The 57,671-nt window shown below is 67.9% G+C and carries 47 protein-coding genes, 1 tRNA gene and 3 pseudogenes (1 of these 51 cut by a window edge); 40 read left to right on the top strand and 11 right to left on the bottom strand.

Going from position 1 to position 57,671, the window contains the following annotated elements:
* The 3 genes from ABH935_RS33165 to ABH935_RS33155 form a co-directional block, all read left to right on the top strand.
* Nucleotides 1-4,017 carry the 3' portion of a DUF6531 domain-containing protein gene (locus ABH935_RS33165; RefSeq protein WP_370381890.1) on the top strand. It extends 522 nt beyond the left edge of the window, so the window shows 4,017 of its 4,539 coding nt (coding positions 523-4,539); the start codon falls outside the window, past its left edge; it ends in the stop codon at nt 4,015-4,017.
* Between the two features lie 49 nt (nt 4,018-4,066).
* The gene (locus tag ABH935_RS33160) at nt 4,067-4,852 is read left to right on the top strand and encodes a hypothetical protein (RefSeq protein WP_370381889.1); all 786 of its coding nucleotides are present in this window, start codon (nt 4,067-4,069) and stop codon (nt 4,850-4,852) included.
* 1,381 nt (nt 4,853-6,233) lie between these two features.
* Entirely contained in the window at nt 6,234-8,585 is a 2,352-nt protein-coding gene (locus tag ABH935_RS33155; RefSeq protein ID WP_370381888.1) for a cell wall-binding repeat-containing protein, read from the top strand.
* Between the two features lie 341 nt (nt 8,586-8,926).
* Here the strand turns inward: ABH935_RS33155 and ABH935_RS33150 are convergent.
* The 3 genes from ABH935_RS33150 to ABH935_RS33140 all read right to left on the bottom strand — a co-directional run bounded on the left by ABH935_RS33150 (nt 8,927) and on the right by ABH935_RS33140 (nt 10,914).
* A tRNA-Ser gene (locus ABH935_RS33150) sits at nt 8,927-9,057 on the bottom strand.
* Nucleotides 9,058-9,226: 169 nt separating this feature from the next.
* Entirely contained in the window at nt 9,227-10,144 is a 918-nt protein-coding gene (locus tag ABH935_RS33145; RefSeq protein ID WP_370381887.1) for an ornithine cyclodeaminase family protein, read from the bottom strand.
* On the bottom strand, nt 10,141-10,914 hold the full coding sequence (locus ABH935_RS33140) for an IclR family transcriptional regulator (RefSeq protein ID WP_370381886.1): 774 nt from the start codon (nt 10,912-10,914) through the stop codon (nt 10,141-10,143). Before ABH935_RS33140 ends, ABH935_RS33145 begins: the two co-directional genes overlap by 4 nt.
* A 119-nt stretch (nt 10,915-11,033) precedes the next feature.
* On the opposite strand from ABH935_RS33140, the gene ABH935_RS33135 reads away from it, so the two are divergent.
* The 3 genes from ABH935_RS33135 (at nt 11,034) to ABH935_RS33125 (ending at nt 13,917) form a co-directional block, all read left to right on the top strand.
* A complete protein-coding gene (locus ABH935_RS33135) occupies nt 11,034-12,359 on the top strand; it encodes an amidohydrolase family protein (protein WP_370381885.1) in 1,326 nt (441 codons plus the stop codon).
* A gap of 5 nt (nt 12,360-12,364) precedes the next feature.
* Nucleotides 12,365-13,447 (top strand): dipeptidase, encoded by a 1,083-nt coding sequence (locus tag ABH935_RS33130; RefSeq protein ID WP_370381907.1) that lies wholly within the window; start codon nt 12,365-12,367, stop codon nt 13,445-13,447.
* Nucleotides 13,448-13,512: 65 nt separating this feature from the next.
* Nucleotides 13,513-13,917: a VOC family protein gene (locus tag ABH935_RS33125; protein WP_370381884.1), complete on the top strand. Its 405-nt coding sequence runs from the start codon at nt 13,513-13,515 to the stop codon at nt 13,915-13,917.
* Between the two features lie 59 nt (nt 13,918-13,976).
* Here ABH935_RS33125 and ABH935_RS33120 read toward each other — a convergent pair whose 3' ends face one another.
* Both ABH935_RS33120 and ABH935_RS33115 read right to left on the bottom strand, forming a co-directional pair.
* Nucleotides 13,977-16,508, bottom strand: coding sequence for a BTAD domain-containing putative transcriptional regulator (locus tag ABH935_RS33120; protein WP_370381906.1), 2,532 nt, complete (start codon nt 16,506-16,508; stop codon nt 13,977-13,979).
* A gap of 27 nt (nt 16,509-16,535) precedes the next feature.
* A pseudogene (locus ABH935_RS33115) lies at nt 16,536-16,781 on the bottom strand (winged helix-turn-helix domain-containing protein); the annotation flags it as partial.
* A 195-nt stretch (nt 16,782-16,976) separates the two neighbouring features.
* On the opposite strand from ABH935_RS33115, the gene ABH935_RS33110 reads away from it, so the two are divergent.
* From ABH935_RS33110 to otsB, 5 genes are all read left to right on the top strand, one after another.
* Nucleotides 16,977-21,026: an SGNH/GDSL hydrolase family protein gene (locus tag ABH935_RS33110; RefSeq protein WP_370381883.1), complete on the top strand. Its 4,050-nt coding sequence runs from the start codon at nt 16,977-16,979 to the stop codon at nt 21,024-21,026.
* 21 nt (nt 21,027-21,047) lie between these two features.
* Complete coding sequence (locus tag ABH935_RS33105; protein WP_370381882.1) at nt 21,048-21,470, top strand: peptidoglycan-binding protein; 423 nt, start codon at nt 21,048-21,050, stop codon at nt 21,468-21,470.
* A 39-nt stretch (nt 21,471-21,509) separates the two neighbouring features.
* Nucleotides 21,510-22,019, top strand: a complete 510-nt coding sequence (locus tag ABH935_RS33100) for a hypothetical protein (RefSeq protein WP_370381881.1) — start codon at nt 21,510-21,512, stop codon at nt 22,017-22,019.
* 45 nt (nt 22,020-22,064) lie between these two features.
* Nucleotides 22,065-23,030, top strand: coding sequence for a hypothetical protein (locus tag ABH935_RS33095; RefSeq protein ID WP_370381880.1), 966 nt, complete (start codon nt 22,065-22,067; stop codon nt 23,028-23,030).
* Between the two features lie 271 nt (nt 23,031-23,301).
* Entirely contained in the window at nt 23,302-25,833 is a 2,532-nt protein-coding gene (gene otsB / locus ABH935_RS33090; protein WP_370381879.1) for a trehalose-phosphatase, read from the top strand.
* 264 nt (nt 25,834-26,097) lie between these two features.
* Here otsB and ABH935_RS33085 read toward each other — a convergent pair whose 3' ends face one another.
* The gene (locus ABH935_RS33085; RefSeq protein ID WP_370381878.1) at nt 26,098-26,922 is read right to left on the bottom strand and encodes a MerR family transcriptional regulator; all 825 of its coding nucleotides are present in this window, start codon (nt 26,920-26,922) and stop codon (nt 26,098-26,100) included.
* A 122-nt stretch (nt 26,923-27,044) separates the two neighbouring features.
* Here ABH935_RS33085 and ABH935_RS33080 point away from each other — a divergent pair, with 122 nt between their 5' ends.
* The 22 genes and pseudogenes from ABH935_RS33080 (at nt 27,045) to ABH935_RS32975 (ending at nt 42,909) form a co-directional block, all read left to right on the top strand.
* Entirely contained in the window at nt 27,045-27,413 is a 369-nt protein-coding gene (locus ABH935_RS33080; protein ID WP_370381877.1) for a nuclear transport factor 2 family protein, read from the top strand.
* Nucleotides 27,414-27,484: 71 nt separating this feature from the next.
* Nucleotides 27,485-28,675, top strand: coding sequence for an epoxide hydrolase family protein (locus ABH935_RS33075; RefSeq protein WP_370381876.1), 1,191 nt, complete (start codon nt 27,485-27,487; stop codon nt 28,673-28,675).
* A gap of 234 nt (nt 28,676-28,909) precedes the next feature.
* Complete coding sequence (locus ABH935_RS33070; protein WP_370381875.1) at nt 28,910-29,635, top strand: SDR family NAD(P)-dependent oxidoreductase; 726 nt, start codon at nt 28,910-28,912, stop codon at nt 29,633-29,635.
* Nucleotides 29,629-30,894, top strand: coding sequence for an amidohydrolase family protein (locus tag ABH935_RS33065; RefSeq protein WP_370381874.1), 1,266 nt, complete (start codon nt 29,629-29,631; stop codon nt 30,892-30,894). The genes ABH935_RS33070 and ABH935_RS33065 overlap by 7 nt, the downstream gene beginning before the upstream one ends.
* Nucleotides 30,895-31,069: 175 nt before the next feature.
* A pseudogene (locus tag ABH935_RS33060) lies at nt 31,070-31,762 on the top strand (serine/threonine-protein kinase); the annotation flags it as partial.
* 106 nt (nt 31,763-31,868) lie between these two features.
* Entirely contained in the window at nt 31,869-32,111 is a 243-nt protein-coding gene (locus ABH935_RS33055; protein WP_370381873.1) for a fibronectin type III domain-containing protein, read from the top strand.
* Nucleotides 32,112-32,191: 80 nt separating this feature from the next.
* Complete coding sequence (locus ABH935_RS33050; protein ID WP_370381872.1) at nt 32,192-32,545, top strand: hypothetical protein; 354 nt, start codon at nt 32,192-32,194, stop codon at nt 32,543-32,545.
* Nucleotides 32,546-32,634: 89 nt separating this feature from the next.
* Nucleotides 32,635-32,988, top strand: coding sequence for a WhiB family transcriptional regulator (locus ABH935_RS33045; RefSeq protein WP_370381871.1), 354 nt, complete (start codon nt 32,635-32,637; stop codon nt 32,986-32,988).
* A 5-nt stretch (nt 32,989-32,993) separates the two neighbouring features.
* A complete protein-coding gene (locus tag ABH935_RS33040) occupies nt 32,994-33,191 on the top strand; it encodes a hypothetical protein (RefSeq protein WP_370381870.1) in 198 nt (65 codons plus the stop codon).
* A complete protein-coding gene (locus ABH935_RS33035) occupies nt 33,188-33,514 on the top strand; it encodes a hypothetical protein (protein WP_370381869.1) in 327 nt (108 codons plus the stop codon). Before ABH935_RS33040 ends, ABH935_RS33035 begins: the two co-directional genes overlap by 4 nt.
* Complete coding sequence (locus tag ABH935_RS33030) at nt 33,511-33,960, top strand: hypothetical protein (protein WP_370381868.1); 450 nt, start codon at nt 33,511-33,513, stop codon at nt 33,958-33,960. Before ABH935_RS33035 ends, ABH935_RS33030 begins: the two co-directional genes overlap by 4 nt.
* Nucleotides 33,957-34,295, top strand: coding sequence for a hypothetical protein (locus ABH935_RS33025; protein ID WP_370381867.1), 339 nt, complete (start codon nt 33,957-33,959; stop codon nt 34,293-34,295). Before ABH935_RS33030 ends, ABH935_RS33025 begins: the two co-directional genes overlap by 4 nt.
* Nucleotides 34,286-34,978, top strand: coding sequence for an NUDIX domain-containing protein (locus tag ABH935_RS33020; RefSeq protein ID WP_370381866.1), 693 nt, complete (start codon nt 34,286-34,288; stop codon nt 34,976-34,978). The genes ABH935_RS33025 and ABH935_RS33020 overlap by 10 nt, the downstream gene beginning before the upstream one ends.
* A gap of 14 nt (nt 34,979-34,992) precedes the next feature.
* A complete protein-coding gene (locus ABH935_RS33015; protein ID WP_370381865.1) occupies nt 34,993-36,096 on the top strand; it encodes a tyrosine-type recombinase/integrase in 1,104 nt (367 codons plus the stop codon).
* A 41-nt stretch (nt 36,097-36,137) separates the two neighbouring features.
* Nucleotides 36,138-37,088, top strand: coding sequence for a tyrosine-type recombinase/integrase (locus ABH935_RS33010; protein ID WP_370381864.1), 951 nt, complete (start codon nt 36,138-36,140; stop codon nt 37,086-37,088).
* A 178-nt stretch (nt 37,089-37,266) separates the two neighbouring features.
* On the top strand, nt 37,267-37,986 hold the full coding sequence (locus tag ABH935_RS33005) for a hypothetical protein (protein ID WP_370381863.1): 720 nt from the start codon (nt 37,267-37,269) through the stop codon (nt 37,984-37,986).
* Nucleotides 37,987-38,236: 250 nt separating this feature from the next.
* Nucleotides 38,237-38,533 (top strand): tyrosine-type recombinase/integrase, encoded by a 297-nt coding sequence (locus ABH935_RS33000; protein ID WP_370381862.1) that lies wholly within the window; start codon nt 38,237-38,239, stop codon nt 38,531-38,533.
* The gene (locus ABH935_RS32995) at nt 38,530-39,690 is read left to right on the top strand and encodes a transposase (protein WP_370381861.1); all 1,161 of its coding nucleotides are present in this window, start codon (nt 38,530-38,532) and stop codon (nt 39,688-39,690) included. The genes ABH935_RS33000 and ABH935_RS32995 overlap by 4 nt, the downstream gene beginning before the upstream one ends.
* Nucleotides 39,691-39,927: 237 nt before the next feature.
* Nucleotides 39,928-40,980 carry a tyrosine-type recombinase/integrase gene (locus tag ABH935_RS32990; RefSeq protein WP_370381860.1) on the top strand — a complete coding sequence of 351 codons (1,053 nt, stop codon included), beginning with the start codon at nt 39,928-39,930 and terminating at the stop codon, nt 40,978-40,980.
* A complete protein-coding gene (locus tag ABH935_RS32985) occupies nt 40,973-41,506 on the top strand; it encodes a DUF6262 family protein (RefSeq protein ID WP_370381859.1) in 534 nt (177 codons plus the stop codon). Before ABH935_RS32990 ends, ABH935_RS32985 begins: the two co-directional genes overlap by 8 nt.
* Nucleotides 41,507-41,573: 67 nt before the next feature.
* Nucleotides 41,574-42,380, top strand: a complete 807-nt coding sequence (locus ABH935_RS32980) for a DUF4262 domain-containing protein (RefSeq protein ID WP_370381858.1) — start codon at nt 41,574-41,576, stop codon at nt 42,378-42,380.
* 67 nt (nt 42,381-42,447) lie between these two features.
* Nucleotides 42,448-42,909 carry a DUF5959 family protein gene (locus ABH935_RS32975; RefSeq protein WP_370381857.1) on the top strand — a complete coding sequence of 154 codons (462 nt, stop codon included), beginning with the start codon at nt 42,448-42,450 and terminating at the stop codon, nt 42,907-42,909.
* 17 nt (nt 42,910-42,926) lie between these two features.
* Here the strand turns inward: ABH935_RS32975 and ABH935_RS32970 are convergent, their stop codons facing one another.
* Nucleotides 42,927-43,787 carry a DUF5131 family protein gene (locus tag ABH935_RS32970; protein ID WP_370381856.1) on the bottom strand — a complete coding sequence of 287 codons (861 nt, stop codon included), beginning with the start codon at nt 43,785-43,787 and terminating at the stop codon, nt 42,927-42,929.
* Nucleotides 43,788-43,837: 50 nt separating this feature from the next.
* On the opposite strand from ABH935_RS32970, the gene ABH935_RS32965 reads away from it, so the two are divergent.
* The gene (locus tag ABH935_RS32965; RefSeq protein WP_370381855.1) at nt 43,838-44,422 is read left to right on the top strand and encodes a hypothetical protein; all 585 of its coding nucleotides are present in this window, start codon (nt 43,838-43,840) and stop codon (nt 44,420-44,422) included.
* A gap of 111 nt (nt 44,423-44,533) precedes the next feature.
* Here the strand turns inward: ABH935_RS32965 and ABH935_RS32960 are convergent.
* A pseudogene (locus ABH935_RS32960) lies at nt 44,534-44,794 on the bottom strand (DUF5131 family protein); the annotation flags it as partial.
* Nucleotides 44,795-44,919: 125 nt separating this feature from the next.
* Between ABH935_RS32960 and ABH935_RS32955 the strand changes: the two are divergent.
* Entirely contained in the window at nt 44,920-45,489 is a 570-nt protein-coding gene (locus tag ABH935_RS32955) for a hypothetical protein (RefSeq protein WP_370381854.1), read from the top strand.
* An 837-nt stretch (nt 45,490-46,326) separates the two neighbouring features.
* Here ABH935_RS32955 and ABH935_RS32950 read toward each other — a convergent pair.
* The 3 genes from ABH935_RS32950 to ABH935_RS32940 all read right to left on the bottom strand — a co-directional run bounded on the left by ABH935_RS32950 (nt 46,327) and on the right by ABH935_RS32940 (nt 48,857).
* Entirely contained in the window at nt 46,327-46,683 is a 357-nt protein-coding gene (locus ABH935_RS32950; RefSeq protein ID WP_370381853.1) for a hypothetical protein, read from the bottom strand.
* Between the two features lie 326 nt (nt 46,684-47,009).
* Nucleotides 47,010-48,419 carry a hypothetical protein gene (locus ABH935_RS32945; RefSeq protein ID WP_370381852.1) on the bottom strand — a complete coding sequence of 470 codons (1,410 nt, stop codon included), beginning with the start codon at nt 48,417-48,419 and terminating at the stop codon, nt 47,010-47,012.
* Nucleotides 48,420-48,593: 174 nt separating this feature from the next.
* Entirely contained in the window at nt 48,594-48,857 is a 264-nt protein-coding gene (locus tag ABH935_RS32940) for an OB-fold nucleic acid binding domain-containing protein (protein WP_370381905.1), read from the bottom strand.
* A 915-nt stretch (nt 48,858-49,772) separates the two neighbouring features.
* On the opposite strand from ABH935_RS32940, the gene ABH935_RS32935 reads away from it, so the two are divergent.
* From ABH935_RS32935 to ABH935_RS32915, 5 genes are all read left to right on the top strand, one after another.
* Entirely contained in the window at nt 49,773-50,207 is a 435-nt protein-coding gene (locus tag ABH935_RS32935; RefSeq protein WP_370381851.1) for a CU044_2847 family protein, read from the top strand.
* A gap of 61 nt (nt 50,208-50,268) precedes the next feature.
* A complete protein-coding gene (locus ABH935_RS32930) occupies nt 50,269-52,344 on the top strand; it encodes a trypsin-like peptidase domain-containing protein (protein WP_370381850.1) in 2,076 nt (691 codons plus the stop codon).
* A 14-nt stretch (nt 52,345-52,358) separates the two neighbouring features.
* Nucleotides 52,359-53,330, top strand: coding sequence for an AAA family ATPase (locus ABH935_RS32925; protein WP_370381849.1), 972 nt, complete (start codon nt 52,359-52,361; stop codon nt 53,328-53,330).
* Nucleotides 53,327-56,161 carry an SAV_2336 N-terminal domain-related protein gene (locus ABH935_RS32920; RefSeq protein WP_370381848.1) on the top strand — a complete coding sequence of 945 codons (2,835 nt, stop codon included), beginning with the start codon at nt 53,327-53,329 and terminating at the stop codon, nt 56,159-56,161. Before ABH935_RS32925 ends, ABH935_RS32920 begins: the two co-directional genes overlap by 4 nt.
* A gap of 249 nt (nt 56,162-56,410) precedes the next feature.
* Nucleotides 56,411-57,640: an FxsB family cyclophane-forming radical SAM/SPASM peptide maturase gene (locus tag ABH935_RS32915; RefSeq protein ID WP_370381847.1), complete on the top strand. Its 1,230-nt coding sequence runs from the start codon at nt 56,411-56,413 to the stop codon at nt 57,638-57,640.
* Nucleotides 57,641-57,671: the final 31 nt, after the last annotated feature.

Here is a 57,671-nt window from a genome sequence, read left to right as displayed (position 1 = left end):
CACCACGCCCAATCCGACGGCATTCACAACAAGTCCTGGTGGGACCACGTCGGCGAGGACCTGTCCAAGTGGGGCGGGGAGATCGGCAAGATCGCCGGCGAGCTCGCGCCAATCCTGGACATCATCGCGCTGGCCACCTCGTGGATCCCCGGTGTGGACGTGGTCACCGCGGCGCTGGCCGAGGCCGACAACCTCATCGCGCTGGCAGGCACAGCCATCGGCGCCGTCGGCGACGCCATGCAAGGTCACTGGGGCGACGCGCTGCTCGGCGCCGGCATGCTCGCGCTGACCTTCGTCGGTGGCCGGGCCCTGGGTTCCGGGGCCGAAGACCTCGAAGGCGAAGCGGGAGCGTTGGAAGGTGAAGCCGGCGCGCTTGACGGGGAGGCCGACAGCCTGGGTAGTAGCGCGCGTGACGTTGATGGCAACGAGCCCGCCGTCTGTGAGAACGACCCGATTGACGTAGTCTCCGGTCAGATGCTGATCACTGAGACCGATCTGGCGTTGCCCGGTGTGCTTTCGTTGGTCCTGCGCCGTGCGTACGCTTCCGGTTATCAGAACGGCCGATTGTTCGGTCCCGGTTGGTCGTCCACGCTGGACCAGCGAATTGCAATCAACGCTGCGGGTATCCACTTCGCCGGGGACGACGCACAGACCCTGCACTATCCGCTACCAGACACCGCCGAGGCGCCAGTCCTGCCACACCGCGGCGCTCGTTGGCCGTTGGTGTGGGACCGGGACCTGGACGAGATTCGCATCACCGACTCTTCGCTGGGCCATACCTACCACTATCCACTGGCGCACCATCGCGATGGGCAAGGCGAGATCAGAGACCTGACGGCGATTTCGGATCGCAATGGCAATCGTGTAGTGATCGCCAGGGACCAGCGCGGTACCCCGCAGGCCGTGACGTACGCCGATTACCGCGTCGCGGTCGACACAGTCGTCACAGGTGTGGGGAGCCGGATCACCGGTCTGCGCCTGCTCGGCGATGACCACGGAACGGGTGTGTCCCGCGACGGTATTGTGGGCGGCTCGCCCGGATCGACTGTCGTCCGTGCTTTCGACTACGACGTTCAAGGCCGGCTGACCGGTGTTGTCGACTCATCGGGCCTTCCGTTCCGCTACGAGTACAGCGGCGAGGACCGGATCACGGCCTGGACCGATCGGGTCGGGAACCGTTACGCCTACGAATACGACGCCCTGGGCCGCGTTGTGCGGACCGTCGGCGACGGCGGGTATCTGTCCGGCAGCTTCTCTTTTGACAGCGCAGCGCGGACCACTGTCTTCACCGACTCCTTCGGTGCGACCACGACCTACCACTACGACGAGTTCGGCCATGTCACGACCGTGATCGATGCTCTGGGCCACACCTCAAGTACCGAGTACGACCGTCACGGCCAGTTGCTCTCCACCACCGACCAGCTCGGTGCCGTGACGCGGCTGGAACGGGACGAACAGGGCCGGCCGGTCCGAGTGCTGCTGCCGGAGGATGGCGTCATTGACGTCGAATACAACAGCCTGGGCCTTGCGACCTGTGTCGTCGGAGCCGATCGCGCCGTATGGCAGTACTCGTACGACGCGCGTGGCAACCTGATCGGGGTCTTGGATCCGACCGGGGCGGCGAGCCGCCACGAGTACGACGACTCAGGGCGGCTCATCGCGAGCGTGGACGCCGTGGGTGCTGTGCTGCGCATGACCGTGGATGCCGCCGGCCTGCCCACTGTCCTCACTGACGCCGACGGCCGCGACACCCGAATCACCCGGGACGCGTTCGGCCGCGCAGTCGAGATAGCCGAACCGCTCGGCGTCCGTACCACGATGGTCTGGGACGTCGAGGGCCGAATGTTGGAGCGGCGCTGGGCCGACGGCAGCACCGAGCAGTGGTCCTACGACGCCGAAGGCAACCTGCGGCAGCATCGGGACGAGGCCGGCGGCGTCACGTCCAGCGAATACGGTGTCTTCGGTCTGTTGACCGCACGAACCACCCCGGACGGCGCGCGGCATGTCTTCTCCTATGACACTGAACTGCGCCTGGTCGGCGTTACCAACCCGGCCGGCGCGGTGTGGTCCTACCGCTTCGACGCTGCCGGCAGGCTGGTCGGCGAGCGCGACTTCAACAGCCGCGCGCTCGACTACGTCCTGGACCCGGCGGGTCGGCTGGCCGAGCGCCGGGTGGCCGGCGGCCCGGCCGTCGCCTTCGAGCGCGACCCACTGGGCCGGGCTACGGTCCGGCGCTCTGGCGATGCGGTCACGACCTTCGCCTATGACGCGGTCGGACGCATTCTGAGCGCCGAGGGTCCCGGCTCTCGCCTGGACTACACGCGTGACGCTGTTGGCCGGATCCTGACCGAGACCGTCAATGGTCAGACATTGGTCAATGAGTACGATGCGCGAGGACTGCGAGTGGGCCGGGTCAGCCCGAGCGGCGTCGTTTCACGATGGGACTTCGACGCATCCGGACATGTGACCTCGCTGCGCGGCAGCGCCGCGGCGCTGTCCTTCGTCTACGACGAGGCCGGCCGGGAAATCGCCCGGGGTCTCGGCGCCGACGCGGTGCTTTGCCAGTCGTACGACGTCACCGGCCGGGTTGTCGGCCAGCAGATCTGGGCTGGTATGACGTCGACCGGTGGGATCCGACCGGAGTCCCGGCGGGTCCAGGAACGCGCATACCGGTACCGGGCTGACGGCACGGTGACTGCGATCACCGACCTCCTACGGGGAGACCGGGCCTTCGAGCTCGACCCGCTTGGCCGGGTGACCGCAGTCGACGGCGCGTCGTGGCGCGAGGCGTATCAGTACGACGCGTATGGAAACCTCCTGCAGTCCGAGGTGCCCGGCGACTCCTCCACGAACGGCGGGCGGGCCGGGACCGGCACGCTGATCAAGCGAGCCGGACGGACGACCTACGAGTACGACGACCAAGACCGGCTCGTGCGGTGCTCACGCCGCACGTTGTCCGGACAGGTGAAGCGCTGGAGCTACACGTGGGATCCGCAGGACCGTCTCCTGGAGGTCGCCACGCCGGACGGCGGCCGCTGGACCTACGACCACGATCCGCTGGGCCGCCGGATTGCCAAGCACCGCTTCGCCCCCGGCGGCGAGCGCGTCACCAGCGTTTGGTTCAGTTGGGACGGCACCCGGCTCGCTGAGCAGTCCGAGGTCGACGAGCACGGCCGCACCACCACTGTGACCTGGGACTACGAGCCGGGAACGGATCGGGTCGCCGGCCAGACCCGCCGAACCTGGGCCACCGACGCCCCGAGCGAGGAGATCGACTCCGAGTTCCACGCCATCGTCACCGACCTGGTCGGCACGCCACAGGAATTGGTGGACGCCACCGGGGCGGTGGCGTGGCGGCAGATCGCGAGTGTGTGGGGCCAGGCAGTCACGGCACCGGGCTCGCGCACCGATTGCCCGCTGCGCTTCCCCGGCCAGTACCACGACCCGGAGACGGGGTGGAACTACAACTTCTTCCGGTACTACGACGCCGAGAACGCCCGGTACACGAGCCCAGACCCATTGGGCTTGGACGCGGCGCCGAACCACCACGGTTATGTGCGCAACCCGCTGGGCTGGAGCGACCCGCTCGGTCTGATCAGCTGTGACAAGGCCCGCGAGGCGTTCCAGAAGGCGCAGGACAGGGTCAACGACAAAGGCACCGCGCAGCGCAAGGCCGGCCCGCCGCCGAAGGGCTACCACGGGCACCTCCCGAAGGACGTCGAGGACGACATCCTGCGGAACCCCGACGCCGTTTACGCCTCCACCGGCACCGGGGACCGCGTCATCGTTCGGCAGGGTGACGACATCGTGGTATTGGACGGCAAGGGCGCCACCAGAGGACACATCCAGACCAGCTATGGACCGCGAGGGCCGTTGAACGATTCCGGCGCCAGGGCGTACCCGGGCAGCCTGCCAACCGATCCGGGCAAGCCGATCACCCATGACATGATCGTCAACGGAGGGATCCCGGACGGAAACGGCGGCTTCTTGGCGCCGGCCGTCCAGGTATGGCCGTGAGAGCCGTCCATCTACCCAGAATCACCGCCGGATCAGCAAGGATGGCGTCATGAGCACCACGGATCCGATCGAGCTCGCCCCGGGGACATTCGCCCGTGTCGTCCCGGGCGAGCCCTTCGCCGCGCAGCCGGCTTTGCGCCTGGACAGCCTGGCCTTGTACCTACCGGCCAGCGAAGATCAGCCCTCTGAGACTCGACTGGCCGCGACGACCGGAAGTAGCGAGTGGCTTTGGGATGCCGCCGAATACTGGAGGTTCGACCGTACCTCCTCGGAGTTGGTGCAGATCATTGCAGCTTTGCCCGCAGACAACAGTCAAGGACCGGATCCTGAAGCCTGGGCGCAGGCGCCGACGGTCACCGGGACCATCGCGCTCGCCGTACCCGGGGACTTCGCCCGACCGGAAGGAACCACCCGCTGGATCGACCCGGCGGGGTCCACGCTGATCCTCAGATACGAGCCGCTGGAGCCGACGCCTCGTTCGCTGGACCGACGACGCGTCCGTCTGGCCGAGGGCTGCTTCCTGCTCATCGAGGACAATCGGGTGGCAGGCTGGCAGCTGGAACGTCCGGCCAGATTCATCACCGGGGATTCAGGCGGCGCACCGCTGCCAGGCGCCGACGTGGAGGCAGCACTCGGTGGGCTGTTCAGCGCCCTGATCACGTTCACCGACGACGCCCGGCTCGACGCCCTGGACAATGGCGACCTCACGGTGCGTGAAGAGTTGCGGGACCTGGACAAGCGACTAGAGCCGTACTGTGCACGCCACGACTCCCGCGCACTCGAGATGCGAAGGCTGACCCGCCAGGTCCTGGAGGATTTTGGACCGCGGTTGTAGGTGCTCGCAGCGGTAGACGTTGCGGCCCTACCCCGGCCAGCCTGTCCGCCTGCTGAGGTGTAAGCGATGTACATCTCGGAAAAGCGTGTGAGGTCGCGATAGGATCCCAGGCCAGAGGTCTGTCCCGGCTGCATCTGAGGCGGCCGGTTGCATTCCTGGTTGCATTCCGATGGGGCCTGGACCCCCATGGATGGTCGGAATAGAATAGCCTCTGCTGTTGAACCCACGGAGGCTTGCACCTCACACGCTTTCGAGGTTCGAGAAGGTGCTTCGCAGGCTTCGCATAGACGTGCTGACCTGCCGCAAAGCGAAACCCTGCGCGTTGAGTCGCGTCCAGCGATATGCGTTCCGACGCCGGAATGCAACCCGGAATGCAACCCATCGAGTCAGGCTGGCCTCGGGGCTCCGGGTCCGTACCACACCGTCAGCATCGCGCTTTCCCCGGACAGCTGCTCTATTACGAAGACCAGACTCGAGCGCAAAGCCGAGTCCTCCAGCGACCGTTGCGTCGACGCTATACCGGACGGCTTCCACCAGGCAGCTGCCCATCTCGAGCCGCGACAGCGTTCAGCGTGGGATCGCTTACAGCGTGTCGGTTCGAGGCTCCGCGGATGTAACGTCCGACGGGTTGGAGCGATGCGTCGCGACCGGATATTGAAAACGGGTGGTCGGTTGGTCAGCAGATCCCATCGGCTGTCTGGCACGCGATGGTGGCATACGGCAGTAGCGGTTCCACGCGACGACCCTATTGAGTGGAGAAAATTGAGATCAGACAGAGTGGCCAGCCCATCGACCGGGGTCTAAACTTTGCGCGCGGAGCCGCCACTGGGGGATCAGGGGACCCGATATCGGGTGGGCTTCTGAGTGCCGTTCTACGCTCAGTTGGGGAGACTGTTCGTGCGCTTATTGATTCTCGGCGGCAACGCTCTTGGGGGGCTACCAGGCCAGCACGCTGCCGAACTGGCCCGCGCGGATCTCCCGGTTGCCCTTGGTCGGGGTAACGGCCCCGGATACGGCGGTGATGGTCGCCCAGAGGTTCCCTTGAGCCAACAACGAAGGGCGATGCCGGGCTGGGCCGGCGTGCCGTTTCCCAGTGCGATGTTCGGGAACTGTGGCGGCCTGCTGCTGACTGACCCGGGTCACCTTCACGAACCTGCGGCGGCCCCCTGGCTCCCCGGAACGTGAGTCTGTGGACCGTCGCATGATGGGCGGGCCGGTCGCCATGCCGGACAAAGCTCGTCGGCGAGATCGGCGCATCGATCGGGTCCGGCGGCTACGTTTCTTTCCGTTTGCCGGCCCACGTCGTGCTCCCGACGCTTAAGGCGGCAGCGCCCCCTCCCGCCGCAATAGAACGCTCGCGACCGGCAACGGCTATTGGCCCATGGAGGCCAGCTACGAAGGCCAGGCCTCTAGCGTCGGCATCGTTTTGCCCATCCCGTATTGCTCAATCCAAGATGAAGGTTTCGTATCTATGAACCAGCGGCGTTACATAACCCTGAGCGCGCTGTCCACGCTGGGCGCAGCCTCGGGCCTTCTCGCGGCGCCCGCACACGCGGCCGCGGGCTCGACCATCTACGTCGACAAGACCGTTGCAGGATGCATTGACACCGGGCCGAGCGCCGGAACCGCTGCCACGCCGTTCTGCACTCCCTCCACCGCGATCGCCTCGGCGACACCGGGCTCGACGGTCCTTGTACAGGCGACCAATGCGGGCACCGGCTATGACTACAGCCTGCCCAGCATCCAAGTGTCGGGGATCTCCGGAAGCCCGGTAACCGTCCGCTTCGCCACTGGTGCCCGCGTGGAGGACCTGAGCACCGGACTGTCGATCACCGGCCAGCACGACGTCGTGGTCGACGGCTTGGCGATGCAAGGCGCCCTAACGGTGAGCCAGTCCCAGGGGATAACGATCACCAACGCGTATATTCACCAAGGCGCGTTCGGCATATCGCTGCAAGGAGTATCTAATTCATTCATTAACACGGTTCGTGTAAGCGACGCCGCGGACGGCATAGTGCTCGGCGGCGGAACGAACAACGTCACTGTGGCGCACGCCAGTATCGATCAAGGCCAAGGGAACGGCGTCGTCCTGGATGGAACGGGCACAACCGCGAACACGATTCGCGACAGTGAGGCGGTCTACAACATCGGAGCGGGAATCGTCTTCCGGAACGGGGCCAGGGGCGACCTCGTCTCGAACGACATCGTGGCCGAGAACAATCAAGGAGTGCTGGTCGACGGCGCGGCGGGCAACATCGTCGACGAGAGCACCATCGCGCAGAACTGTGCGGGAGTCGCCGTGCAGAACGCATCCACAGGAACATCGCTCACCAACAACATTGTCAGTGACAACGGTAGCCCTAACGCTTGGGGTGGCGGATGCAAGACCACGCCGGGCAGCGTCGCGGCCGTCGCCGTGGATGCCAGCTCCACGTCGGGGACCAGGACCGACTACAACGTCGTGCACACCGGAACGACAGGGCCCCTCTACACCTGGGGCTCGACCACGACGACGGCCCTCAAGGACTTCCAGTCGGCTTCGGCGCAGGGCTCCCACGACACCGTAGCCGACCCCAAGTTCGTTACCTCCGGTGGAAGCCCCGACTTCCAACTGGCGGCCGGCTCGCCGGCGATCGACACCGGCGACGATTCGGCGGCAGGCAACGAACCCGAAGACTACGCCGGCCACTCACGCACCGTCGACGCAGTCGTGGACCGGGGTGCCCTCGAATTCCAGCAGCCGACTCCGACCCCCACCCCGACCCCGGTGCCCACCCCGGCGCCGACACCGGGCACCCAGCCGGTCGTCTCTCGTGTGTTCGGCGGCGATCGCTACGGCACCTCAGTAGCAGTGTCACAGCGCCAATGGGCCACCGCTGGCTCCGCGAAGGGCGTCGTCCTGGCCACTGGCCGTACCTTCCCCGACGCGCTGTCCGGCGTCCCGCTCGCGGCCCATATCCACGGCCCACTCCTGCTCACCGATACCGCCGCGATCGACGCGCCGACGCTGGCCGAGATCAGCCGGGTCCTGGGCCCGGACAAGACCAAGACGGTTTACATTCTCGGCGGTACCAACGCGGTCAGCCGGGAAGTCGAGAACGCCATCGTCCACCTCGGCTACCACATCCAGCGCTTTGCCGGCACCGACCGCTACGACACCTCCCGCCAGGTGGCCGCCAGCTTCGGCCCGACAAGCCACGTAGTGGTCGCTACCGGCGCGAACTTCCCCGATGCCCTGTCCGCGGGCCCCCTGGCAGCCGCCGAGAACGCCCCGGTCATCCTGTCCGCCGACGCGACCCTGGATCGCGCCGCCGCCTCGTTCGTCGCCTCCCACTCCGCGGTGGAAGCCGTTGGCGGTCAGGCCCGCCAAGCAGTCCAGGCTCTGAACATTGTCACCAAGCCGGTCGAGTACCTCTATGGCCTGACTCGCTACGAAACATCGGCCCGAGTCGCCGCAGCAGTAGCCGCAGCGTCAGGCCACCGCCCAGCCGGAATCGGCATCGCCAGCGGCACGAACTACCCTGACGCACTGACCGGTGGCGCCTTCGCCGCCAACGCGGACGAGGCTCTGCTCTTGACCGACCCGCAAACGCTCCAGCCGCCCACCGCCGCCGACCTTCAGACCGACGCCTCCACACTGTCCGGAGTAACGGTGTTCGGGGGGCCCGCCGCGGTCTCCGACGGCGTCGTGTCTGCTATCGCGAAACTGGTGAATGGACATGTCAAGTCCTGAAGTCTGCTATTCCCGCGAGCTGCGCACTGGCAGCTCATGACACAGGGGTTCAGCGTCTGCCGGATGGTCGGGGTCAGCCCGTACACCGGCAGACGCATGCACAACGCAACTGGGTCGGGTTGTGCACCTCGTGTTGGCGGGACCTCCGCCCCGCCTTCGACGTGCACTCTTGAAAAGCGTGTGAGCCTGTGGCGGAACCGCAGCTCAGCGGGATGTTCACGGATGGTTCGAGGCGGCCGGTTGCATTCCGGGTTGCGTTCCGAAGTGCCGAGCACGTTCCAGCGACTGGAACAGAACAGCCCCCGCTCTGCGTTTCCGCAGCTCAGGGGCTGTATCAAGAGCGGTGACGGTGGGATTTGAACCCACGGAGGCTTGCACCTCACACGCTTTCGAGGCACGCCCGGCTGGTGCTGGCCCGCGGCGCCGTGGTCCTCGGCTCCGAAGATGTCTGACGGATGTACCGCTCCGGACCGGAGCCCGGATGTCGGCAACACGAGGTCCTCAGGCTTGTTGTGCCGGAACACGTTCAAGATGATCACTCCGTAGGCCGCGAGCGGTTCTTCCGACACTGAGGTGTCCAAGGCGTCGTAGACCACATCCGCCGAACACACCCGGTCGACGGCCACTGCCGAGGACGTAGCTCACTTCCGCCGCGTCGCCACGGCGGCTGCGGCGACGTCCAGCGCGGCGTGCCCGGTGGACTTGAAAACGGTGACTTCCGTCTGGTCCCGTCGTCCGGGGTGCCGGCCAGCCAGTACGGCACCCAGCAGCGTGATTCGCTCGGTGGGGACGCCTTGGAGTTCGTGGGCTCCCGCAGGTGGTGGTGAAGCGGCCGCGCCGTGCCACTCGGCGAACAGCGATGCGGCGCCGACCGTCGCGGCGTCGATCTCCGGGCCGTCGGAGCCGCCGACCGAGCTGATGTGTGTTCCTGGTGCCAGCCACGCGTGGCGGATGACGGGTCGGTCCGTGCCGGTGCAGCAGAGGACTGCGTCGGCGGCTCGTACCGCGGCTTCGATGGACGCGGCGGGGCGGATGGCGAAGTGTTCGGCCAGGGCCCCGACCTGTGCCGGATCGCGGCCCGCGACCGTGATCGTGAGGTGCGGGTCGTCGGCGAGGAGTGCGAGGTGAGCGGTCGCCAGCGTGCCGGTGCCGATCACCGTGACGTGGCGGGAGTCGGGTCGGGCGAGGGTGCGGAAGGCGAGTATCGATGTCGCCGCGGTGCGTGCGGCGGTCAGCGGCTCGGCGTCGAGGATCGCCAGGAGGCGGCCGTCCTCTGGGTCGAAGGCGGCTACCACGCCGCGGTGCGTGCTGCGGCCCGGTCGCTGTGGATCGGGGAACACGGTGATCACTTTGGCGGCCAGACCGAGGCCGGGGACGTGGCCCGGCATGGCTCCGAGCAGGCCGTGCGGCGTCCGGGCCGCGATGCGTGGAGGGACGGAGACGGTGTCGTCGGCGATGGCGATCAGCGCGGTGGTGAGGGCTTCGGCGAGCGCCGTCGGGTCGGCGACGGCGGACTCGGTTCCGACGTGGTCCAGCGCCAGGGGCGGGTCCACGGTCATCGTTCGTCCTGCCGGGCTGTGAGGGCGAGCAGTTCGCCGCCGAGGCGGTCGGTCGCGACCGTCAACTGGATACGGAGCGTGGGCAGGGCGGCGTCGTCGAACTCCGCTATCGGGCCGACGAGGGTCAGCGCGCAGACCGGGCCGCCGCCGGCCGTTGTGGTGACGACGCGGCTGAGCGAGCCGACCAGCGGCTGGTTGCTGCCGCGTTGGAGGGCGAAGCCATCGCTCGCCGCATGGTCGAGCGCGGCGAGCAGGCCGTCCGGGCCCTGCAGACGATAGTCGTCGTCTTCGGCCGCGCGGAGGTAGGGGGCGCGGGCCTCCGCGTCCATGGCGGCGACCAAGGCCAGCGGTCCGGCGAAGCGGTGCGCGGCGAGGAGTTCGTCGCGGAGGTCGCTGATCATGGCCAGCCGGGCGGGGCGGACGACGTCGACGACTCGGGACCCGCCGGTGGTCGCGACCTGGAGGTTCGCCATCATGCCGGTCACCGCGGCGAGGTCTTCCAGGACCGGTCGCGCGATCCCCGTGAGCGAGGTCGTGGCAGCGGCCGTCGCGCGCGACAAGCGCAGGAGGGCCGGGCCGGGCAGGTAGTGATCCCCGACGCGCAGGATCCAACCGCGGCCGACCAGGTCGGCGAGCACTCGGTAAGCCGTCGCGCGGTGCAGCCCGACGCGCTCGGCGACCTCGCTCAGTCGGAGCGGCCGACCGGTCGTGGCGACGGCCTCGATGAGGGCGAGCGCCTTGTCGACGGCGGTGGTGGGGGAGGCGGGCATGGGGTCCTCGGTGCGATCCGATGAGCTAGGGTGGCCGCACTAGTGTTGCATACTCTGCATCACTTGTTATGCCACATGTAACAGCCACAGGTAACAGCGATGGGAAGAGGAGGTCGTCGATGGTCGTCGCCTATCGCGGTGCGACAGTGCTCGAAGGGACCGGCGCCCCGGCCCGGGCCGGGACGACGGTCATCGTGGACGGGGAGCGGATCCGGTTCGTCGGGGCCGACGGCGACGTCCCGACCGACCTGCTCGCGGACGCCGAGGTCGTCGATCTCACCGGCCGGCACCTCATCCCCGGGCTGATCGACTCGCACCAGCACCTGGCCACGCCTCCGGACCGCGCGCTCGCCGAGGCCGTGCTGCGCAGGGACCTGCTCGGCGGGGTGACCGCGGTGCGGGACATGGCCGACGACCTGCGTCAGGTGGCTGATCTGGCGCGCGCCGCGTTGGTCGGCGAGATCGTGGCACCGGACATCTGCTACGCGGCGCTCATGGCCGGCCCGGGCTTCTTCGACGATCCGCGGACGTGGCAGGTGTCGCAGGGGGTCACGCCCGGCGAAGTGCCGTGGATGCAGGCGATCACACCGGCGACGGATTTGACGCTCGCGGTGGCGATGGCACGCGGCACGTTCGCATCGGCGATCAAGGTGTACGCGGATCTGCCGGGAGAGACCGTCGCGGCGATCGTCGCCGAGGCGAAGCGCCAGGGGATCGCGGTCTGGGCTCACGCCGCGGTCTTCCCCGCCTCACCAGGCGAAGTGATCGCCGCCGGGGTGGACACGGTGTCCCATGTGCAGCTGATGGTGCACGAGGCAGCGGGACGGCTCCTGACGACGTACCGGGACAAGCCTCCGATCGACTACGCCCGTTTCGAAGGCGGGGACGATCCGGTGACGGGGGCGTTGTTCGCGCAGATGCGGGAGCGGGGGATCGTGCTGGACGCGACGGCCAGCCTTTGGGGGCGGATCGCCGAAGAACTGCGGACGGGCGAGGAGGCGCTCGGAGACGAGGCTACCGAGGCTATCGAGGCTGCCGAGGCTCGGGAGCGGGCGGCGGCGAACGACCGGGTGTCCGCGGCTCTGACCGGCCAGGCCTGGCGGATCGGCGTAACGGTGTCGGCTGGGACGGATCGGGATCCGGACCCGGAGGAGCCGTGGCCTCCGTTGTTCGATGAGCTCGACTTTCTGGTGGATCGATGCGGACTGACACCGGCCGAGGCGTTGCGCTGCGCCAGTTGGGGAGGAGCCGTGAGCATGGCCGCGGAGGACCGATTGGGGACGATCGAGGTAGGCAAACAGGCTGACTTAGTGATTCTGGCGGACGATCCGGTGGTGCATCTGAGCGCCTTGCGGAGCGTGGTCGCGGTGGTCAAGCGTGGACGTATGTTCGATCGAGCCGGCGGCGCGACAGCCACCGTCCGGGGCGCAGGAGCGGGCGAGTGACCGGTATGGCATCGCACGGGGTGGGTTTCCCGATCGTCAACGCTCTGGGTGGCGTGGACAACCCGAACGTGGACGTCGAGACGGGCTCGCAGCTTCAGCAGACGAGCGAGGAGATGGTGGTCGACGCGCGGGCGTTGGCCGACATCCGGGCGTCAGGGCTCACGGCGGTCAACATCACGCTCGGGTACACGCTGGGCGACCTGCCGCCATACGAGCACACCCTGCGGGAACTCGACGTCTGGGACGGGATCATCGCAGAGCACGCCGATGTGCTGACCCGCGTCCACAAGGCTGAGGACATCTGGAAGGCGTACACGGACGAGCGGATCGGCGTCATCTACGGCTTCCAGAACGCCGTCGCGGTCGGAGACGATCCCGCACTGGTCGACGACAGGGTGGGCCTGTTCGCCGAGCGTGGAGTACGCGTCATCCAACTTACGTACAACCAGTCGAATCACCTGGGTGACGGGGCCATGGCCCCGGAGAACCGCGGACTGACGAGGTTCGGACGCGAAGTCGTGGCGAGCCTGAACGAGCACCGGGTGATGGTCGACCTCTCGCACAGCGGCGAGCGGACATGCCTGGAGGCGGTGCGCGCCTCCCGTCAGGCGGTGTCGATCAACCACACCGGATGCCGGGCTCTCACCGACCTGCCGCGGAACAAGACCGACGAGGAACTGCGGCTGGTCGCCGACGGCGGCGGTTTCGTCGGCATCTATTTCATGCCGTTCCTGGCGGCGTCCGGGCACGCACGAGCCGACGACGTCGTCGAACACGTGCTGCACGCGTTGAACGTCTGCGGCGAGGACGCGGTCGGAATCGGTACAGACGGGCCGGTGACGTCGATCGACGACCTGGACGCGTACCGCGAGAGGCTGGCCGGGCACGTGGCCGAGCGAGCCCGGGCCGGCGTCGCCGCAGCGGGCGAGCGCGCGGACACGCTGCCGTTCGTGGAGGACCTGCGAGGCGTCGACCAGTTCCGGAAGCTGATTCGCCGCTTGGAGCAACGCGGGGTGCGGGAGGACGTGGTGAGGAAGGTGCTCGGTGGCAACTTCATCGAGTTCGCCGCGCGGGTCTGGGGCGGTTGAGCGCACGGTGATCCGCTGCCGTGGCTCCATAGGATTGATCCCCGCCCGCGCTGTCTGGAGGAGTAATGACCAGTAGGCTCACCGAGTTGGTTGTCGACTGCCACGATCCGGAGCGGCTCGCCGCGTTCTGGTGCGCGGTCCTGGGCTTCGAGGTGATCGAGCGGGGCGAGGGCAAGGTCGAGATCGGGTCCTGGACGCCGACCGTCGAGGAAGTTCGGGCCCGCCAGATGCCGCCCACTTTGGTGTTCATCCACGTGCCTGAGGGCAAGGCTGTGAAGAACCGCCTGCACTTCGACGTCAGTCCGATCGACGGCAGCACCGACGACGAGGTTGTCCGGCTGCTCGGACTCGGCGCCACCAAGGCGGACGTGGGGCAGGGCCCCGGCCGGAGCTGGGTGGTCATGGCCGATCCCGAGGGCAACGAGTTCGACGTCCTGCGCACCTTGGCGCCCGCCGAACCAGGCGATTGATCTCAAGGGTCATCAAGGGATCATCAGTCGTCGTAGCCGGTCAGTGAGCGCGCATCCAGTCAGCCGCCGAGCCGCGCGAGATCCGCTCGCACCCGCTCCACCCCCGGCGCGAACCCGATCTCCTCGAACACCTCAAGGGCCTGCTTCCAGGAGTCGCGGGCGCGGTGGGGGTGATCGAAGTGGGCGAACACGACGCCCAGGGTGTGAAGGCTCTCGGCTTGCAGGTGCCTGATGTTCGAGCGGCGGCTGATCTCCAGCGACTGCTCGACGGCGGCGACGGCCTCGTCGAACCGGCCGAGGCCCAGGTAGGCCTCTCCGAGGTTGTTCAGGACGCCGGCGTGGTTGTACGAGAGGTCTCCGGGCGGGAACAGGGCCTCGGCGCGCAGGTAGTGCTCGACGGCCTGTTCGTACCGACGAAGCTCGCGATAGGCGTCCCCCATGGCGCTGAGCACTTGCATCGGCTGTACGCCGAGCTCCGGCGACGCCGTGATCCGGGCCAGCGCCTCGTGCCCGTAGGCCACGGTCAGCACAGGCTGTCCGGAGACGGAGTAGCCGCTCACCAGATTCCCCAGCACGAGCACCTCGCCGAGTCGGTCGTCGGCCGCGCGGTGCAGTGCGAGGGCCGACTCGAACATCGATATGCACTCCGTGGGGCGCTTCCACAATCCGTGGAAGACGCCCAGCCGGTGGCGTACCCAGGCCTCGGCGCGGATATCACGCGTTTCGTGCGCCGCTTTGAGCGCTCGTTCCAGACAGCCGCCCCAGTCGCGGCTGACGTCAGTCAAGGCATAGCGCATCAGATGAACCGCGATGCGGGGGGCGAGATCCGGCCGGCCGCAGGCGACCGCGGCGTCGATGGCGCCCGACACGGCCTCGTAGTGGCGGGAGCACCAGGCCACTGCGGCGTCCGAGTCGGGCAAGGATGCCACGGCGGGCGTGCCTGGCTCGTCCTCGGCGATGGGAAGGCGGTCGGGCGAATAGCCGATCATCCTCGAAGACGCTTCGACACAGGCCGCATACCAACACGTCAGCCGGCGTAGAGCCCGGTTCCGCTCCTCAGAAGCCGCGGCGCCCTCCAGAAGCTCCGACGCGTAAGACCGGATCAGGTCGTGATACCGGTAACGCCCCTCCTCGTGCTCGGCCAGGAGGTCGACATCGACCAGATGCTGTAGGGCGTCCTCGACATCCGCCTCCGGCCGCGCGAGCAGCGCCGCCACTTCGGGGGCGCCGAACGACGTCGCGGGGACCAGGGTCGCGGTGCGGAACACCTCGTCGGCGTCGCGACCACGCACCGCGGCCGCAGTGTCCTTACGCGCCAAAAGAGCGGTATAGCTGAGCTCGAAGCTGGCCCGAACCGCCAGATCCGACACCGCCAACTCGTTCAGCCGCCGCGTCCGATCAGCCAGCCGCTCAGCGAAGCCGGCCACCGACCACCGCGGCCGATCGGCCAGGCGCGCGCCGGCGATCCGCAGGGCGAGCGGCAGGCCGCCGCAGCTGTCCACGACGGCGGCGACGGCCGCGGATTCGGCGAGCGCGCGATCCGTCCCGATCAGGGTTTCCAGCATGCGCGTCGCGTCCTCGGCGTGCAGGAGCTCCAGATTGACGCGGTGCGCCCCGGCGAGCCCCGACAGCCTGGTCCTGCTGGTGACCAAGACGGCACAGCCGGCCGCCGCGGGAATCAGCGGACGGATCTGGCCTGGATCGCAGGCGTTGTCGAGGACGATCAGCATCCGGCGCCCGCCCAGCGCCGTGCGGAAACGCGTAGCCCGTTCGTCGACATCGTTCGGGAGGTCGCCGACCGGAATCCCGAACACGCTCAGGAACGACGCCAGCACGTCGCCGGGTTCGCGGGGCACCGGATCGGCACCTCTAAGGTCGGCGTACAGCTGGCCGTCGGGAAAGCCGCCGGCGGCTTGATGCGCGGCGTGAACCGCCAGCGTCGTCTTGCCGAGCCCGCCGCCACCGGTCACGGTGACCAGCGGCACCCGTCCCGGAGACGCGTCGGCGGCAGTCAACGCCCGAACGATCTCCGCGGTTTCGCGCTCCCGGCCGGTGAAGTCGGCGATGTCCGCCGGCAACTGCCCGATCGGACCAGGTCCGGCCTGCGGCGGCGCCGAATCGCTCTGCGGATCGTTCACGAGTATCTGTTGATACAGTTCCCTGATCTCCGACGACGGCTCGACACCCAGCTCATCCATCAGTGTCCGCCGCAATGTCCGGTAGGCATCCAGCGCCTCGACTTGGCGCCCGCTGCGATACAGCGCAAGCATCAGTAACCTGCGAAAGGGCTCGTGGAGCGGATTCTCGGCAACCAGCCAAGCCAGATCCTTGCCCGCCTCACGATGCCGTCCCAGCTGGAGTTCGGCCTCGAAACGCCCCTCGTACGCCAGTAACCGGTCGTAACGGAGTTGCTGGACGCGGTTTTCGAACTCGGTCAGCATCGGCAGGTCGGCCAGCGGTTCCCCCTGCCACAGCGCCAGCGCTCGGGTCAGGTGCTGCGACGCTGCAGCCCACTGGAGCTCCCGCACCGCCCGGAGTCCATCGGCGCACCCCTGGGCGAAGTCGTCCACGTCGAGCTCGCCGGGACGCACGCGGATCTCATAACCCCCGGCGGTAGTAAGGATCCGCTCGGCGTCCGGATCCCGTAGGGCCTGCCGTAGCCGCATCATGTGATTGCGCAGCGTCGCGACAGCCGAAGGCGGCGGCTGATCCCGCCACAGAGTGTGGATCAGCTGGTCGATCGAAACGGCCTGGTTGGCGTGCAGCAACAAGGTGGCCAGCGCCGCGCGGCGATAGGGTCCGTTGACCGGCAGCGGGCCGCCTTCGTCGGTGACCGTCAGTCGGCCCAACAGGACGAAGCGCATGATCCCCACCGCCGGCTCCGAGATATGAACTGGCCCCCGATCATAAGCCCGCTCCGCATCGCTCGCCTGCGACTTCCGGGCACGCCTGTGAGGCCCGTGTTAGTCCGCTGTTATCGCCCGCGGCCATAGTCACGACGCGTCTTGACCTACTCCTTCTCCTCGGCACAGGGAGCACTGGCGTTGAATCTCTTTCCCATGGGTCGAAGACCGCGACGAGCCTCAGCGCTCTCCGCGGCGACCGCACTGATCGTGGCCGGGGCGACGCTGACGATCAGCGCCGGCGCCGTACCAAGCGCGCTGGCGGCAGCGCGGGCCTCCACCACAGGCACGACTACTGGCACCACTACCGGCACAACCGCCGGGTCCGCTGCCACCCCCGCGGACCCGTCCCGCATCGCCGACCCTGAGGGCACGCTTCCCAGTACCTGGCGCACCTCCACCGACCGCGCCGTCACCGCGGTCGGAGACGCCGACGGCCTGAACATCATGGTCGCCGACTCGGTCCAGGCCTACCAGTGGCGCACCGCCGCGACCTTGTCCGAGCCAGGGTTCGACTCGTCGCAGTGGATCGGCCAGGACTGCCTCACCGGTTCCGGCAACTACGCCGCGGTCATCTACGCGCCGCGTGAGCTGGTCAACCACGGGGACGCCAGCGACACCGGCGCTTTCGTCGCGATCGTCGACCTGCGCAGCGGAGCGGTGCGCAAGCTGAATCTGCACGCTTCGATCGCCTACTACGACCCCGGCTGCGGGACCGGCGACGTCGTCGCGATCTCCGACGTGCAGACCACGGCCGCGGGCGCGACCACCCACCTGGAGCTGGTCGACGCGGCCACCGGCGCGATCGTCGACCGGCAGAGCCAGCCCGGCCAGCTGACCTCGGCGGTCCCGCTCGGCGCCGGCGACGGTATCGCCGCGGTGGCCGGTGACCAGGTCATCGCGCTGGACGCCAAGGGCGCCCGGCGCACGCTGAGCGCCGAGCCGGGCGTTCCGCTGCGGCTGCACCCCGACTCCGGCGGCGGCCTGGCCTACGAGGTGCCGGTCTCGACCGCCGACTACCAGATCAAGCGCTGGTCCGGCGGCACGTCGACGGTGCTCGGCCATGGCGCGCCGGACCAGGTGCGCCTGGACGGCGCCGCCGGGCACGTCTTCGTCCTCGGCCCGGGCGCGGCGGGCGTGGCCACCGACCGGGCCGGCGCGAGCTGGTCGCGGCTGGACGCCGGCGTCGACGCCGAGCCGTCCACCACCGGCCAGCTCGTCGTGACCGGCGCGGCCGAACGCAGCGCCACGCAGCCGGGCCTGTCTGCGGCCGCCGCGCAGAAGCCAGGAAGCCAGAAGCCGGAAAGCCAGAAGCCGGACGGCCAGATCGAGATCCAGTCCGTCGTGCCCGCGAACAAGCACACCGTGGCGTTCACGGTCGCGCCGCACGCGCTTCAGCCGACGCAGGGCAGCGCGGCCTCGCCGATCCTCTCCGCCTTGAGCACAGCCACCGCGGCCGGTGCCTCGAAGCAGGCTGCCAAGGCGGCCACAACCCAGTCGGCCACCACCGCGACCGCTACTACTGCGACCACCGCCACCGCCGCGACCGCCGACCCCGCCACCGTGACCTGGGACCCGGACCGGGCCTGCTCGGTCGCCCGCAATGACCCGAAGATCGAGACGTACCAGGCCACCGCGGCCCAGATCGAGTGGGCCGCGGACCTGGCAGTCCAGGGCAAGCTGACCACGAGCCGCACCGCGAACTGGGAAGGCTCGGGCATGCCGGTGTCCTGGACCCCGCAGGGCATGTTCCCGCTGCGCGGCCTCACCGGCGGCGGCACCGTCCCGGTCCAGGTCCTGCTCGCCGTCCTGGCGCAGGAGTCGAACACGATGCAGGCCAGCCCGCACGCGGTCGACGCCCAGGCCGGGAACTTCAACCAGGGCGGCTTCTACGGCTACTCCTTCACCGACAGCTCCGGCACCGCGCAGCCCGCCGGCTCGTCGTGGACGTCCGCCGACTGCGGCTACGGCGTCGGCCAGATCACGACCGGCATGGCCATGTCCACCTCGGCCGGCACTCCGGTGGCCGACGGCAACATCGCCGTCTACTCGACCGCCGAGCAGCAGCAGGCGATCGCGACCGACTTCGCATCGAACATCGCGGCCTCGGTCAACATGCTCGCCGACTCCTGGAACCAGCTCAAGGCGGCCGGCATCATCGCCAACGGTGCCGACCCGCAGTACGTCGAGAACTGGGACCTGGCCGTCTGGGCCTACAACACCGGCGTCGAGCCGAACGCCAAGGCGGGCAACACCACCGGCTGCACGCCCAGTCCGACCTGCACCGACGGCCACGGCGACTGGGGCCTGGGCTGGCTCAACAACCCGGCCAACCCGCGCTACCCGTCCGACCGCGGCATTTTCAGCAACAGCGCGGCCGACACCAAGGTGCCCAACCACTGGCCGTACGAGGAACTGGTGATGGGCTGGGCCTACTCGCCGGTGCCGCGCTACGACTACGCCAAGGGGGCGTGGGGCCCGGCTTACCTGCCCGCCCAGAATCAGCACAGCCTCGCGCCGCTCTACGCACCCTCGATGGAGTTCTGCACGACGGCCGGTGACGGTTGCACCCCGGACGGCGCCCCGGACGTCAACGGCAAGGCGAACACCGCGGGGCTCTGCCGGGCGTACAACGGCCAGTGCTGGTGGCACCTCCCAGTGACGTGGGCGACGAACTGCGCGGTCCAGTGCGGCATCGCCCAGTACGAATACGGCACCGCCAGCGCCGTGCCGACGGGCACCGACGTCTACCCGCCGGACTGCGGCACCGCTTCGCTGCCCTCGAACGCGGTGATCGTCGACGACACCACCGTCCCCAGCCCGATCGGAAACTGCACCCAGACCTGGAAGAACCAGGGCACCTTCGGTCTGGACTTCACCTACGCGCCGGTCCCGGGGTGCGTCGCGCCGTGCGTGGACTACCCGGGGAAGATCGACTTCCACCAGGTCAGCGGCGGCTTCGGCGGACACCTGTGGTTCACCCACACCAGCGACACCACCGCGGTCACCGGGACATGGACGCCGCCGTCCACGACCACCGGCTGGACCCGCATCAAGGTGCACGTCCCGAGCAACGGGAGCAACACCGAGGAGGCGGACTACCAGATCAACCTGGGCAACGGCCAGACCCGGCACCGCATGATCAGCCAGCACTGGAATCAGAACACCTGGGTGGACCTGGGCAGCTTCAACCTCTCGGCCGGCGCCTCGGTGTCGTTGAGCAACTCCAGCCCGACGTTGCAGAACCGGGGCTCCGGCCAGGACGGCGGCGACATCTTCTTCGACGCCGTGGCGTTCCTTCCGACCGTCGCGTCCACCGTGCGCTACGTGGCGATGGGCGACTCCTTCGCCTCGGGCGAGAGCATGCTCCCCTACGAGACCGACTCGGCCGTGACCGGCGACGGCTGCCACCGCTCGCCGCAGTCGTACGCCTACCAGGTCCTCGCCTCCGGACAGAGCAAGAGCGTCGAGGCGCTGGCGGCGGCGAACCAGGGAGACGACTTCGCGTTCGTGGCCTGCAGCGGCGCCGAGAGCACCAACATGACGGCCAACGCCGTCGGCAACCCCGACGGCTGGAACGCCGACTGGAACGGCACCTCGTTCATGTGGGGCGAGCCGCTGCAGATTGACGACAGCGGTTTCCTGGACCAGGACACGACGTTGGTGACGCTGAGCGTCGGCGGCAACGACGCACGCTTCTCGGACGTCCTGCAGGGCTGTGCGCTCTCGGCTCTGTGCACCGACCCCTCGTACCACCTGACACACGACAAGGTGGTCGATCCGTCGGCGATGACCGTCTACGAACCGCAGATCATCAACGCCCTGCCGTCGCATCTGGAGGCGGTCTACGCGGCGATCCACCAGGTGGCCCCCAAGGCCCGGATCATCGTCCTGGGGTATCCCCACCTGTGGCTCGCGGACGGCAAAGCCTGCCAGGGCGTCACGCAGACGGCGCAGGTCTGGATGAACCAGATGTCCGACGACATGGAGACCAGCGTCTCGAACGCGGTGACGGCTGCCAAGCAGAGCGACTCGACCCTGAACATCTCGTTCATCGACACCCGGCCCACGTTCGCCTCGCACCTGGAGTGCAGTGTCACCCCGTGGTTCACCGGCGAGGTCATCAGCTATCTCGCCAGCAGTTTCCACCCCATGGCGCCGGCCCACGTCGCCGAAGCCGCGCAGATCAACGCACTGCTGAAGTAACTCCCAGCGAAAGGCACGAAGGTGAAGAACAAAGCCCGCCTCTCCCGCGTCGGCGCCGTGGCCGCCGCCACGCTGCTCGCCGGCGGCGCCGGCCTGGCCGGCGCCGAGCAGGCCAGCGCGAACAGCTACGGAAGCATGGACACGAACCAGCTCATGCGGCTGTGCGAGTCGCACGGCTCGCGGTACTGGACCATGCCCGACGGCACCGGCAGCATCGAGATCCCGACGGAGCAGGTGCAGTACGGGTCGACCGGTGACTGCGTCGCCTATGCGCAGAGGTTGCTGGTGAACGTCACCTACAGCATCTCGGTCGACGGCGACTTCGGGTCGCACACCCAGGCGGCGGTGACCTCCTTCCAGCAGAGCAAGCTGTCCGTCCCGGCCTGTGGGCCGGCCGACGGGGTCGTGGGGCCGCGGACCTGGATGTGCCTGGAGTTCTACTAAACGTCCCCAATCACCATTCAGAGACATCGGAGATTCATCATGCGCAAGCGATTCAAAGCGTTGGCCGTTGGCGCGCTCACCGCGGTCACAACCATAACCGGGGCCGCGTCGGCGTTCGCCGTGCCGACGTACTACAGCGGCGACAACTGCGGCATCTCAAGCAACGACTTCTACTTCCTGAGGGAGACCTGCCCCGACGCTATCTCGCTGTTCTACCACCAGAACTACAGCGGAGCCCTGGCCAGCATCAACGGGGACATCTCCAACCTCTCGGCCGAGCCCACGTATGCGTACGAAGGCTCGACCGTGGTGTTGCAGTACTACACCGACTACGTCTTCTGGGGCGAGGACGCCTCCCCGAACAACGACGGCGAGAACCAGGCCACCAGGAACAACGCCGCGAGCGCGTACAACAGCTCGACGTCCCACTCCTACACCGTGTACGTCTCGCCGAACTACACCGGGCATACGCAGACCTTCGGCCCGAGAAGCGGCGGAAATCTCAATTCCTACCTCAGGAACAACGAAGCCTCCGTGTCCAAGAACTAGGCAGCCCGTAGCCGGGAAACACGAGATCGAAGAAAGGTGCCCACCATGAAGCGAGGCGGAATGTTCGCGGCCATCGCGGTCGCGACAGCGGTTATCGCGACGACCGCCGGATGCTCCGCTTCAGGAGGCGCTTCGAACGGCAACGGCGCGGCGGCGGTCAAGGACGCCGCCGCCGCGCCGGTCATGCCCCCGGCTGTTCCGACAACGGGGCTGACGCGCGGGATGAGCCTGCCGTTGGAGGCTTATGAGGAGACGCTTCCTGAGTACAACGAAATCCTCAACGCCCGGTTCGCGATCGAGAGCGCGTGCATGCGCGGATACGGGTTCTCCTTCAAGCCCGAAGCCGACACCAACACGATCAGCTACGACGCGTCCAACATGGGGCGCCGCTACGGCCTGTCCGACCCGGCCGCGGCGGCACAGTACGGGTACTCCGTCCCCAGCTTCGCGCACCCCGCGTCAAGTGATCCGGCGCTGACGCAGCAGGAGTACGTGGTGCTCACCGGCGAGCCGGCTGCGGCGCCCGGGAGTACGCCGAACCCGACGCCCCGCCCGACGCCAGGCACGTACAACGGCAAGGCGATCCCGGCGGGAGGCTGCGTCGGCCAGGCGGACCAGCAGCTCACCGACCCGGCGAACGGCATGCTCGTGAACCAGCTGGACCAGCAGAGCCTCGACGAGTCGCAGAAGCTGCCCGAGGTGAAGGCGGCGATCAGCCAGTGGTCGGACTGCATGCGGCACAACGGCTACCAGACGGCCGACCCGCTGACGGCCTCGTTGCTGACGCAGCAGCTCGGCGGTACCACCGGCGGCGCCGTGGACAAGAAGGTCGCGGTGGCCGACGTGACCTGCAAGGAACGCACGAACCTGGTCGGCGTCTGGTTCGCGGCCGAGTCCACTGTGCAGAAGCGGTACATCGCCGCCAACGAGACGCAGCTGCGTCAAGATTCTGCGAAGCTCACAGCGGCCAGGGACAAGGCTGAAGCTGTGCTGGCGGCGCGGGCCGGCTGATCGGGCCTGAAGCTACTGCAGCTCCGATTCGACCTGGCGCGGCATCGACGTGTTCCAGACCCCGGCCCCCTCGGCGGCCTCATTGAATCCCCGGCGCGTGCGGGCCGTTCGAAGAGATATGGACACATCGGCATCGCGGGCACCGCAGTCCGCAATGATGGACGGGTCAAGGCGACTTCTCCGATCCGCCCTCGAATCCGCCCCGAACCCGCCCCGAACCCGCCCACGAATTCGAACCCGCCTTCGAACTCGAACTCCCTGAGGAGCTGTGTTGCCCGCTGAGGCCCTGCCTGCCGAGCTGCGACGCGCCATCGTCCAGATCGCTCGGACCCCGCGTCTGCTGGTTGCCTGCGACTACGACGGCACGCTCGCCCCGATCACGTTGAATCCGGAGGAGGCCCGGCCGCTTCCGGAGTCGGTCGGCGCGCTCCGGTCCCTGGCCTCGCTGCATGAGACGACCACCGTGGTCATCTCCGGCCGCGCCCTGCGCGATCTGGCCACGCTGTCGCGGCTGCCGGCCGAGGTGCACCTGGTCGGCAGCCACGGTTCGGAGTTCGACATCGGCTTCGTCCACGCCATCGAGCCGGGGCCCCGGGAGCTGTTCCGCCGCTTGCAGGCGGAGCTTGAGAGGCTGGTACTCGACGTGCCGGGCGTGACGTTGGAGGTCAAGCCCGCCAGCATCGCGGTGCACGTCCGTCGGGCCGAGTACGAGGCGGGTCGCAGGGTCCTGGCTGAGGTGCACCGCGGACCGTCCACCTGGGAGGGTGTGTCGACCACCGACGGCAAGGAGGTCGTCGAGCTCGCGGTCATTCGCACCGACAAGGGCGAGGCGCTGGACTTCATGCGCCGTCAGGCGGGCGCGACCGCGACGGTCTTCCTGGGCGACGACGTCACCGACGAGAAGGCGTTCGCGCGGCTGTCGGGCCCGGATGTCGGTATCAAGGTCGGAGACGGCGAGTCGCTGGCCGCCTACCGTGTCCCGGAGGCTGCGGACGTCGCGCTCCTGCTGGCGTTCCTGCTGGAGGAGCGGCGGAACTGGCTGTACGGGGAGTCCGCGATGCCGATCGAGCGGCTGTCGATGCTCGCCAACGAGCGGTCGGTGGCGCTGCTCACCCCGGATGCCAGATTGACCTGGCTGTGCCACCCGGGCCCCGACGCGCCGGCGGTGTTCGCCGATCTGCTCGGCGGACCGGGTGCGGGGTGCTTCTCGATCAAGCCGAACCGCAACGGCCTGCCGCTGGGCCAGCGCTACCTTCCGAACACCATGACGGTTGAAACCCGCTGGTCACGCCTGCTGGTCACCGACTACCTCGAACCGTACAGCCCGCCGCACCAGACGAACCTGGTGCGGGTGATCTCCGGGGAGGCGCCCGCGGAGGTGGTGTTCGCGCCGCGTCCGGAGTTCGGCGGGGTACCGGTGACGCTGGTCGCGGAGGACGGCGGCCTGCGCGTGGTCGGCACGTCGGAGCCGTTCGTGCTCCGCTCTCCCGGCGTCGCGTGGACGATCACTTCGGACGGTCAGCATGAGACGGCCTCCGCCCTCGTCCAGCCCTCGCCCGGGAATCCGATCGTGCTGGAGCTGCGGTGCGGCTCGACCGAGCTGGACGATCACGAGCTGCCCGAGCTGCAACGGCGGGACCATGCGGGCAGGTACTGGGCTGATTGGGCCTCGAAGCTCATTCTTCCCGGAGTCCAGACCGATCTGGTGCTGCGCTCGGCGTTGACGCTGCGGGGTCTGGTGAACGCCGACACCGGCGCCGTGCTGGCCGCGGCGACGACGTCGTTGCCGGAGGACATCGGCGGCGTCCGCAACTGGGACTACCGCTACTGCTGGATCCGCGACGCCGCGATGACCGTGCGCGAGCTGGTCCACCTGGGGTCGGTCGAGGAGGCCGAAGGCTACCTGCGCTGGCTGCACGGGGTGCTGGACACCCTCGCGGGCCCGGAGTGGTTGCACCCGCTGTACACGCTGGCCGGCACCGTGATCGGCGCGGAGGCGGTGATCGAGTCGCTGCCGGGCTACGCCGGATCGCGTCCGGTGCGAGTGGGGAACCTGGCCAACCACCAGGTGCAGCTGGACGTGTTCGGTCCGGTGGTGGAGCTGGTGCGGACCCTGGCCGAGGCGCGCGGGGCGCTGCGGGACGAGGACTGGCGGCTGGTACAGGCGATGGCCGAGGCGGTCTCGCGCCGCTGGAACGAGGCCGACCACGGGATCTGGGAGGAGCGGCACATACCGCGGCACCGGGTTTACTCGCGGGTGATGTGCTGGGTGACCATGGACCGCGGGGTCACCCTCGCCCGCGACTACGGCCGCGAGATCCCGGCGGGCTGGGAGGCGCTGCGCGACGAGATCCGGTCCGACGTCCTGGAGAACGGCTGGAACGAGGAGGTCCAAGCGTTCACCACCGCCTACGACGGCACGGATCTGGACGCCGCCTCGCTGTTCGTCGGACTCAGCGGGCTGATAGACCCGGCGGACGAACGGTTCCAGCAGACGGTGACGGCCATAGAATCCGAACTACGCAGCGGATCGACGGTGTATCGGTACCGGCGCGACGACGGCCTGCCTGGCGGCGAGGGCGGATTCCACATCTGCGCGGCCTGGCTGATCGAGGCCTACCTCCTCGCCGGACGCCGCGACGAGGCCGTGGAACTGTTCACCGAGATCGTCAGCGCCGCCGGACCGACCGGTCTCCTGCCCGAACAGTACGATCCGATCGCCGAACGATCACTGGGCAACCACCCCCAGGCCTACTCCCACATCGGACTGATCCGCTGCGCGAACCTTCTGGCGGCCGGATAGCCCGGATAGCTCGGACAACCCAGTCAGCCCGGCCTCGCGGCGCTGAGATCATGCGGCCAGCGGGGTCGGGGTAGGGGTGCCGGCCTGGCCTGCGGCTGCCGGCCGGGCCGGCTCGTCCGGGGAGAGGCCGAGGACGGCGGCGACGGCGACGACGGCGACGGTGAAGAACGAGGGGGCCGGAGCCCGGCCGGTCTCGATGCCGGCTACCGCGCCAGCCAGAGGTCCGACGTCGAACTCGCCCCGGTCGGTTGGTCGGCCGGCCGGCTAACCGCTGGTCCCGGTGGCGAAAACCGGCCAGCCGATCTCGGTCTGCCACGCGCCCTTGTCGGCGGTGTCGCCGGGGCCGACCAGGTAGTACTCGCGCAGTGGCCCGTCGACGGCGAGCTCGTGCTCGGCGACGTGGGTGGCGAGGGACCCGTACGCGCGATCGATCTCCTCGTGCGGGCCGGAGTGGACGATGGTGGCCAGCTCGGCGGCGGGCACGGTCGTCGGCGCGACGCGGCCCATCGGCCGGACCGGTCCGTGGCAGGGGATGAAGACGGTCGCCCGGCCGTGTTCGTCGGCGAACAGCTCGTCGGCGAACATGCCGCCGGGGGTGCCGTCGGCTCGGATGCCCTGGGCGGTCAGGGTCGCGCGCAGCTCTCCCAGCGCTCCCTGGAACCACTGCAGGGCGTCCGCGACGTCGACGTCCTCGGTGATCGCCGCGGCGGGTGTCGCCGGCGCGCTCCGGTGCCCGATCGTCGTCGGCGCGGCGCGGTGCTCAAGCAGGTCGCGCAGGGAGGCGACGGCCTGCTGCGTCCGGGCCAGGCCGGCCTCCATCCTGGCGAGATGGGCCGCGATGAGCTGGTCACGGGTCCGCAGATCGGGCGCGGACAGCACGGCGCGGATGTCGTCCAGCGACATGTCCAGGGCCCGGAACCGGCGGATCACCTGGGCCGCGGGGATCTGCTCGGTCTCATAACGGCGGTAGCCGGTGTCCGGGTCGACGTCGGTCGGCTCCAGCAGTCCGATCTGGTGATAGTGCCGGAGCGTCCGGACGCTCAGATGCGTGGCCTTGGAGAAGTCGCCGATCGTCAGCGCGTGGCTCATCTCCCCAGTGTCAACCCTCCAACGATGTGAGGGTCAAGCCGACATCCGGCCGTTGACTCTGACATCGCGTGAGCAACCAGGCTGGATGGCGACAGACCGGCTCACAAGAGAGGACCACCGCCATGACCAGCCCGACAACCGACCTCCCCGCCGTCGTGGCCGAGCACATCGCCGCGGTCAACGCCTTCGACACCGAACGCATCGTGGCCACCTTCGCGCCCGACGCCTACGTCAACGACAACCGGCGCGAGATCTGGGGCACCGACGCGATCCGTGCCTTCATGGCCAAGGAGTTCGTCGGTGACCGCGTGACCATGGAAGTCCGCGAGGTCATCGACCACCACGGCGACATCATCGTGCGCGCGAAGTACGACGGCGACTACGACAAGACCAACCTGCCCGAGGTGCTGGTCATGACCAGCTACTTCGCCCTTCGCGACGGCAGGATCAGCAGCCTGACCGTCATCAACAACCAGCCGTCCCCGTACTGAGCGCCGTGATTCACGCGTCTCATCCGTCCCGTACGTCCCATCCACACGACAGCTGAAGGCAGGGAGCCGACATGTCCGAGATCCGTCCGTTCCGCGTCGAGATCAGCGACGCGGTGATCGATGACCTCCGCGAGCGTCTGGCGCGGACGCGATGGCCGGAGACCGAGCCCGTCGACGACTGGTCGATGGGGATGCCGCTGGCGTACGTCCAGGAACTCGCCGGGTACTGGGCCGAGTCCTACGACATGCAGCGCGTCGCCGGCCTGCTGAACCGCTACGAGCAGTTCACGACGACGATCGACGGGGTCGACATCCACTTCCTGCGCGTCCGCTCTCCAGTCGAGGGGGCGATGCCGTGCATCATGACGCACGGCTGGCCGGGGTCGGTGATGGAGTTCGTCAAGGTGATCGATCCACTCGTGGACCCCGTGAGTCACGGCGGGCAGGCCTCCGACGCGGTCGAGCTCGTGATCCCGTCGCTCCCGGGCCATGGCTGGAGCGGCAAGCCGACGGTGACCGGCTGGACCGTCGAGAAGATCGCGCAGGCATGGATCGAGCTGATGGACCGGCTCGGTTATGAACGCTGGGCGGCACAGGGCGGCGACTGGGGAGCCCTCGTCAGCTCAGCGATCGGCCGGCTGGCCGACCCGGCGAAGCTGATCGGGATCCACCTCAACTGGGCGCTCGCCGACCCCGCGGAACTGATGAAGCTCGGCAGCCCGACCGAGGAGGAGCAGCGGCACCTCGCAAGCCTGGAGCATTCCAGCCAGGCCGAGGGCGGATACGCGATCGAGCAGGGAACCAAGCCGCAGACGCTCGGATACGGCCTGACCGACTCCCCGGCCGGCCAGCTCGCGTGGATCGTCGAGAAGTTCAAGACATGGTCGGACTGCGGCGACGACCTGGAGAGTTCGTTCACGAAGGACGAACTGCTCGACAACGTGATGGTCTACTGGACGTGCGCCGCGGCAGCCTCCTCGGCCCGCCTCTACTGGCACTCGCTCGCATCGAGCGTGGGCAGCTTCGACGAGGTGCCCGCACCGTCCGCGTACTCCCGCTTCCCCGCGGACAACGTCGCGTTGTCCGAGCGCTGGGCGCGGACCCGCTATACCGATCTGCGCTACTACGGCACGCCTAAGCGGGGTGGCCACTTCGCGGCCTACGAGGCTCCCGCCGCGTTCGTCGAGGAGGTGCGTGCAGGGCTGCGCGCCCTCGTATCAGCCCCCGCACCCGAAGCTCCCGTTTATCCCCCTTTCAGCTAGGTGGTGATGTGGCCGAGCGGCCCAGTGCGCGACCGCGTCTCAGGGGTCAGCGACCGGACGGCGGGCCGCGAGATCCTCAAGGGCCTGACAGTCACCATCGCCGGCTGCGGGCGCGAGAAGTATCCACAGTGATGAGTTGCGCACACGGTCAGGCCGCCGGCAATGCCCGTTGGGTATCGGTGCCGTACCCACATGGTGTTGGTTCGCAGCCGAGCCGCCAACATGATCGGAGTTATGAGCGAACAGACTCTTGCGCTGGTCACCGGCGCGAATCAGGGAATCGGATTCGAGATCGCGGCCGGCCTCGGCGCACTCGGCTGGAGTGTCGGGATCGGCGACCGCGATCCGGAGCGTCAGGAAGACGCGGTGGCCAGGCTGCGCGCCGATGGCGTCGAGGCGTTCCCGGTGCCCATCGACGTGACCGACGACGCCAGCGTGGCGGCTGCCGCCCGCCGGCTCGAAGAACGCGCCGGCCGCCTCGACGTGCTCGTCAACAACGCCGGCGCCACCGGCGGCTGGCCACAGAACCCGACGACGCTGGATCTGGACAGTGTTCGGGTGGCGGTGGAGACGAACGTGTTCGGCATGATCCGGGTCACCAACGCGATGTTGCCGCTGCTGCGTCGTTCGGCGCACCCGCGGATCGTCAACCAGTCCAGCCACGTCGGCTCCCTGACCCTGCAGACGACGCCCGGCGTCGAGCTCGGGGAGATCAGCGGGGCGTACGCGCCGACCAAGACCTACCTCAACGCCGTCACCATCCAGTACGTCAAGGAACTCGCCGGCACCGACATCCTCATCAACAACGCGTGCCCCGGATACGTGGCCACTGAGCTGACCGACTTTCAGGGGCTTCGCACCCCGCGACAGGGCGCCGCGATCGCGATCAAGCTCGCGACCCTGCCGGACGACGGCCCGACTGGACAGCTGTTCGACGACGACGGGGTCGTGCCGTGGTGACCGGCCCGGGCTCCGCCGATCCCGGCATCGACCGATTCGTCCGGGAACTCGCGGCCATCGACGACCACGCTCACCCGATCCCGCTGGAATGGGAGCCGCCGCCGGACCGCGATCGGCCGATCTTCCCGTACGACCACCCCCTGCCGGTTCGCATGCGGCCGACCAGTCCGGAGTACATCGATGCCTGGCGAGCACTCTGGGGCTACGAACACGACGACTTCGACGACGGGCACCTGCGCGCCTTGATCGACAAGAAGCAGCAGGTCCAGGCGGCCGAAGGAGACAACTACCACAGCTGGGTCCTGGACCGGATCAACGTCGAGACCATGCTGGCGGTCGACTCCTTCCCCCAGCCGTCCTTCCCAGCCCCCCGGTTCCGCTGGCTGGCCTTCGACGACTGGCTCATGTGGCCCGTCCCCGCCGTCGGCCAGAAGCCGATCACCGGCCGATACGCCGAGCAGATGGCGCAGACCTGCCGGCAGGCGGGTGTCGACTGCCCGCCACCGACGCTCGACGACTACGTGCACGCCGTCCTCGCCCCCGTGCTCGACCAGCAGAAGGCCGACGGCGCGGTTGGTCTGAAGTTCCACACGCCCTACTACCGGCCCATCGACTTCGCCGAGGTACCGGTATCGCAGGCGCGAGAGCTGTACCGACGTGCCTGTGACAGCGGCATCACGATCGCTGAACACCGCCACGTGGAGGACTACCTGTTCGCCGCGATCGCCGGTAAGGCCGCCGAGCTGGACCTACCGATCCAGATGCACACCGGACAGGGACCCCGGCATCGTTTCGAGAACAAGGGCAGCAACCCGATGCTGATGGAGGCCGCCGTGGTCGCCGCACCGGACACCCGGTTCCTGATGCTGCACGCCGGCTGGCCGTTCACCAAAGAGGCCGTCGCCTCTCTCTCACACCCGAACGTGTTCCTCGACATCTCCGGATCCTCGGTGCACCTCTACGCGCGCAACCTCGCCGGCATCGTACGAGGCGCCCTTGAGTGGTTCCCCGAGAAGATCCTCTACGGCACCGACGCCTTCAGCGACACCGCACACGCCTTCATGTCCAGCACCGAACCGCGGTCGAACTTCCTGCACGGCTGGGAGGAAAAGGCCTGGCTGCTGGACCGCACCGCGCGAGAGGCCATCGCTCTGGCGCTCACCGACATGCTGCACGACCGAGTCGTTCGCGCCGGCGACGTCGACCGGCTGGCCACGATGATGATGCGCGACAACGCGGTCGATCTGTACCGTCTGTGACCCGGTTGCGCGTCACAGGAGCGCGAACGTCGGCTCCGCAGCGTCGAGCTGCTTCATCATGTGCTTGAGATACAGGGGGAGCCGGGATAAAGCCCTTGCAGGACTCTGATCCCCGGAGCATCGGCCCCTACCAAGCCCTCGGTGTGTTGGGCTCGTCCGTGACGAGGACCTCCGGAAGCGCTTCAAACGCGAGGCATCCGCGACCGCCGCGGTGAGCGGACGGTTCATCGCCCGGATCGTCGCCTCAGACCTCGAAGTCACGCCGCCGTGGCTGGCCACGCAGTACATCGACGGCCCGTCGCTGTACGACGTGGTGGCCAAGCAGGGCGGCGCGCTGTCGCCGAGCCGGGCGCAGCAGATCGCCGCGAGTCCGGCCGAGGCGCTGGACACCATCCACGCGGCCGGGGTGGTGCACCGCGACGTCAAGCCGGCCAACATCCTGCTGGCTCCGGACGGGGCCCACCTCATCGACTTCGGCATCGCCCGCGAGGCCGCCGCCAACACCATCACACGCACCGGGACGGTCGTCGGCACGCCGCCGTTCATGGCGCCGGAGCAGATCCGCGGGCACCGCACGCCGGGGCCGCCAGCCGACATCTTCGCGCTCGGCGGCGTGCTCGCGTACGCCAGCACCGGGAGGCACCCGGCGCCACGAGCCCCGACACGCAGGCCGCCGCGCCGGGATCCACTCGGCCGTCCCGCCGACGACGATCAGCACCACGACCGCCTCGGAGGCCACCAGCATCCAAGGGTCGGGACCCGCTCCAGGGCCCGACACCACGGTCGCCACCTCACAGCCGGCGCCAAACCCAACGACAGCTACTTCTCCGGCCCGGAAACCACCCTCTTCCCCGCTGTCGACCAGTAAGCCCGCTCCGCCGCCGCCGACCAGCAGTCAGCCCCGCGGAAGCGCGCCCCAGGCGCCAACCGGCGCGGCCGCCACGGTCGGGACGTCGAGCAACTTCAGCGGCTTCGTGGTGACCGTCACCTGGCAACCGGTGAGCGGCGCGACCAGCTACGACATCCACTTCACGAACAACGGCGCGGCGACCGGCGGCAAGACCACGGACACCATCTTCCACACCGCCGACACCAGCTACCAGGTGTCCGATTGGCAGGCCTACCCGACGGGATACTGCTACTCCGTCCGCGCGGTGAACGCATACGGCGTCTCGGCTTGGGTTGCCCGCCACGGACCGCAGTCATGCGGCCCGTGACGTGCGGAGAACACAGGACCCTGACGGTAGATACGGAAGGCACTGCCTTGAAGCCGGACACGACCCAAACGCCCCTGTGCGTGAGCACCCATCCCCTGTACCTGATCGACCTGGCCGGTGACCGGCCGATGCTGGCCTGTCCGGAGTGCCGCACCTGGCTCGTTGTGACGGACGGCATGCTGCCGCCGCATCGCAGCGACCACAAGCCCGACCAGGCGCGCCGCGACAAGACGGCGCCGCGCCGGCCGCGCTGCGGAGCGTCTCGCCGCCCCGTGGTGCTGGACCTGTCGCCGAGCACCTGGGCGAGCAAGTCCGCGTTCGGTGCGCGAGACGCCGGGATGCGGCGCGGAAAGCGGGTGTTTGCTGACCCGCGCTCCGAGTCCAGCCCGCAGACGCCCGTGCCCGTCCCGGTATTCCGGACGGTGCGGACGTAGCTCCGTCTACAGACATCACCCGCCCGGTCAGGCCCGATGCCTGGCCGGGCTTTCCCATGCCCATTTTCCGAACCTGAAGGAGGCCAGGAATGAACCGCACGTTGCCGTTGCGCCGCCCCGGCGCCGGCCGTATCGGGCACCCGATCCGCGCCGCCGTCGTCGGTGGCCGACCCGTCGAAACCATCGCCGAGCACCTGGGCATAGACGCCTGCGGCGCCGGGCCGCTGGAGGGCGCCGCGTGCGCCTCCCCGCTGCTGGACCGCAACGCGATGTTCCCGGACAAGGGCGACCGCGCCGGCGCCGACTTCGCCCGCAAAGTGTGCGCGTCCTGCCCGGTGGACAAGGGCGAGTGCCTGGCCCGGTACGGCGATCTGTCGCACGGCGTGGTGGCGGGGCTGACCGTCCGCGAGCGGCCTGCGCTGCGCGTCCGTGACGGGAGGTGAGCGGTGTGAGGCTGCCGCAGGGCCGATTCTTCGACCAGGAGAACGACGACCTGGACGCCGACACCCCGTTCCTTCAACCGCTGGCCGGACTGACGAGCTTGCCGGCGCCGTCGGTCACCTACCGCGAGTACGCGCGGGTGATCGAGGCACTTCAGACCGGCACGCCGCTGACCGAGACCAGCCGCGCGGCGGTGAACCGATGAGCGCGTGGGCTGTGCCTGCGGCGGTGGCGGCGTTCATCGTCGCCCGCGAGCGGCGGATCTACAAGCGGAACAAGACGTTCCGGGCGCAGGCCGCGCAGTTGGTGACGCCGCCGGTCCCGCGCTGGTGGCAGTCGCTGCTGACGAGCTTGATCCTGGGCGCGCTGATGGCCGCCGCGTTCCTGGCGCTGCTGCGCTTCGCCCCGACCGGGGACACCACGCCCGGCCCGCCCACGCCGCTGGACGGCACCCCCAGCGTCGGCCCGTCAGACGCCACGCACACCCCGACTTCGCATTCTTCGACTCCCAAGGGAGCATCCCGATGACTGCCGACACCTTCGCGATCCAGCACGTGCTGGACAGCTACCTGACCGACATTGCTCGCCGTAACACCCTGATCCGTGACCACGTCGAGGCCGCCGCGCGGCTGGAGGCGGACAACGCCACCGATGCCCGGCACGTCGAGGTCGCCGCCGTGCTGATCGAGCAGATCAATGCCGACGCGCTCGCCTCGGCCTGGGCGCCGACTAACGAGATCGCCGCCGCCGCGCTGGTGGCCGACAACGTCCTCATCGGCGGGCTGCCCCGCTCCGGCAAGACCTCGGCGCGGGCGCTGGTGCTGGCCGCGCTGCACGACGCGGTGGCCGACATCGCCGCGACTGACGGCAAGAACGACGCCTACCTGGTCCACGACCACCACCCGCACGCCGATTACTGCCCGGCCTGCCAGCTGACCGGCACCGGCACCCAGGACCGGGAGGCGGCGCGATGACGACCACCACCGAGATTCCCGCTGCACTGCGGTCCTGGGCGGTGTCCTGGGCCGGGTACGCGCCGGTGGACATCACCCCGCCGGCGCGGGAGCCCGCCGGTCTGCCCGGTGCGGTCGCCGAGGGCTGGGCCGAGCCGTACGAGGGCCCGTGCGACGTGCCGGACTGGCCGGCCTGTCAGGCCGCGGCGCTGGTCCCGTTCGACCTGGACGGGTTCACCGGCTGGCCGCTGAACCCCACCGGCCGTACCGGCAAGGCTGGCCGCAACCTCGGCGCCTGGGGTGAGAACCAGGCCGCCGATCCGATCGTCATCGCCGGCACCGGCAGGTGCTGCTGATCCGTCGTAGGGACGTCGGCGCCTGGGCGATCCCCGGCGGGATGGTGGACCCCGGCGAGACCGCCCCGCAGGCCCTGATCCGGGAGCTGCGCGAGGAAACTGGCGTGGACCTGACCCGGCACAGCCCGCAGGTGTTGCGCTGCGGTTACGTCGATGACTGGCGCAACTCCGACCACGCTTGGGTGTGTTCCACTGCCGCGCTGTACCAGCTGCCTGCCCAGGTTGCCGCGACCGCAGGCGACGATGCCGCGGACGTGGCCTGGTGGCCCCTGACTGACCTGGACTACCTGGCCGCGAGGCTCGCGCCGGTCGGCGGGCTGTACGAGGCGCACCGGCCGCTGCTGACCGCCGCGCTGGACCACCTCCAGGCCCAAGCGGACGCCGAGCTGGACGCGGCGGTGCGGCGCCTGGGCAACGCTGCGGCGCACCGCTTGGCGGTCGGCCGCCGCTGGCGGGTCGTCATCACCGATTCGGAGAGCGCGGACGGCATCATGCCGGTCTGCGACTCCCCGGAACACCCGGCGGAAGACCGCGACCGGCAGTGGAGCGTCTACGACTGCTGCGACCCCTACCTGATCGAAACCTACTGCGAGGCGCTGGCGACGTTCCTGGTTGCCGCCCTCAACGACGTGCCGGCGCTGCTGGCCGCGGCCCGGAACCAGCGGCAGGGGGTGGACCTGTGAACACCTTACCGGCTGTGCTGGCTGTGTCGTTCGTGGCGCTGTACGCCGCTCACCAGGTCGGGGACCACTGGTTCCAGACCCCGACACAAGCCCTGTCCAAGGGCGGGCCCGGCTGGGCCGCCCGTGCCGCGTGCGCGCGGCACGTCGCGGTGCTGGCCGCGGTGAAGGCCGCCGCGCTGTGGGCCGCGTTCACCGTGACCGGCCTGCCGGCCCGCCCGGCGTGGTGGGCGGTGGGGCTGGGCGTGGACGCCGTCTCGCACTACTGGGCCGACCGCCGCAGCACCCTGCGGCGCCTGGCCGCCGTGTTCGGGCCGGGCAAGGCCGCGTTCTTCGACCTCGGCTCGCCCCGCGCCGGCCACGACGACAACCCGACGTTGGGCACCGGCGCCTGCGCCGTCCGGGGCTTCGCGGTGCATCTGCACACCCTCAACCCGGTTTACCAGGCGCCGCCCGCCGACCTACTCCCGCGCCAGTACACGCGCCTCATGCCCTACCTGTTCAGCGACGAGGAGGTGACCGCCTTGATGCGGGCCGCCGGGCGGATGCGCCACGGCCCTGCGGGCCTGACTTACCAGACACTGATAGGGCTGCTGGCCGTGACCGGCCTGCGGCCGAGCGAGGCCTACCGCCTGGACCGCGGGCACTTCGACCCGGACGACGCCACCCTGACCGTGGTGCGCAGCAAGTACGGCAAGTCCCGCCAACTCGTACTCGACCCCAGCACCATCACCGCGCTGCTGGACTACGGCCGCCACCGCGACCGGCACTACCCCCACCCGGTCGAGCCGAGCCTGCTGGTCTCCATGCAGCGCACCCGCCTGAACGTGATCTCCACCGAGCGGTCCTTCGTCCGCCTGGCCCACGCCGTCGGCATCCGGCCGCGCTCGGACCGCACCAGACCGAGGTTGAAGGACCTTCGCCACACCTTCGCCGTCAACACCCTGATCAGCTGGTATCGCTCCGGCGCCGATGTCGACACGCGGCTGCCGGCCCTGTCCACCTGGCTTGGCCACGTCGACCCGGAAGCGACCTACTGGTACCTGCAGGCCAGCCCCGAACTGCTCGCCCTCGCCGCAGAACGGGCCGACCGCCACCGCGCACAGGAGGCGCCCCCGTAAGCGATCTCGCACCAATAATGCAGAGCTTCTTCACCGACCGGATGATCACCCAGAAACGGGCCAGCGAGCACACCATCCGCTCCTACCGCGACACCTTCCGCCTGCTGCTCACCTTCGCCCAGCAGACCACCGGCGTCCCGCCCTGGAAGCTGGACTTCGCCCAACTCGACGCCGACCTAATCACCTCCTTCCTGCGCTGGCTCGACACCGATCGCAGCAACACCCCACGCACCCGCAACACGCGCCTGTCAGCGATCCGCTCGCTGTTCCGCTACGCCGCCCTCCGAGCCCCGGACAACGCGGCCACCATCCAGCGCGTCCTCGCCATCGAGGCCAGCCGCACCGACACCGCCATCGTCAGTTGGCTCACCGACGCCGAAAGCGAGGCGTTCCTGGCCATTCCCGATCGTGGCACCTGGATCGGCCGCCGCGACTACGCCTTGCTCCTCACCGCCCTGCGCACCGGTCTGCGCGTCTCCGAACTCATCCAACTGACGCGACGCGACCTCCACACGGGCACCGGAGCACACGTGCGCTGCCTCGGGAAAGGACGCAAGGAACGCAGCACACCGATCGACGCCTCCACCATCGCAGCGCTTCGCGACTGGCTCGCCGAGCATCCCGGCCCAGGCCGCGCCGAAGACCCACTGTTCACTACCAGGCAAGGCACCCCGATGTCCCGCGACTCCATCCACGCCCGGATCACCAAGTATCAGAAGGCTGCCGCATGCTCGTGCCCCTCACTGGCCGACAAAAACCTCACGCCCCACACCTTGCGACACTCGACCGCCATGCACCTTCGCCACGCCGGCGTCGGCAACGCCGTCATCGCGCTATGGCTCGGCCACCACGACATCCGCTCCACCCAGGTCTACACCCACGCCGACCTGAAGCTGAAGGAACAGGCACTCGACCGCACCGCACCACCCGACGTCCCGCCCGGCCGGTTCCAGCCCTCCGACCAGCTCCTCGCCTTCCTCGAAGCCCTGTAGATAATTCAGACGGTTGTACCGGGGCCCACTTCGACGGCCCGACTGGGGCACGGCATACGGACGATTTCACGCGGGCCGACCTCTATCCGGCGTGACGAGTGTCCCGGCCCCTGGTGCCAGGCTTTTATCACCACATCACCCGGTTTTCGTAGCCTGACGGACCCGGTAGCCTCTGCCAATGACGTGGATACCCCGCCTTCGGCCCCCGAGCCCTGAGATCGACAGCGAGCTGCGCGAACGGATCTCGACCACAGTCGAAGGCATTTCTACAGTCAGAATCGACGTGCGACTCAAGGATCTTCGCCACAGGGATCGAGACGTGGCAAAGACCTCGCTGGCGAATCTCGACAGCCAGCGATCGGCGTGGTCCAGCACAACGGCCAAGGGCATCACCCAGGGCATGAGCATCGGCGACGTCACCTACCGACGGATGTCTCCTCCCGAAAGCGCGAAGACCGGCAAGCAGTGGGTGGGAATCAGATCCATCTGCGAAGAGTTCGGCAAGGACTGGCGCACGGTGATCGCCGCCGCTATCCGGACCACGCCGACGGTCCAGGCCCGCCGGCTCACACATGCCAGCGGACAACGCGTCTACCAGTACGACTTCGACTTCTCGGCCTTGTCGGAGGTCGACGGCGAAGACGCCATGGCGGTTTCGACCTACCTTCGCGATCACCGTGCTCGCGGCATGACGATGACTGCCTTCATCACAGAGGCAGACGGACAGTTGCTTCAGCTCCGTCAGTCCATACGGCAACTCGCCACGTGTGCGACTCCGTCCATGTGGTGCAGGTCAGCGACAGATTTCTACGAGTTCGGCGTCGAGGTCCCCGAGGTGTTCGTTCCTTCGGACGACCAGGTCTTCTGGATTCCGCTCGTCAAAGCGCTCCACCGTTGAACGCTTACGCCCCGATGGCGGCCGTCTACCCCTGCAGAATCACCGTCGTCAAGCGCTGAAGGTCACAGGTGGGCCCGCGTGAAACCGTCCCGCAGGTGGGCCCGCTTCAAGCCGTCGAAATGTGCCCCGTCATAGGCGTCAGAAATCACTTGTAGAGCAACCGGAATTATCTCGACGGAAGCAGGGCTCTCATGCCGCTACCCGGCGGTCGGGCCGGGCGTTCGGGATAATGTCGGAGTCGGGACAATTCGTGCTGGTCAACTTGTTCCGGGGACGTATCGGGGCTCCGATGCGTCCGCAGGCGCTCAACGAACTGTTGACGGCCCTGTCGAAGCGGGCCGGTCTTGACCGCAGTGTCCACCCGCACCTTCTGCGACACCGGTTCGCCACGAACATCGCAGAGGGCGGCGGGACGCTGGATGAGATCCAGTTGCTGCTGGGTCATGCCGCGATTACCTCCAGCCAGGTGTATCTGCATCCCTCACCACAGCGGCTACGCGCGGCCGTGGATCGTGTCGCCTCGCCACGCGCGGGAGACGAACGGTGAGCCTGCCCGATGTCGCATCGGCCGCGGCCGGCACCGGCAAGCCGGAGCAGATCCGGCTTCTGCGAAGCACGCTGCGGGCCGGCTTCCTGGCCGAGGCCGGATGGAACGAGGCCGATCAGGTCATGGCTCCGCCCCGAGACCATCGGCTGCTGGGCCTGCGAGAGTGCGCGGTGGTGAACTGCACGGCCGGGATCCGCAAGGGCGCGGCCGTGCTGTGTCGTCCGTGCCAAAGCCGGTACGTCGGTAGCGGCCTGGGCTTGGAGGAGTTCGCCGCGGTCCCAGCGGATAAGTCCAGCCGGGGCCACAAGATGTGCCGCGTCCCGAACTGCGAGCGTGCGGCGGTGCGGCGGGAAGGCTGGTGCCGGTCCCACCACGACGCCCGAGTGCTCAGACCGCGCCTGAGCGCTGAGGAGTTCGCCGCGTTGGCCTCGCCGCTGCCCGGGTTCGGCCGGTGCCGCGTTGCCTCCTGCAGCCGGCTGGTCGACACCTCGAGCTTGGGACTGTGCGCTCCGCATTGGCAACGCTGGGCCCGGCACCGCGATGCCCATCCGGATCCCGATTTCGAAAACTGGCTCGCCCGGTGCGACCCGATCGTCAACGACAGCGTCGTCATCATGAAGGGCCTGCCTGAGCAGGTGCGGCTCGAGCTTTTGGCCGGCGTGCAGGTGCGGACCGATGCTGGAACCAAGACCCCGCTGACCGCGCTGCGCTCCATCGTTGCCGCGCTGCGTGAGACGCAAGCGGCCAGCATCCACGGCCTTGATCCCGAGGCGATCAAAGGGAGCCGTCACGACGCTCACCAGTTGCTGCGGTCGTTGAAGAGCGCGGTGCGGCTGCGCTTGGCGACACCGGACAGTGAACGGGCCAAGGACGTCTGGGACCTGGCGGTGTTCGGGACCCGCGGCTTCCTGCGGTTCACCGGGATCAGCCAGCCGTGGCTGCGTGACGTCGCCAAGCACTGGGCCGAGGAGGACCTCCCGCGCCACCGGGGACGGCAGTCCGGCGCGAAAGCGAAAACCGTGGTCGCCGCGGTCTCCAGGCTCTCGGCGAGCCTTGCCGACCGAAACGATCGCGGCGTGGACCCGGGCACTTTGGGCCGATCCGACATCGTCGCGTTAATGCCCGGCTGGCCCACCAACAGCGGACCGGGGAGCTGACCGAGGGGATGCGCCTCGGGATCTGCCGTGACCTGCGGCGGTTACTGTTCGATCTCAGGGCCCTGGGGCTGAGCCGCCCCGGGCAGATCGCCTCCGGCCTGCCCGACGACTTCGTGGTGACCCGTGACGACGTCCCTTCGGTTCCGGACAAGGACGGCACCACCCGCGGGCTGCCTGCGGATCATCGACGACAACCTCGACGTCCTGGAGGCCCGCAGCGGCTTGGACTGTCGCCGCATGGTCGAGTCGCTCATAGACACCGACCGCCGTCCCGACGAGATCTGCCAGCTGGCCTGGGACTGCCTGGACCGCGACAAGGACAGCAAACCTGTGCTGATCTACACCGATTCCAAGAACCATAAGCCCGGCATGCGGCTGCCTATCGGGGAGTCCACCGGGGCGCTGATCGCCGCGGCCCAAGACCAGGCCAGGATCAGATTCCCGGACACGCCGCCGCGCGAGCTCGTGCTGTTCCCGCGCGACAACAGCAACCCGCGCGGCACCAAGCCCTACACCGAGCAGACCTTCACTAACGCCCATCGGCGGTTCATCAACGCGATCGCCGACAGACTTACCTGCCAGGTCACCGCGCCCGACGGCACGGTGCGCACCGAGGTGTTCGACCGGCTGAAAGTCATCCCCTACGGCTACCGGCACAGCTTTGCCCAGCGCCACGCCGATGCCGGAACGCCTCCTGACGTGCTGCAAGACCTCCTCGGGCACGACAAGATCCAGTCGACGCTCGGCTATTATCAGGTCCCTGCCAAGCGCATGCGCGAGGCCGTCGACCGGGTCGCCGACCACCAATTCGACGCCCAGGGCCGGCGCGTGTTCCGCGCCATCGGCGGTCTGCTGGCCGACGAGCACGCCCGGATGCGCGTCGGGCAGGTCGCGGTGCCGTTCGGAATCTGCATCGAGCCTTCGAACGTCAAGGCCGGCGGGCAGGCCTGCCCCTACAAGTTCACCTGCCTGGGCTGCAAGCACTTCCGAAGCGATCCGTCCTACCTGCCGGAGCTGAAGTCCTACCTGCAGCAGAAGCTCGCCGACCGGGAACGGCTGCTGGCCGCCATTGACCTGGAGGATTGGGCCCGCGAGCACGTCGCCCCTCCCGAGGAGGAGATCACCCGGCTGCGGGAGCTCATCGGCAGGGTTGAGGACGACCTCACCGAGCTCAGCGCAGACGACCAGGCGCTGATCGCCGAGGCGGTTGCGGTCGTGCGCAAGACACGACAGGTCGTGAACCTCAGCATGCCCGACACCCGTGCCGTTGGCGGGACAACCGATGACTGAGGTCGTGGAGGCGTCAGCCCTGGTCCAGGCTCGACGGCGCGACGTCGAACAACGCCGGCAGCGCGTCCGGCAGGCGCTGGCCGCGATGCATGCCGATGGGTCGGAGGTCACCATCTCGGCGGTCGCGGCTCGGGCCCGCGTCCACCGCTCCTTCATCCACCGGCATCCCGATCTGCGCGAAGCCGTGCTGAGGGCCGCCGCCGCGGCGGTCACCACTGCATCCCCGGCATCGACTGCGCTCAGCCACCGTTCGGCCCTGGCGGCCAATGCCAACCTGGCCCAGCACAACCGGAGACTCTCCGAGCACGTCAAAGACCTCGAGGACCGGCTATCGGAGATCCTCGGACAGCAGGTGTTCGCCCGCAGCGGTCTCGGCGCCCCGATCGGCACCGCGGCCTTGCAGGCAGAGCTCGAGGAGCAGAGTCAAGTAGCGCTGGACCTCAAACGCGCGCTGGAAGAACGCGAGGAGGAGTTGGCCGCCGCCCGCGAAACCAACCGGCGTCTGAGGAAGCAACTGAACCCGTGATGGGCGAAGCTCTTCCCCGCGCTGACGCCCCTGGTGGGATGGGAAGGTCACCCAGTAGCCTGCCTGCGTGGATCAAGCACTCGACCCGTGTCACTGCCTGCTGTGTCAGGACCCTGTCGATGAGTCCGCCTGGGATGTGAGAGACCGGCGCATCGTTCAGAGCGTCCGCGGCCACGGCTGGCATGTCATGGGCGTCTACGGCGACAAGACCGAGGACTGGGCATACTCCATCGGGTTGTGGCACTCCCTGCGCAGCCCCGAGGTCTGCCTGATGGGTGTGACGTTCCAGACCGCGATGCGCTTCGTCAACAAGATCGGGGACCAGATCCGCGACGGCCGCGTGCTGGAGCCCGACGAACGCCGCGACGGCGTGCTTACCGACCGACCGATTACCTTCCGCCCGGTGCACCCGAGCTGGTATAATCCTCTGTTTGGCGCAGGCCTGGACTTCACGCAGGCACCACCGTGGCCGATGGTCCAGGCGATCTGGCCCGACAAGGCCGGATTGTTCCCCTGGGGCGAGGGTGTCGACGACGAATGCCGAACTGGCCAGCCGATGCTGTGGCTGGACCGCGCCGGGCACCCCGCCGGCCCGTGGACCGGCGATGAACTCGGTGACTGGCCGTTCGCCCCGACCATGCCCTACTACCTTGTGCTCACCACGCAGGCGGTTCTCGACGGCACCCCGGTTGGCATGGTGGCCCGCGATCCCGAAGGCACCTGGCACATGGTCCCTGCGGACGCCCCAGCCCCAGGTGACGTCGAGGCGCCGCTGATGCAGCTGGTGAACCTCAACTCCGACCTTGTCGAAGTCGCCGGGCTCCAGCCCGGTGCCTGGATCCAGCGTGGGCCTGACGGAACGTGGCCGTCCTGACCCACGCCGCTGCGACAGGGTCCCAACAAGCCGTCCGCGCTCCTCGTCAAGAAAGCAACCCCGACCCATGGACACTTCCAGCACGGTCGAGCTCATCAGGTTCGGCGATGAGTCACAGCACCTGAGCGTGGTGGTGCTCGGCCGGCACACACCCGGCGTGCTCAACCTGCACGACATCCTCCGGGCCGAGATCATCGTTGAAACAGGCATCGGAACCCTCCGCCTTGCCACCACCATCGCCTCCTCAGACGTCGACGACTGGGAACGAGCGCTGGACCTGCTCGCCGACGACGAACCCGTCTCCTGGCTCGGCGACCGCTGCCCGGAGATCGAGATCGGCCCTGGCGATGGAACCGGCTTTTGGCGCGCAACCGTCTCCGACCCAGCCCAGTCCGGCGTGATCGTGCAGATCCCGATCACGATTGACGAGGCCGACAGCCACAGCCGACTCGAAGACCTTCGGCGGGCATATCCGAGCGAAGTCGTAGCGACCTCCCCTGGCGCCTATCAGTGGCGTTCGCCCAGATAGGCCGTCAGTGCCCGCCCTCATTCCGACTCCGCGACCAGGAGGTCGCCCGGAAACTCATCCCAGGTGCGGCCGTCCAGCAGCCGCCCGCCGTCCTTCGGCTTGCGTCCGCCGACTTGCTTGAAGAACAGCGCGACCTGCTGATCCGCACAACGGTCGCGCAGGTCGCGGACCCAGTCCAGATCCAGCGGCCGATGCCTCGGCCCGCTCTCACCGCCGATGATGACCCAGTCGATTCCCGTGAGGTCCAGTGACGGCAGTGGTCCTAGCAGCGGCTCCAGCGAAAGGAACCTGATCGCTGCTGGAGCCTGGCGCAGCTCGTCGGCCCGTCGGCAGTAGTTGTCCGACTCGATCGACGTCCCCAGCCACACGTTCGGAGACGGCCATACGAACGGGTCCCGGTCCAGCGCGGCCAGCCGGCCGGCAAGGCCCCGGTGCCTGCTGAGCAGGTCTTCGACGGCCGCGCGCACCAGGCCAGCGTGGAAATCCGGCCGCGACAACATCGCCGCCAGACGGCCGGGACGCTTAGTCAGCACCTGGAAGGAGTGCTGCGGACACACCGCCATCACCGCAAACACCTTGGCGACGAAGGCGGCCGGAACGCGGGCATGGCCCACGTCGCTCATCGAATTCACAAACACTTTCCTGGACCGGCGCCAGTGCAGTGGCTCTTCGATCACGTCTTCGTGAACGGCGACCCCAAATCCGGGGCCGGAGGTCCGAGGGTCGCCGTCGTTCTGGTACTTCGCCGAGCCCATCGCCTTCAGCCGCTTGGCCAGCGTCAGGGCATAGCAGTTGTCGCACCCCTCGGAGATCCGGTCACATCCAGTCGAGGGATTCCACGTGACCTCCGTCCACTCGATCGTCGTCGCAGTGCTCATGCGGCAACTCCAACGAGCTCAAAAAGCTGCCGACAGTCCACAATCGGTCCATGAACGTCGCCGAGCTCCTGAGCGCAGCCACTGACCTTGCCACCGACGGCTTCCGAACCGACGCTGGGCTCACAGTCGACGACATCCGACGCGATCTCGACCTGACCGAGTGGGAACTCGCGCTCGGCATGCTGGTGGACGTCAGCGACGAATACCCGCAGCCCGTCCGCTTCTGGCAGCTGCTCGCGGAGGCCGCGGAACTCATGCGCCTGGATCGAAGTGTTGCCTGGTGCCACTGGAGGGCCTACGAAGCGGTCAACGGCGTGATCAGAGCCGACCTCGCGCTCAGCGCGCCCGAAGGCGGCGGACGCCGATCGGCAATCCCAGGCACCGGAGTTCTGCGACCCATGTGGGAGATTGGGCACCGCACCAGCGCCGGCGAACCAGACCTGGCCATCGCTCGCATCTGGGTGGAGTTCGCGTCCGCCCTGGAACCCGGGCAACAGGGATCGGTCCGGCTGGCACCGCTGACCCCGCAGCGATGGCGACACCTCACGCCGGGCGACCTCATCACGATGCACGAGATCGCCGCGCCGATCGGCATCGCCGAGATCATCAGTGTTCTGCCATCCGCACCCAGTTAGCCGCGAACAGCCCGTCCGCTCGGTCCGCGACATCTGTCGCGCACAGCCGCTAGCGGCTACAGGACGCCTGACCAGGAACGAAGACCTCTGTCGAGCATCCAACCCGACAGAAAGGTCGGACATGCTGTTCAGGAAGACTCTGCGAGACTTTCGCCAGGCCAGCGGGAGTCCCAGTCGTTCGGGCCACAGCTTGATGTCGAAGCCTTGCTCGAACGGATGGCCCGGGACGCCGCGGAACCGTTCGGTGAACGTCTTCGCATAGCATCGGTCGCAACCTTCGGACACCTCAGTGCAGCCCGTGACAGGGTTCCAGGTCGCGCCAGCCGAGCCGTCGTCCGACCGAGTCCACTCGATCTTCGTAGCGGTGCTCATGTCGCACTCACAAGACCGCCAGCCGTCGGACGAATCGGAGCGTTCGCCGAGTAGCCGAAGCGCCTACGGGAGATGCACTGACTGACGCTCCTCCATGTCCGATCCGAATGAGGGGATTGAGCCCCATGATGAGTCAGACGAGCGCAATTGGAGTCGTAGCTGACGCGGCGACCAGCACTGTGGCCTGGTCTACGCTCGCCGGAGCACTTGGTGGCGTTCTGATCACAAGCGTCGTGGCCTTTGCAACCGTAATCCTGAACCATCGCTGGCAGAGCCAAACCATCGACCAGCAGCTCCGCCAGGAGCACTTCAGACAGCTTCGCCAAGAGCGGCGGGAAACCTACGTCCGCTACTGGGCGGCTTGGAATCGCTTCAGTCAGGCACTCCGTTCCCTGCGGAACGCAGTGCAAGCACTCGAAACAGTCACTGACCCGAAAACCCAGCTGGCAAACCAAGACCCAGACGTAGTCGAACATGCATGGGCTGCCGAACTGGAATGGCGCGAGGCAGCCGATGCTCTCTTCTTGATCGCAAGTCAGGCCGTGGCGGATGCTGCAACGGTCCACTTCGGTGTCACGGAGCAAAAAATCGTTGTGGCATGGGAGGGGGGCTGGCACGCCGATGAGGGCGGGGCCGCCTACATGGGTCTCAACGCCGCGATGCGGGCTGACATTCTCGAGCCATCCAAGTTCTGAGTTGCCAGGCGCGGAATTAGTGCAGAGAACCTCGGTCCATTCGATCGTGCTGCGATCACTCATGGCTTCCCCTAAGCGGTCGGCAGTCGATCTCGGCCTGGTCCGTCCGGCACAACGACGCCATGGGATACCCGACACGGCCATCGAAGCACTGTTCGATGGACATGGCGAGGTCGGGGTTATGACGCGGACGCGTTACGGCCCGACGGACAGAACATGATGGGAGGAGCATCGGCAGCCCGACCGGCCGACGTTCCGGAGGTCGTTGCAATGCGGCTGGCGGTCTTGGTCTGCCCACATGTCCCGGAGGGGTTCATCGCTCCGGCAGCGTCAGAATCTTGGCTGCGGTTGGTATCCAGAGTGATTCCCTCAGCGTAGCTGCTAACGCACTTGACCTGCGGGTCCGTGGGCTAACCGTTTCCGCACGTCATGCACACTATGCCTCCTCGGCGAGCCGGGTATGGCGAGCGCCCACCGGCAGGTTGTTAGTGATCACGCATGCCGTGTGGCCCCCAAGTGGCCCCCAAACGGCCGGTCCGGGCGGACCAAAAAAGCCGTTGTCGTGGACACGGTTCGATATCCTTTATGTCGGCCCGGCGCGACGTGTGTCAAGCAGTAGGCCGTTCACCGTCGCGCATGTCGTGTGCCCCCAGGTGGCCCCCAGGCGACCGGTCTGGGCGCGCCAAGAAAGCACTGTCGTGGACATGCTTCGATACTGTCGATCTCGATCAACATTGGCAGCTCGGCGGATAGCGCCCTAATGAGTCAGCGGCCTGGCGGAACTGGCCGGACAGTAATTTCTGCGCCAGCTGGCGCAGTCTTACGGGTGTGCGAAGACTATGTCCCAGCCGGACGGTTACCACCTTGCGACTTGAAACCGCTCCAAATATTCCTGCACAACCTGGTTTCCCTCCCATCAGGGACTTTCGCGTCGACGGAAAGGTGGACCGGTTCTGTGGACGGGCGCGAATCTAACAACTCGCGGATGCCGTCACGCGCTACGACGATGCACGACTGCCGGTGTCTGGATGTCAGCACCGAGAGCCGGCCAGCCTTCAAATGGAATTCGGTGGCGTCGCGGCGGCCGGACAGCGGGTGCCACACCACGGTGATCTCGAAATTGCGGCCCTGTAGCCGGTTGGCGTTGTCCACGACGATCCGCTCGGCGCCAGCAATGTCACTGCGCCGCAGCATGTCTCTGATCAGCTCGGCGTAGTCGCGGTGGGCCAGCGCGGGCCCGGGTGGACCGGGACGGCAGACACCGGACGGCGCCGCCCCTCTGGCAAGCCTTGCGATGGCGGAAACAGATTGCTGATTTACTGCGCAGACAATACTGCCTGCGCTTCTCGAGAGGATCGCTGGCTCGCGTCCCCTGGCGGTGGAGTTGCGAGCCGTCAGCAGCAGTGCACGGCACCCCCGCTTCCGGGGTGCCGTAGTCGGTCCGGCGAGGCCCGGCCGCAATTCCGAGCCGGGAAGATTTCATGATGAACCGCACGACAGCCTGCGCGATGGGCCCAGTGTCACCCTTCCCTCCAGCGCGCCGGTACCGTCACGGCTGGGTCCGGGGCGTCGCGGTTTTTGCGGCGATCACGGACAGCAAGACGGCTCGCTGCATCAGCCGGGAGAAGTCGCTGACAAGCGCGTCGAGGTTCGCTCCGGGTACGCCTCCGAGCAGGTGCAGGGCGGGTGCTCGCTCCAGGGTGTGTATCACGTGGTTGCGGCACCGGTACGCGCTGATGATGTGCTGGCGGGATGTTCTCGTCGCTGGCAGCCAGGACCGGGTCGCCGGTGAGGAGGTCGGCCGCGTCCTCGGCGATCTTGGGGGACTTGCTCCCCGGGGCGTTCAGTCCCGGGTGACTGATGAACAGGGCTTCGGCGGCGATCGCCAGGTCAATGAGCCGGTCCTCGGGCAGTGCCCGGGTGCTGGTCATTTGCACACGCCGTAGCACCATCATCAGCAGCCAATCGCCGGTGACCGCCGCCTGGCCCAAGGCGTTGTAGGCCGCGATAACGGCCTCGAACTGGTTGGTTCCGTACAGGACGGTCGTGGCACCCGGGTCCGGCGTCTTGACCCGAATGCGTGCGGCGGGGTAGCCAGGGTGGGCGTCGAAATCGCCCGGGTCCTGATACTGGACGGGCCGGCCCAGGCTAACCGAGCCGCCGCACGCCAGGCGCAGGGCGTCGATGAGGCGGTGAGCTTCGTCTTCGAATGAAGGCAACGCCAGCGGCATGGTCACAGGGTCGGCCGGCGCACCGTACTGCACAGGGAAGGTGTGTTCGAGCACGAGCGCGAACTGGTTGCCGACGGCCACGGTCAGGCTGGTGGTGCCCGAGCGGTCGCTGACCGGGACGCCGAGCGTCTGGATCCCCATCGACAGCTCCAGGTCGGTCATCAGCCGCAACGTCATGCCGTCGGGCAGCTGCACGGGCTCGTAGGCCGACGCCAGGCCCAGCAGCGGCATGAACTCGATCATGCGGACATGCTGCTGGAGGACGCCAGCTTCCAGCCGCCGATAGCAGGCGTCGAACATATCCTGGTCGAAGTCGTAGCCGCGCGCGGCCTCGATCTGCGGGCTGAGCATCTGCAGGATCAAGATGGTGCGTAGGTCGCGGCCGCGCAGGGAGAAGGGGAACCCGACCAGGGCATCCAGGCGGTCACGGACCTCCGGGTGGGCGTCCAGCGCCGCCTGAAAGCTCGGGTAGGCCGCAAGCCCGCGCCACCACGACCGCGAGGCGACTTCAGCAGGGTGGTCCCAGATACTCCGAGTACGTTGCAGCAGCGTCTCCTGATGATGCCGCTCCCACCCTGCCTGGTCAGGCAGCTCCCTGAACTGCGGACCGCCGGGCTGCGCGGCGGCCGGCACCTCTAGTGCCTGCTGGATAGCGTCGGACAACGCCGCGTGTACATCGGGGTAGTGGTGATCGTTCACGGTCGGCCCTTCTTGCCCGAGGTCTGTCGCTCACAACCACTTCGGCTGGCGAACGTTCCAGGATCAGCCACGGCGGCCGTGACGTCCAGCGGATATGCCCTTGGCGCGCCGGCGGCGGGAACGCAGAGCACGGCTTCCGGGTTGCTGCTCGGGTCAGCTGAGTTCGCCAGCCAGCTAGCGGTAGCTTCGGCACCGGTCTTTGGCGTGGAGCGTGAACCGCAGCAGCCTGCCTCGCCAGGACGTACAAGGAGCCGTCCTTGGTATCTGAATGGTGCCGTGCACGACCAGCACTGAGGACTCGCGGGTGCGGCGTGTGGTGGACTCCCAGGTTGCCGCCGGGAGGTTGATGGACAGGTTGCCAGTCTCGTCCTCAATTTTCAGAAAGCACACGCCTCCGGCGGTTGGAGGTCGCTGCCGGTGGGTGACGAGCCCTGCGATCCCGACTAGAATTCCGTGGCGCAGCCCTGAAAGGTCGGCCGCAGCGCTGAAGCCGGCGGAGGCCAGGCGTTTACGGGCCAGCGCGACCGGATGGTATTAGAAGGTCTGTCCGGCCCACAGCTCCTGAAGTGCGCTCCTCTACGCCCAGCGCGGCAAGCGGCGGCGCGGCGGTCCTGGGAGCGGTGCTGGGGAGGCCGTCGGGCCGGGATCCGGCGGCGGCACCGACCGCCCGCAACGTCTCACGCCGCGGCAGGCCGACGCAGTCCAACGCTCCGGCCAGTGTCAGCGCCTTTGGAGCGGCTAGGCCCGCGCCGGTACGCCGGGCGAGATCTTCCATGTCGCCGCACGCCCCTGCGGCCTGCCGTTCGGCCTCGATACCGCACGTGCTACGCGAATTCGAGACCCACTACACCCTGAATCGCCCACACTGCTCACTGGACTAGAGCGCACTACTGCAGCCGTGCCCGAACCGGTCACCGGCAGCGCCGACATCGTCGAGCTGAACGTGCGACGCGACCGACTAGGCGGCATCTTGCACGAGTACAAGCATGCCGCCTGAACTGCATGGATGAGATAATCGGCACCCACAAGGTCGTTGACGTACCAGCCGAGCGCCCCTTGGCACAGCGCACCGATTCGGGCTGGTGTTCAACGATCTCGCGAGGACTGAGCACTGCTGGACTCCATTATTCGTGACGGATAGCTGACCTGTGCTTATCGGAACATGTCGCTGGGCGGCGAACTATGAGCTCTGGTTGGCTGCTTCATCATGATCGCTCTCGCAATATGTCAATAGGTTGATTCCGGGTTCGACTGCGAGCGGAGACGGTCTCAAGACTCAGTGAGACGACTTATGTACGGGCTCGTAGTTTCGCCTCTATCATGTTCTCGACGTCGCCCAGGGGAGGGGTACACGTGGCTGGAAATCTCACCACAGAGTTCGTGCAAGTCGTCATGCCGACCGGCGAGACCATCTGGGTCCACATCACCGCGGACTCTGATTTCGTCGACAACTGGGGTGGCAGCAAGGGCAAGGTCCTGGGGAAACTTGAGAAGCTCGACGAGACCATCCGCAGCGTGGTGGGCTCGGTGGGCAAGTCGGTGGCTAGGTATTCGCCGGCACGGACGGAGATCGAGTTCGGCATCGAGATCTCCGGCGGTACCGGACACGCGTTCGCGGTTCTGGCGAATGCGCACGCCACGGCCAGCGTCAAGGTGAAAATGACCTGGGAGAAGAACCAGTTCCCGCATGCGGACTATCCCGACGACGACGGTGGTGAAGCCGCCACTGATCTCGACAGTGCTCATGGCGCCGAAGGCAGCGAAAACGCCGACGAATCCGCGCAATGACGGTTCCTGGCCCCGGGCTTCGGGCTGACGCGGCGGCTCAGGGACGCGCTGGGGGAGTTTAGTGGCTGAAGGGAACATCACCAGGGATGATGCGCTCGACCTGCTGGGACGGTGCACCGTCGAGTTGTGGCATCCCGATGACGCGAACAGAAGAGGATCGGGGTTCTTCATCGCGCCCGGTGTTGTCGCCACCTGCTCACATGTGGTCGCTGCTTGCTCTGAACGGCCGATGGTTCGCGCTGGCGACACGGCCGTTCAAGCGGAATCCTCGGTCGTGAGCCAGAGCGAGCGGCTGTCTGGGCGCGAATACACGGGTTTCCCGGATATGGCGCTGGTGTATGTGCCGTTCGAAAGGCATCCCTGCGTCTGGCTCGATCGAAACATCCCGACCAAGGGAGCCGAGCTCACCGCGGTCACCAGATACGTTCCCGAAGCTGGGGACATAGCCCCGCCGCCCCGACCGATATTGCTGTCCTACCAGCAGGACACGGCGACGACGACCCAGTCAAAACTGTGGCTCGTCATCCCGCCCCGCGACGTCTCCACCGAACACGGAAGTCTGCGGATCACCAGAGGCACCTCTGGCTCTCCCGTGCTCGATGACCAGACGCTGCGAGTCGTCGGCATGGTCAACGCCAGCGTTCTGCAGGGCGGCATCGTTCAGGTTGTTCCCATTGTCAGCGCGATGGCAGCTTTCGCGGCCGTCCTCCACACCGAGGCGGCGACCGACATCGAGGACGAGCCGCCGGCGCCCAAGCATAACCCTGTCGTCGAGGCCTGGTACGCCCACGATCGTCACCACGGCCGGGACACGGAGTGGCCAGAATTGGTGCAGCGGCATACCGAAGCCCGGACCCGGGGCGCGGTCCCGGCGTCGGTGCAGTTACTGCCGCCACGTCTTGAGTACCCGTTGCTGGATCTTCTGGCCCAGATCGGCGATCCATGGATCGATGAGGAACCCGAACGGCTGTACCGCCGCACCATCGGTGAGCCCGACAGCCGGGTTACGCCGGGCCCGATTCACACCCTCCGGGACGCGGTATGGCACCTCAGAGCTATGGACGCGTCCCGAAACGCTCTCAGCACCTTGGCGCGATGCGTCCTGGAGAGTTACCAAACAAGCAGCCACACTGCCGAGCGAATACGTGAGTGGGCAGGCGACTACGACCAAATACGCGGTTCCGTGGCGGTCGAGCCCTCGCCTTCGACGGGCGACCAGAATGTAGGCTGGCCAGCGGCCGTGATGGTGCGCTTGACCCCGGCTTACAGCAAGGTCGGCAGTTACCGGGCTTCAGTGTGGTGTCGCGACGCGCAGGGGAACTGGACGTCCGTCAGCAGCGGGGAACGGCGCCCAGCGCGCGTCGACACAGCGCTCGAGCTCATTAAGGAAGATGTCCGCGGTGCGTTGGGCAGGCTGGTCCACCAGCGTCCGGTCCTGGAGTTCTCCGTTCCTCCAGACTTGTTCGACTACGCCTTCGACACCTGGGAGTTGATTAACAGGCGTCCCATCGGCGAACTGCATCCGGTGGTGGTCCGTGACGACGACGTGCTTGACGACGTCGATGTCCATGGATACGCGGACCAGGCGTGGGAGAGTTTTCAGCAGGCCAGTGGCCATCCGCCCGTCGCGGTGCTCTGTCAAGATCTCCCGGGCGACGCTGATCGCACGGATTTGTTCCGCGACCGGTTCACCGCGCCGCTCGCCGGTGAGCCGGACCTGACTGGGCGGCTGGTGCTACTGCCGGGACCGGTCGTGCCGCCGGGGTGTGCGTCGAACGCGATGGGTGCGCTGCGCGATCTGTGGACCCCGATGGTGATGTGGTCGCGCGACGCCTGCCAGTACGCGCATGTCGACGGCGAGGTCTTCGAACCAGGGGAACCGCCCTGCGGGGGTGCACACTTCACGGCCGCAGCGGCCGCGAGAGTCGGCGGTGTGCCGGCGGAGCGAATTCCGATCGAGGTCAAGGTTCTGAGAGAAGAGGCTCGTAAGGTGCGCCGACTTGTTGCTGCCGGAAAAGCAAACCCCGATCGGGTGAATGAGGACAACCCCATGCTGGCCAGCGCCGTTCTCCTTTGGGATCCGCCGAACCGGCTACCACTGAACTTTCTGCTCGCCGCGCCTGGCGCGGCCGTCTGAACAGGGCCGCGATCGTGACTGGTGATTGGCGTGTCTTCCGTGGTGACGGATCGGTCCACGACGGCGTCGACGACCTCCCGAAGCCGCCTCCGTGGCGGGACTTCTCCCTCGACCGGCGCAGCGGGGAACGGTACCGGATTAGTGCGGAGGCACGTGACCGGGTCAACGCTGCCTTGCTCCTCCGACGCCCGCTCCTCGTGACGGGTCGGCCCGGCACCGGCAAGAGCGCGCTGGCCTACGCCGTGGCCCGTGAACTGGGCCTCGGCCGTGTCCTGCATTGGCCGGTGACGTCAAGGACTAGTGCCCGTGACGGCCTTTATCAATACGATGCGATCGGACGGCTCCAGGACAGCTCCCGCGAGATGTCGTCGGGCGCGGCAGGTCGTCGTTTCGCTCGCGTCTCCGCGGAGCGTGCGATCGGTGACTACATCACCTTGGGCCCGCTGGGTACGGCGTTCCTGTCCGCGGCGGACGAGCGGCCCCGTGTCGTTCTGATCGACGAGATCGACAAGGGTGACGCCGATCTTCCCTACGATCTGCTGAATGTCTTCGAGGAAGGCCGTTTCGATATCCCCGAGCTCGACCGTGGAGGGCTGCGGACGGCCTCTGTCCGGGTCCGGACCGGCGACCCGGGTCGGCGGGCCAAGATACGGGACGCTCAGGTTCAGTGTGGGGCGTTCCCCTTCGTGGTGTTGACAAGCAACGGGGACCGCGTGTTTCCGCCCGCGTTCCTGAGGCGCTGTATCCGCCTGCATCTCGACGAACCTGAACCGGACGAACTGCGACGCATCGTCGAGGCACACCTGGGGCGTGAACCGGATCCGGAACTGCTTGCCCGCTTCGATCGGGACCGTGCCTCGGGAATGCTGGCCACCGACCAGCTGCTGAACGCTGTCTTCCTCACGTCGCAGGGTGTTTACGACAGCGGATGGTCCCTTGACGAATTGGCTGACGCGGTATTGCAGAGTCTGGAGCCACCGGAATGACCGGTACGGGTCCAGAACAGTTGGTGCGGCTGCTGGGAGCGCTGTCGCTCCGGGCGATCGATGCCGACCCGCTGGAACTGGCCGAGGCGGTGTGGCTCGCCGAGCACATGACGCACGCCGCGCCTGATCCAGCATCCCCGCCGGAGTTTCAACGGCTCGACGGCGTCGGGCCGGAGGCTGGCCGGCCGCCTTCGTCGCCTCGGGCGAGCCGCGACTGGCCGCCCAAGATGCCCTTGCATCTGGCCGGCACGGAGTCTCAGGGAACGAACGAAACCGGCGGCGTGCCCGACGGTGAGCCGGAGGAGCTTCCGGCGGCCACCGGTTACCGGGTCAAGGTACCGGCGCAGGCTTCGCTGCCTCGGCAAAGCGAATATGTGGGAGCGCTCCGGGATTTCAAACTCTTGGTACCCTCAGGACCGGCCTCGGAATTCGACGAGGAAGCCACCATCAACGCCTCGGCTCGCAGCGGGACTTTGGTCGTTCGCACGCGACCGCGGGAGCGTCCCCTGCTTGGCGCGCTTTGCGTGTTGGATGCCGGCCGGTCCATGCCGCTGTGGCACGGCACCACGATGGACTTCACACGGCTGGTCAAGCTGTCGGGTGTCTTCCGGGATGTCGCCGTCGTGACGTTATCCGAGGACGGCGCGCTGTCCGGACCGGTACCGGAGACGGTGGCGAACCGCAAGCTTGACGGCCCGTGCGCCACCTTCGTGCTCACTGACGGGGTCGGCGACGGATGGCGGCGGCCGACGGTCCTGAAACAACTGGCGAAGTGGGCTCGCAGCGGGCCGACGGCACTGATCAACCCGCTGCCGGAGCGTTTGTGGAGCCGCACGGCGGTACGACCGGTGCACGGATCGGTGACCGCGTTGGAACCGGCCTGCCCGAACACCGAGATGCGGTTCCGCGTCTACGGCGGCATGGCCAGGAGTACTGTCGCTCAATTGAGAAACGGGAACCGGTCGCGGCTCACACCGGTTCCAGTGCTGGAGCTCGAACCGGAGCGTGTCGCCGAGTGGGCGTCGTTCGTCCGGGCCCCGTCTGCGGATGGCTTCGCGTGTGGACTCGTGTTTCCTACACCGAGGCCCACCCGACAAGCCCGGGCGGCGGGAGTCGACGGCGTGCCGGATTCCGGAAGGCTCTTCTTGGCCACCGCGAGCCCCATGGCCGTCCGGTTGGCCACGCACTTGGCTGCGCTCAAAGGCTGGGTGAACCTCCCGATAATGCGCTACGTCCAGGACATAGCGGTCCCGGAATCAGGGCCCACACACCTGGCTGAGGTGCTGCTCGGCGGTCTGCTGGAGCAGGAGGCCGCTCACGCGCTGCCGACCGCGCAAAGCCGCTACCGATTCGTCGAGAGTGCGCGGGAAGACCTGCTGCGCTCCCTGCCTGTGGACGCAGACGAGTGGCTCGCGAACCGGATCGCGCAGCGGATCAGCCGCGCGGGGGAGAGCCCCGGCGAGTGGTTCCCGGCTCTGGTCGCCTCGCCCGGTTCCTCAGCCGCCCGCGTTACCGACGCGCCTTTCGCCTATGCCCGCCCCGATGTCGTGCACCGGCTTGCGGCCGATCCGACCGACGACGCTCCGATGCGGCATCAGCAGCCGACTGAGGCCGTGGTCTGGGAAAAGCGGGCCGATCGAGCCCATGAACGGTTCCGCAGTTCTGGGCGTATGGAAGATCTGAACGAAGCGCTGGGCCACCGGATTGCCGCGCTGACGCATGCCGGGTCAAAGGAGCGTTCTGGCTTTGCACGGCGGCTAGCTGCGCAAATCGCCTACCGCTGGCTTTTCAGTCGTGACTGGCGGGAAGCAACGCGGGCCTTGGAATCGTTGAGGGTGAATGGGGTCGGGGCCGCCGAACCGTTGCCGGTCGGCGATCCCTATGGATTGAAGCAGGTGCTGATGTCGGAACGGACATCGAAGTCATCGCGTACAGACCAGGTTCTGACCACGCCTGCCATCGCCGCTGTCCTCCTGACCCTGCCGCCGTCCATGTCCTCGCTGATCGCTGCCGGGCAGCTGCTGGTGCAACCGGGGGAGGACACGCTGTCTTTCGCCCGGGACGCGGTCGCGCGGCAGGCATGCAAGGCAGAACGAGGGCTCGCGCTGATCACCCTTGCTACGGCGCTGAGCGGAGCGCCGCGGACACCGGATCCGAGCCCTGATGACGCCGCTGAGGCGATCGCCGCATTCCAGGAGGCTACGACCATGGTCACCGAGGGCGACATGCCCCTGTCGTCGTGGAGCCAGGCGGCTGCGCACCGAGCGCTCGCGCTCGCCCGGGCCGAAGGTGGGCCCGAGGCGTTGGACTGGGCGGTCGGACAGCTGCGCGGCACTGTCGTGCGTGGTTCTGTGCTGGACACCGAGCGGGCGCCGCTGCTGGCCGACCTCGCGACCGCGCTACGGATCCGGTTCGACCGCGACAACTCGCCGGGAGACCTGGCCGAGGCGATTCTGCACTTGCGCACCGCGCTGGGACGGGACAGCGCGGGTGACAGGTTGCTGCCGGATGACGAGCGAGGGCTTTGTCTTCGTGAACTGGGCCGGGACTTCGAGGAACGTTTTGCGCTGAATCACAGGCTGACAGACCTGGGGGAGGCCGCGGACTGCTACCGGCAGGCCAGCGAACTGGCGGAAGGGAACATGCCGGAGCTGTATGCCTCGTGTCTGGTCGCTTGGGGCAGGGTTCTGATGCGCTCCCTCCGCTACGACGATGCCCGCGAGAAGCTCTCGCAGGGCCTGGCGGCGTATGTGGCGCTCGGGCTTTCCCGCCATGACACGGCCCGGGTTGCCGGCCGTCTTCTTGCGGAGTTGGATTCGACCGGACGTTGAAGGGGAACAATCCCGGCCGCATGATGGTGAGGGATGATAAGTTCGGCAAGGGGGGCCATTCGTGACGGATGCAAATGAACGTGATGCCGGTCTGCCGCTGCCTGATCTCACCGGAACCAGTCTGCGCGCCTTGGCCGAACAGGTCCGGCTGCCACCGCATGACCGGGGGGCCCTGGCAGCGGCGTTGAGGCGGATGCGCGAACACGACGACTCGGTTCCGGCGGTACTGATGCACCAGGACGCTCCCTGATGGCGGAAGGCTGGCCGCTGGTTGGTCTCGACGTGCCCAGGCTCCGGGCAGCGGGTGTGGCCCCGGCTCCCCTGTCGCAATTCCTTGTCAAGATCGCTTCGCGGTGCAATCTCGCATGCGACTACTGCTACGTGTACGAGCACGCCGACCATTCGTGGCGCGAAGCCTCGATGTTCATGAGCCCAGTCATCGCGCGGCAGGCCGGGCGACGGATGGCCGCGCACGCTGAGACGTACGGGATCGACCGGCTCCGAGTCACCCTGCACGGTGGGGAGCCATTGCTCACCGGTCTGGCGCGGTTCCAAGCGATCGTCGAGGCGATTCGTGCCGGGATCGGTTCATCGGCCTCGGTGGATTTCACGGTGCAGACCAACGGAACGCTGCTCGATGAGCGGTGGCTCGACCTGTTCGATGATCTGGGCGTGCGCGTGGGCGTCAGCCTCGACGGGGATCCGACGACCCATGACCGGCACAGACGCCATGCGTCCGGCCAGCCGAGCCGTGCCGATGTCGAACGGGGAATACGGTTGCTGGCACAGTGCGATCGCCGCCATCTGTTCGCGGGGATCTTGTCGGTGATCGAGGTCAGTAGCCCGCCGATCGAGTTCTTCGAGACCGTCGCCGCGTTCTCCCCACCCCGGTTGGACCTCCTGTTGCCGCATGCGACGTGGGAGCATCCGCCGATCCGGCCGCCGGAGGCCGGGCCCACGCCGTATGCGGACTGGCTGGCAGCCGTGTTCGACCATTGGTACACCAGCCTCGCGCCGGTGCCGGTCCGGCTCTTCGAAGCGATGATCGATCTGCTGCTCGACGGAGAATCCGCCCGGCCCGGCGGTGGTGAACTGCTGGGTCTGGCCCCGCTCGGCTACGTGATCATCGACACAGACGGCTCCTACAAACAGTCCGAGGCCCTGAACCTGGCTTATGACGGCTGCTCGGCCACCGGGTTGTCGGTGATGCGCCATGCGGTGGACGACCTGCTGGACTTCCCCGGGATCGTGGCGCGTCAGATCGGTCTCCCCGGACTGGCCCCAGTGTGCCGGTCTTGCGAAGTGGTCGAGGTGTGCGGCGGCGGGCATTATGGTCACCGCTACCGTGACCAGAACGGCTTCCTCAACGCCTCGGTCTACTGCGCGGATCTCAAAGCGCTGGTTGAGCACGTTCGGGCGCGGTTGCAAACGGATCTGCTGCAGATACCAGTCGCCGTGGACGGTACGGTGCCGTGTTGAACCCGTTGAGACTGTCCCGACACGACTTTCG

It is taken from the genome of Catenulispora sp. GAS73, assembly GCF_041262085.1.
Classification (GTDB): domain Bacteria; phylum Actinomycetota; class Actinomycetes; order Streptomycetales; family Catenulisporaceae; genus Catenulispora.
Note: the sequence above shows the minus strand (reverse complement) of the source record. Positions and strands in the feature narration are given on the sequence as shown.

What these genes read in the sequence shown, in the direction of transcription:
- ABH935_RS33160 (WP_370381889.1), top strand. Translation starts at nt 4,067, where the DNA reads ATGAGCACCACGGATCCGATCGAGCTCGCCCCGGGGACATTCGCCCGT.
- ABH935_RS33155 (WP_370381888.1), top strand. Translation starts at nt 6,234, where the DNA reads ATGGAGGCCAGCTACGAAGGCCAGGCCTCTAGCGTCGGCATCGTTTTG.
- ABH935_RS33145 (WP_370381887.1), bottom strand. Translation starts at nt 10,144, where the DNA reads ATGACCGTGGACCCGCCCCTGGCGCTGGACCACGTCGGAACCGAGTCC.
- ABH935_RS33140 (WP_370381886.1), bottom strand. Translation starts at nt 10,914, where the DNA reads ATGCCCGCCTCCCCCACCACCGCCGTCGACAAGGCGCTCGCCCTCATC.
- ABH935_RS33135 (WP_370381885.1), top strand. Translation starts at nt 11,034, where the DNA reads ATGGTCGTCGCCTATCGCGGTGCGACAGTGCTCGAAGGGACCGGCGCC.
- ABH935_RS33130 (WP_370381907.1), top strand. Translation starts at nt 12,365, where the DNA reads ATGGCATCGCACGGGGTGGGTTTCCCGATCGTCAACGCTCTGGGTGGC.
- ABH935_RS33125 (WP_370381884.1), top strand. Translation starts at nt 13,513, where the DNA reads ATGACCAGTAGGCTCACCGAGTTGGTTGTCGACTGCCACGATCCGGAG.
- ABH935_RS33110 (WP_370381883.1), top strand. Translation starts at nt 16,977, where the DNA reads ATGGGTCGAAGACCGCGACGAGCCTCAGCGCTCTCCGCGGCGACCGCA.
- ABH935_RS33100 (WP_370381881.1), top strand. Translation starts at nt 21,510, where the DNA reads ATGCGCAAGCGATTCAAAGCGTTGGCCGTTGGCGCGCTCACCGCGGTC.
- ABH935_RS33095 (WP_370381880.1), top strand. Translation starts at nt 22,065, where the DNA reads ATGAAGCGAGGCGGAATGTTCGCGGCCATCGCGGTCGCGACAGCGGTT.
- ABH935_RS33085 (WP_370381878.1), bottom strand. Translation starts at nt 26,922, where the DNA reads ATGAGCCACGCGCTGACGATCGGCGACTTCTCCAAGGCCACGCATCTG.
- ABH935_RS33080 (WP_370381877.1), top strand. Translation starts at nt 27,045, where the DNA reads ATGACCAGCCCGACAACCGACCTCCCCGCCGTCGTGGCCGAGCACATC.
- ABH935_RS33075 (WP_370381876.1), top strand. Translation starts at nt 27,485, where the DNA reads ATGTCCGAGATCCGTCCGTTCCGCGTCGAGATCAGCGACGCGGTGATC.
- ABH935_RS33070 (WP_370381875.1), top strand. Translation starts at nt 28,910, where the DNA reads ATGAGCGAACAGACTCTTGCGCTGGTCACCGGCGCGAATCAGGGAATC.
- ABH935_RS33045 (WP_370381871.1), top strand. Translation starts at nt 32,635, where the DNA reads ATGAACCGCACGTTGCCGTTGCGCCGCCCCGGCGCCGGCCGTATCGGG.
- ABH935_RS33035 (WP_370381869.1), top strand. Translation starts at nt 33,188, where the DNA reads ATGAGCGCGTGGGCTGTGCCTGCGGCGGTGGCGGCGTTCATCGTCGCC.
- ABH935_RS33030 (WP_370381868.1), top strand. Translation starts at nt 33,511, where the DNA reads ATGACTGCCGACACCTTCGCGATCCAGCACGTGCTGGACAGCTACCTG.
- ABH935_RS33025 (WP_370381867.1), top strand. Translation starts at nt 33,957, where the DNA reads ATGACGACCACCACCGAGATTCCCGCTGCACTGCGGTCCTGGGCGGTG.
- ABH935_RS33010 (WP_370381864.1), top strand. Translation starts at nt 36,138, where the DNA reads ATGATCACCCAGAAACGGGCCAGCGAGCACACCATCCGCTCCTACCGC.
- ABH935_RS33005 (WP_370381863.1), top strand. Translation starts at nt 37,267, where the DNA reads ATGACGTGGATACCCCGCCTTCGGCCCCCGAGCCCTGAGATCGACAGC.
- ABH935_RS32990 (WP_370381860.1), top strand. Translation starts at nt 39,928, where the DNA reads ATGGTCGAGTCGCTCATAGACACCGACCGCCGTCCCGACGAGATCTGC.
- ABH935_RS32985 (WP_370381859.1), top strand. Translation starts at nt 40,973, where the DNA reads ATGACTGAGGTCGTGGAGGCGTCAGCCCTGGTCCAGGCTCGACGGCGC.
- ABH935_RS32975 (WP_370381857.1), top strand. Translation starts at nt 42,448, where the DNA reads ATGGACACTTCCAGCACGGTCGAGCTCATCAGGTTCGGCGATGAGTCA.
- ABH935_RS32970 (WP_370381856.1), bottom strand. Translation starts at nt 43,787, where the DNA reads ATGAGCACTGCGACGACGATCGAGTGGACGGAGGTCACGTGGAATCCC.
- ABH935_RS32965 (WP_370381855.1), top strand. Translation starts at nt 43,838, where the DNA reads ATGAACGTCGCCGAGCTCCTGAGCGCAGCCACTGACCTTGCCACCGAC.
- ABH935_RS32955 (WP_370381854.1), top strand. Translation starts at nt 44,920, where the DNA reads ATGATGAGTCAGACGAGCGCAATTGGAGTCGTAGCTGACGCGGCGACC.
- ABH935_RS32950 (WP_370381853.1), bottom strand. Translation starts at nt 46,683, where the DNA reads ATGCTGCGGCGCAGTGACATTGCTGGCGCCGAGCGGATCGTCGTGGAC.
- ABH935_RS32920 (WP_370381848.1), top strand. Translation starts at nt 53,327, where the DNA reads ATGACCGGTACGGGTCCAGAACAGTTGGTGCGGCTGCTGGGAGCGCTG.
- ABH935_RS32915 (WP_370381847.1), top strand. Translation starts at nt 56,411, where the DNA reads ATGGCGGAAGGCTGGCCGCTGGTTGGTCTCGACGTGCCCAGGCTCCGG.